Origin of the sequence: Streptomyces sp. BE20 (assembly GCF_036322525.1) — a bacterium.
Lineage (GTDB): Bacteria > Actinomycetota > Actinomycetes > Streptomycetales > Streptomycetaceae > Kitasatospora.
Genome location: NZ_JAQYWW010001068.1, coordinates 1 through 57,671, shown reverse-complemented (window position 1 = coordinate 57,671; position 57,671 = coordinate 1). Strand labels below are relative to the sequence as shown.

The window sequence follows — 57,671 nt, the reverse complement described above, 5'->3', positions numbered from 1 at the left end:
TCACGAGATCGAGCACATCTGGGAGAACCACTACGAGCGGCACAAGGAGGTGGGCAGCGAGGAACGGTTCCGGCAGCAGCGCGACAGACTGGGCGCACTGCTAATCCTCCCCAAGTCGGACAACGCCAGCTACCGGGACGACGTCTACGAACGCAAGGTGGAGTACTACCAGCGGCAGAACGTGCTGGCCGCCTCTCTGCATCCGGCGGTGTACACGAGACACCCGCGCCTGCAACGCTTCTTCGACCTTCACGGTTTGGCCAAGCAGGTCCGCCCGTACCCGGACACCTTTCCGCCCTCCGCGATCGGGGAGCGGCAGCAGTTGTACCGGCGCTTGTGTGAACTGATCTGGGAGCCGACAGGCCTAGGGTTGAGCGTGCCCCAGGGTGTGGCGGAGGCCAGGCCTGCCTCCAGGCGCGCGCACTACGGCATCTCACCGGCCCAGCTCATCGCCAGCGGTCTCCTGAAGGCGGACAGCACGCTCAGGGCGACGAACAAGGGCAACACCTACAAGGCCGTCCTCCTCGGCGACGGCCGAGTCCGGTTGGAGAACGGCGCTTCGTACGAAAGCCTCTCCACCGCCGGTCAGATCGTGCTCAATCGAGGCTCCTGCAACGGCTGGAAGCTGTGGCAGGTAGAGACCGAACACGGTTGGGAGAGCCTGTTCAACCTCCGTCGACGGGCGCTAGAACGAGGACTGCTGGAATAGCGTGCCCTTCGAGTATCGGCAAGCGATGGTTGAGCGCCTGGGATCGTCTGCATGCGGCTCCAGGCGCTCACCCACTTGGATTGGGGGCGGGTCAGCGACGGTACACCCGGGTGCCTGACCAACCGCCCTGCGCCTATTCGACGCCGTCGGCCAGCTCGCTCACCTGAGTAAGCAGGTCTTGACGTTCCGCCGTGAGGCCGGCGATCAGCACTTGCGGGTCAGGCACTGAACTTGATTGGGTAATGTCGGCCAGCCGTCCAAGGTGAGTTTGGTGCCGGTGAGACAGCCGTCGACCAGGTGCGGGCGGTACTGGATCTGCTTGAGCTTGTGCTTGACGACTCGGGTGAGCTGGTCGAGGTTGGCGGCAGCAAGGTTGCCGATGTCGCGCTTGATCAGCGACCGGATGCCTTCCTGGTTGAGGTCCGCAAGCACAGTGCAGCCGGCGGACAACCACCGGTGGAGTTCGAACGGATCATCGCCGAAGCACGAGTCAGCCATCATCAGAAGGACCTAACCGCACAACGAAAGCCACTACGAAACCAGGCGATGGACAGGTCCACGACTCCCTGATCCCGCAATGGTGTAGCCGCGCAGGGTAGCGTCGAGGTAGCGGCGTCAGGCAAATCCGGGGCACCCATGGGTGGCCCCCGCTACGCTCGGAGACTGATCACACGGCGGGCTGATACGAAGGATGAGACTGTTCGATGAGTGGAAGCAGTGCGACTGAAGTACCTGATCCAAAGCTGGTAGAGCTGGCTCAGCGGTCTCAGAACTTCGGCTTCCTTCTGCCTCATCTACCACTGCTCGTGGCCTACGGTGCGGGTGCAGAGTCGCTTGTCTTCGAAGACCCTAATGTCTCGCTCTTCAAAGTCCGCCAGTTTGGGGAGGTCCTGGCCACTGACTTGGTAAGGCGCGGCCGGGTACGGATCGAGGGAGATCGTCAGGTAGATCGTTTGCGGGCGCTAGAGCGCGAGGGCTATCTACACGGAACTGTCAGTACGGCCTTCCATGAAATTCGCGGCCTGGGCAATGACGCCGTGCACAATAATTTGGCCGACTCTCAGGCGGCTTTCCGTGCTGTGCAATCCTGCTTTCGGCTAGGAGTATGGTTCGATCGGCTGCTCACTGGCTCGCGTGAGCAGCGCCCGTTCGTGCCGCCCCAACCGCGGATCTCCATGCCAAATCCGGCGGCGTTGGATGCAGAAATCGAAGCCGCGAAAGTCGCGCTCGCTGCATCGCGACTCACGTTCGAGAATAAGGCCACGCACGCTGACGCGGAGCAAGATGCCCGTCATGCAGCGGAGCGCGAACTCGCCGATGCAAGAGCTCAGCAGGACCGCCTCACGGAGATCGTGACGGCGATGCAAAGCGAACTCGCCGGCCTCCGCAGTCGCTTCGACGACAATCGCTCCCAGCCTCTGCCCGGGACGATGGCGACTTCGGTGGCGGAACGGGAACGGCTGCTGAGCAATGCCGAGATCGCGTCCCGGGAGCCGCTAACTGAGGTGCAGGTGCGTGAGCAGCTAGACCGGATGCTGCGGGACGCAGGCTGGTCGGTGCAGGACCACGACGCGCAGTTGAATCTGTTCGTCAAGGAGCGCGGGGTGGCGGTTCGGGAGGTCACGATGGCCTCCGGGCGAGCTGATTACCTGCTGTATGTGGACCGAAAGCTGGTGGGGGTGATCGAGGCCAAGCGGGAGGGATCCGATCTGTCAGCAGCGGAGGGCCAGGCTGACCAGTACGCAGAGGGGCTGTCCGCAGGGCAACGATTGGCGGCCTGGCGGGCGGAGCTGCCCTACCGCTATGCGAGCGACGGGGGCGAGACTCGGTTCCGCAACACGCTGGACCCGGATTCGCGATCGCGCCGTGTCTTCTCCTTCCACCAGCCGCGGACTCTGTCACGGTGGATGCGACAGGCAGAGGAAGATCCCCAGGCGCCAAGCTATCGGGCTCGGTTGCGGCTGCGGATGCCGGAGCTGGATGTAGCAGGGCTGCGGCCAGCGCAGGTGGAGGCCGTGCGGGGTGTGGAGCGCTCACTGGCTGATGGTCGAGGTCAGGGATCTGGGCTGGGGCAGAGCCGGTCACTGATCCAGATGGCTACGGGCGCTGGGAAGACGTTCACCGCAGTGACGTTCTCCTATCGGATCCTGAAGCATGCCCGGGCAGAACGAGTGCTATTCCTGGTTGACCGAAACAATCTCGGCATCCAGGCCCGAGCGGAGTTCGAAAATTATGTAACACCGGAAAGTGGGCGGAAGTTCACAGAGTTGTACAATGTTCAGCGCCTGGGCGCAGAGGGAATATTCACTTCATCGAAGGTCGTCGTGTCCACGGTGCAGCGGCTATACATGTCGCTAACTGGGCGTGAGCTGCCTGAGCCGGCGGAGGGCGATCCGATCGCCGATCCGTACGACGCGCCAAGTGACCTTAGCGTGGGATACAACGCGGACATCCCTCCGGAGGCGTTCGATCTCGTGATCGTAGACGAGTGCCATCGGTCGATCTACGGCAAATGGCGTTCGGTGCTGGAGTACTTCGACGCGCCTATCGTAGGGTTGACGGCGACTCCGGTGGCGCAGACGTTCGGCTACTTCAATGGCAATCTGGTGAGTGAGTACACCTATGAGCAGGCCGTTGCGGACAGCGTGAATGTCGACTTCAACGTCTACGAGATCGAGACGGAGATCACGGGGAAGGGCGGCGTAATTGCGCAGGGCCGAATCCCCGTAAGGGATCGGCGCACTCGGCGCCAGCGGTACGAAGAAATTGACGAAGACTATGAGTACAGCGCGACAGACGTCGGCACTCGCGTGATAACGAAGGATCAGCTGCGGACGGTTATCAGTACTTTCCGGGACAAGCTGTTCACGGAAATCTTTCCCGAACGGGGAAAGCGCTCCGAAAGCGGACAGCTAGTCCAATCCGAGATCATGGTACCAAAGACCTTGGTGTTCGCAAAGAACGACAACCATGCCGAGGAAATCGTCGAAGTAATCCGAGATACCTTCGGGAAGGGTAACGAATTCTGCGCAAAGATCACGCACAAGTCGAAGCGGCCAGCGGAGCTCCTGTCAGCCTTCCGAAATCAGCCGCAGCTGCGGATCGCCGTCACGGTAGACATGATCGCGACAGGTACTGACGTCAAGCCGCTAGAGTGCCTGCTATTTCTGCGTGATGTGCGGAGCTGGGCATATTTCGAGCAAATGAAGGGACGGGGGGCTCGCACTCTACCGCTGACCGAATTCGAGCGGGTAACCCCGGGTGTCGGCCCAAAGACTCGGTTTGTGATCGTGGATGCAGTTGGCGTCACGAAGAAGCCCAAGATCGATGCCGGCCCGCTGGAGCGGCATACCGAGAGCCAGATCAGCTTGGCGCGACTTCTGCAAAAGAGCGCGACTCTCACATTGGATGACAGTGAAATCTCCACAATGGCAGCGCGCCTTTCACGCCTGGAAAAGCAGCTGACTGAAGTCGAGCAGGCCGATGTCGCCAAGGTCGCAGCCAAGCCCTTGCGGGATATCGTCCGGGGGCTGGTCGACGCGGTCTCAGTCGACGGCCAGGAGGCAGCGCGGCGAGCAGGTGAGGAAGCCGCAGGTCTCGCGGGTGCGGACGCGCAGGCACGTCGTGCCGCGGGGGACACAGAGGTGCGGCAGCGCGTGGAAACCGCTCTGGCGCCACTGGCTGGCAATGAGAAGCTCAGAAAGCTGCTGCTCGATATCCGGCGAGCCAAGGAAATCCTGTACGACGAGACGAGCAAAGACCGCCTTGTGCACGCTGGCGCGGTGCCTGAGGACGAGGACACCGCCCTGGCAACCCTCGCCAGCTGGCGGACGTACCTTAAGGAGCACAAAGACGAGATTGCGGTATTCAGTGCCGCGTATGACCGGCCTGGCGTGACACCTCGCGCCGCGTTTGAGCATCTGCAGGCGCTTGCCCGAGACCTGGCCCGACCACCGCGTGCCTGGACACCGGAGCGGCTTTGGAAGGCATACGAGCAGGTGGGACTCGCAGTGCGGGAGCCTGGCGTTCAAGCGGGTGTGACCGACCTTGTCGCCCTGATCAGGTACGAGCTGAACAGTGAGGCGAACGCGCCGGCCGAAGCGCCGCCGGCGCGACTGTACGCACGCCTGGTAGAGGAGCGGTTCACGGCGTGGTTGGAGCGACAGGAGCAGGCCGGGGCCCGCTTCAATGACAACCAGCTGTGGTGGCTTCGTCACATCGCGTCAGCCACCGCCGCCCATGTACGCTTCGACGTTGACGACCTTGACTACCCGCCGTTCAGCGTACGGAACGGGGTGGACGGCCTGCTGGCTGCCTTCGGTGAAGCGCGGGCTGACGAAATTCTGGGCGAACTGGACAGGGAGCTGAGCGCGTGACGGGCGCGGGGACTGTTGAACTTGCACTCGACGGCGGGGACCAACTGCCCACGGGATGGGCTTGGGCTCGGCTCCGCGATCTCGGGGTCTGGTATGGCGGGGGGACCCCCTCGAAGCGACGTCCTGAGTTCTGGGAGGACGGAACCGTTCCGTGGCTGTCGCCGAAGGACATGGGCGCGGACACAATCGCCAGCACGCAGGACCTGATTCACTCCTCCGCGTTGGACGCATCGCCGGTAAAGCGGGTGCCAGCGAATTCAGTGGCCCTCGTGGTTCGCTCCGGCATTCTCGAGCGGAAAGTGCCGATCGCCCTGGTCCCATTCGCGACAACGCTCAACCAGGATATGAAGGCGGTCAGCCCATTTGATGGGATCGACGCTCGTTGGCTGGCGTGGGCCCTGCGGGCCCGCGAGGACTACATCCTCGCGAACTGCCGCAAGCGCGGAACCACGGTGGCCTCACTCGAGGTTCCATGGCTGATGGACATGATGCTTCCAGTGCCGCCGACTGCCGAGCAGGCGCGTATCGTCGCGAAGCTCGACGAGTACGTTGCACGAATCGATGCCGGTGAGGCGAGCACTCGGGTAGCCCTGGCAACGTCCTTGCTGCTTGCGGAGCAGATTGCTGGCCAGGGAGCACTGGGCGGTTTCGTTTCCGCTTCAGACTTGACCGCACATCCACTCGCCAATGCGGGTGTCTCTGACGGTGATCTTCCCGACCTCCCGTCGGACTGGAGTTGGGTTCGACTCGGCGAGATCTCTGAAGTAGTCGGCGGGGTCACCAAAGACAGCAAGAAGCAAGGTGACCCCAGCTTTGTCGAGGTGCCCTATCTCCGAGTGGCGAACGTCCAACGAGGCGCGCTCAAGCTCGACACGGTAACCACGATCCGTGTGCCACCGGCGAAGGCGGAGGCACTGCGACTACAAGCTGGTGATGTGCTGCTCAACGAGGGTGGCGACCGGGACAAGCTTGGCCGCGGCTGGATCTGGGAGGGGCAAATTGCAGACTGCATCCACCAGAACCACGTCTTCCGCGCGCGAATCCGCAACGAGCGACTGCATCCGAAGCTCCTGGCCTGGCATGCCAATAGCTTCGGAAAGGCATGGTGTGATCGCAACGGGTCTCAGGTGGTGAACCTGGCCTCCATCAGTTTGAGAAAGATCAAGCTCCTCCCCGTCCCGCTCCCGCCCAAAGACATCCAAGAGAACCTGGTCAAGGAGATCGAAGTACGTCTCGCTACGGCCGCTGCGGGCGAGCAGCTTGCGCGTGACGGATTCGTCCGGGCCGTCGAGCTCCGGTCCTCACTTCTCGCAACCGCGCTCGCCGGCCAGTTGGTCCCCCAGGACCCCACAGATGAGCCTGCCGCCACCGTGCTGGCTCGCATCGGCGCTGCCCAGTCAGCTGCTGCTGCGGCCAAGTCCAAGCGGACCCTCCGCCCCCGCAAGAGCACTGCGCCCGATCAGGGAGAATTCCCGCTGTGAGCCCCACCCCCGCCCCGCTTCAATCTCAGACCGAGTACACCAGCACGCTCGTCAACCGGCTCTGGTCGTACTGCGAGCTGCTGCGTCATAGCGGCGTGTCCACCCTTGACTACGTCGAGCAGCTGACCTATCTGCTCTTCCTAAAGATGGCGGACGAGAAGACCAACCGGCCCGCTCGCTTCCAGCGACGCAGCACTGGGGTCGAGCGGATCGTTCCGGAGGGCAAGGACTGGCCGAGTCTGATGACTCGCTCCGCCGAGCCACTGATCGAGCAGTACGAGCACATCCTGTGGGAGCTCGGCCAGCGCCCGGGGACCATGCTCGGCGAGGTGTTCCTCAAGGCCCAGAACAAGATCCACGAACCGGCTGTCCTCGAACGTCTGATCAAGGACCTGATCGGCAAGTACACCTGGAACCGTGAGGACATCGACCTTAAGGGCGACGCTTACGAGGGCTTGCTTCAGCGCGGCGCCGAGGACCGGAAAACCGGCGCAGGACAGTACTTCACCCCTCGACCGCTGATCGACGCGATGGTCGACTGCCTCGAACCCCAGCTCGGGGAGAGCATCACCGATCCGGCCTGTGGGACTGGCGGCTTCCTCATCGCCGCGTACGCATACCTTGTCGAGCACTACGAGTCCGAGCTGTTCTCTGACGCTGGTCGCAGGCTCCAGACCGGTGCCATCACCGGCTACGAGCTGGTCCGCGAGACGGCCCGCCTGGCGCTCATGAACATGCTGCTGCACGGGATCGGCAGCTCCGAAGGCAAGCCTCTGATCACCGTTCAGGACTCCCTGGCCAAGTCTCCGATCGTCTTCCACGACATCGTTCTCGCCAATCCACCGTTCGGGGTCGGCTCGGTCACCGGCGAGGCGTACGGCGCGCGTAGCGATTTCTGGGCAACAACGACCAACAAGCAGCTGAACTTCGTCCAGCACATCTACACCCTGCTCAAGACGAACGGCCGAGCCGCCGTTGTCCTGCCCGACAACGTGCTCTTCGAGGGCGGGGCTGGCGCGGAGATCCGCCGCAAGCTGCTGGACACCTGCAACGTTCACACGCTGCTGCGCCTGCCCACCGGCATCTTCTACGCGGGCGGCGTCAAGGCCAACGTCCTGTTCTTCGACAGGCCAGGCCCACGACATGACGGGTCCCCCGCCACCAAGCAGCTGTGGGTGTACGACTTCCGCACCGACCAAAGGTTCACGCTCAAGCAGCGCCCCCTCAAGCGCGAGCACCTCGACGACTTCGTCAAGGCGTACAAGTCCGGCAACGGCGATCACCAAAACCGCATCGCCAGTGCCCACTTCAAGCCTTACAGTTACGAGGAGCTGATCAAGCGCGACAAGGTCAACCTTGACCTGACCGTGCTTCAGGACAGCAAGGCCGGTTCCTCTTCGATCGCCTCCCCGGACGTGATCGCTCAGGAGATCGTGGACGACCTCACCGACGCGCTGGCGGAGTTCACCATCGTGGCCGAGGCCCTCAAGGCCGCACGCCGCACCGCCAACCCCGGCGACAAGGGGGACGACGCCGCATAGCACCAAGCCGGACCCGCACTACCGGCGGCGCGATGAGGGCAGCCAGTCTGCCCTCATCGGGCCGCCAGCGTTTTCCTGTAACCGTCATACGCACGTCGCTGCCGTGAGCAGCCGGTCCTTGGGGAAGAGCATGGCCGCAAACGCGTACTTCGCCGCTAAGCTGTCCGACGACGAAGTGGTGGACTGGAGTCCGGTGGGCATCGCCGACCGGTTCCGTAAGTTCTTCGTTGCCCGGCTGACGTACTCAGGTGTCAGCAAGCTCCTGTTCATGGAGCACCTAACCTACCTGCTGTTCCTCAAGCTCGACTACGAGCGCTCTCAGCGACAGGGACGATTCGCCCAGCCTGGCGTCGTGCCCGCCGGGTACAGCTGGCCCAAGCTGGCGACCAAGACGGGCGAGGAGTTGCGTCAGCAGCTCACCCTGGTCCTCACCGAGTTGGCGAAGCTGGACCAGTCCGTCGAGCACCCCGAGCTGTCGACCACGGTCGCCATCTTCCGTGACTCCCATATTTGGAATGCCCAGCACCTTGCTCACCTGGCAGCATTGATCACTGACGAGATCGACCCCTACGACTGGTCCAGCAACCTGCTAGCACTCGGCGAGGCGTACGAAATCCTGCTCACGGGCTTCTGCGCTGCAGAGGTCGACTCCAAGCGGGAGACCGGCCAGGTGATCACTCCACGCCCACTGCTGCGAGCGATCGCGCAGACCCAACTGATCACTTCAGAGGACACCGTTCTCGACCCGGCGCCGGGCACAGGTGGCACCCTACTCGCCGCGTATCGCGAGATGGCAGGCACAGCCGGCCATCTTCCGGAGACCGCATACGCGGGCAAGGACCGCGACCACCAGATGGTGCGGTTGGCCACAATGAACATCCTCCTCAACACCCGTCGCCCGTTCTCCGCGCCCGCCCCGATCCAGCACGGCGACTCCCTCGCAGCTGGCGGTGCCGTGATCCACCGGCCCGCAGGAACCCCCAGCCCGACCGTAGTCCTCTGCAATCCGCCTTTCCGCAGCAACACACCGCGCCCGACTTCCCGTCACGACCTGCTGCCTACACCGCTGTTCCCGGCAAACTTCCTCCAGCACATCGCTGTCGGCTTGCCCGTCGGCGCACGTGCCGCTGTCTTCGTGCCAGACAGTGTGCTGACTGGCAGCACCGCTGAAAAGATCCTTCCCCCGCTCCTTCAGACCTGTGACCTGCACACCATGCTCCGCTTGCCCGCAGGTAGCTTCCGCAATGGCACCTCCCTGAGCGGCGTCAAGGCCAATGTGCTGTTCTTCACCAAGTGCTCGCCCTCGCCGACCGGCACCGCAGCAACGTCCCGACTGTGGATCTACGACGCCCGAAGCCTCACTACCCAAGCCCTCACTGAAACAGAACTCGACGACTTCGTTGACGCGTACGCCGCCGGCCTGCCCCGGCATGAGCGAAGCCCACGCACATACTTCGGCTCGCACTCCTATGCCGATCTCCAGGCGTGCCGCTTCCAGCTCTTCAATCTCGCTGCTGGCCCGCAGGCGCCGGTCGAACCGCTACGGCCTGCCAAAGAGATCGCTGGCGAGATCGCAGAGAGCCTGGCCGAGGCTAGACAAATCTTCGCGGACCTGGCTGCGGAACTCCCCTAGCTTGCAGCTGACCGACAACTGACCTTGCACCAGCGCATGTCTGAGGAGCCCCGCTGTGACCATTCCCGCACCGCCAAGCACTCCGCAATATAATCAGTTTCTCCAAAACATCACGTACGCCCAGGGCATGGTGGACGCAGCCCACCACATGAACGACACGCTCAAGGGCGATCTGTGCAGGGCCGCCTGGGTTCAGGCTGTTTCCGCCCTCGACCACTGGGTCCACCTTGAGGTCTATGCGAAAGCTGTGGCGATCGTGATGGATACCTCCGCTGATCGGCCTACCCAGCTTCAGAAGTTCCCCATGCCCTGGAAGTACATCGAACGCATCCAGCACAACCGGGAGCCGATGGCCACAGTGTTCCGGGAGGCACTCAGCGCTGAACTCGGCCGCCGCACCTACCAGAACTACGAAGACATCGGCAGCGCCTTCCAGCTCATCCTTCCCAACACCAGTGCCAGCGCCATGTGGAACATGGTCGCCCAACATCTGGGCATGGCCAAGGCCGACGTCTCCAAGCGGCACGGCGAGGTCCTATGGCGCCGAAACAAAATCTCTCACGAATCCGATGTGACCGATACTGTCACCGGCGACCGGCGCCGTATTACCCAGCAGGAGGCGGCCGACGCAGTGCACTGGATCAAACAACTCGTCCAGGCTCTCGCACTAGCAATCCGCTAAACCCCTGACCCCAGGTTCTAGCCAGGTTGTCGAGCGTCGATGTCGGACAGCGGTGGCAAGTCAATTTGACTAATCGAAGAACTCGGCAGGCTTTGCTCAGACGACTTGCCTTGCCACTGCAGGTGCATGACCAGCTACCCGCGCCACATCGCGTCCTTAGACGTCGAGCGATCGGGCTTTCTCCCTGATGGGTGGACACGCTTACTTGACGGGAAATGCCAAATTTCCGGCACCTTGGTGATGTACCGAACATGAGGGCCTTGGAAGTAGCCGCGGACGATGTGCGGCTGCTTCTGCCGGCGGCGAAAGAAGCGCCGGACCTCGTCGGCGAGCTGGTCGGCGTTGCGGGCTCGGGAGGCCGGCAGTAGGGTCCGCTTCAGGTCGGCGTTGACCAGCACGTCCGGGTTTCCGGCGCGTAGGCGGACAGCAGGTGCCGGGTGATCCGGCCCGGATGGCCGGCGAGCCAGGCTCAGACCTTCTTGCTGCGCTGGACGGAGTGCCGGTCGACGACCAAGTGGATGGGGCGGTCGAACTGCCGATTGAGCGGTCGAGGAAGCCGCAGAACACCTCGGCGGCAAACAATCCCCAGTAGACGGTGAATCACATCTTCCCGCGGGGCTGATCGCCGACATCGCGTTGACCGAGAAGCGGTTGCCAGTGCGGTACACAGTCGGCGTCCGGCCGAACGGGGCCCAGGTACGGCCGAAAACCTGGTCCGAGCGGGGGATACCAGTACGGTCCGCGAACAAGGTCTCGGTACCCTTCCTGAGCCGTCGTTCGGGTCGCGGGCCATACCTCCTCACGCCAGGCCCGAACGACTGCGGACGGCGAGGAGGACTTCGGGCAGGGTGGCGGCGCCGACCTCGTCGACGAGGACGACGTCGTAGGGGCCTTCGAAGACTGTCGGGTTGGTGCGGAATCTGGCGAGGGTGGTGGCGACGAGGCGGGCTTCGCGGATGATCTGGCCCTGTGCGTCGCGGGCGAGGCGTTCGTACTGTTCGTGGAGTTCGCGGTGCTGCTTGATCAGCGCGGCTTGGCGGGCGCTGTCGGCGGCTACGAGGGATCGGAGGGCCTGAGCTTCACCGTGGGTGGCCGGGTGGCCGCGGCGTTCGGCCCGCTTGACGTCGTCGGACGCGGCGAGGGTGAGGCGCAGTTGTTCGTCGAGGTGGACGATGCGGGCGGCCGCTTCCTCCTCTGCGTCGCGGGCCCGGCGGAGCGCGGTGTCGGCCTGGTGCAGTTCGGTGTCGATGGCGGCCAGGTCGTCGCGGGTGAGCAGGATCTTCCGGCTGAGCCGGGTGATGGTGGTGTGGGTCTGGAGGCGGTGGCGGTCGGCGATGGCGCGGGCTTTTCGGGCGTTGTCGAAGGTGCCTTGGTCGCGTGCGAGGGTGGTGTCGCGGTGCTTCTCGGCGGCGGCGATGGCTGAGCGCGCAGTGAGTTTGGCCAGGCCCTTCTTGGCTTCGAGGTCGTCGAGGGCCTGCTGGGCCTCGGCTACTTCCTGGTGTGCGAGGAGCGCACGGGCCTCAGCGCTGGTGGCGGCCTCTTCGACGTCGGCTGTTTCGGCTTCCAGCGCGTCGATCTCGGCCCAGGCGGCGCGGTGGCCGACGGCGTTGTCGCTGCTCTGTCGGGCTTGCTCGGCCCGGTCCTCGGCGTGCGTGAGGAGGGGCTGAAGGTCACGGTGCTGGTCGGAGTAGGCGGCGAGTTGGGCGGTGAGGTGTTTCGCCGCGAGGGTCGGATCGTCGAGGCGTTGACGCTGGCGGGTGTAGTGGTCGGCGTCGAAGTCGGCGAGGCGGAGGGTGAGTGCGGCGAGGTGCTGGGCTCGTTGTTGCTGGGCGCTGAGTTCGGCGGCGACGGCTTCGCGCTGCCCGCCGATGGCGGCGAGCTTTGCTCGCACCATGAGGGGAAGGCAGACCTCGGGGTCGTCGGCGATCTGTTTCAGGTGCGGTGGGCCGACGCGGACCAGTTGCCCGGGAGAGTGGCGCTGTTCCTTCACGACGCCGAGGAGGGCGTTGTCGACGGCGATGTTGGCCGCCGACACCAGGAGCACGCGCTTTCCGGCGGAGATGAGGTCACTGATGGCGCGTTTGAGGACCGAGGTCTTGCCTGTGCCGGGTGGGCCCCACACGAGCCACAGGCCGGTGCCAACGCACGCGCGGTAGGCGAGGTCCTGGGCCGGCAGGAGGGTGCCCGACGGCAGGCCGTGCGGTGAGAGTCGCCCGCCGGGCTCTCCGCGGGCGAGCAGGCCGGCGAGGCCGTCGTCGGTGATGCCGGCGATACCGTCGCGCAGGGACTTGACGAGGAACGTCGCGGGTTGCTGGTGGAGCCACAGGCACGGGTCGGCGGGGTCTGCGAAGTCGGGCACGCGGATGCGCAGGGCGGTGCCGTCGTGGGTGACGTCGAGGACGGGGTGGCCGTCTTCGACCGTGTTCTCATCCGGTTCCGCGAGGCGGAGGCTGTCGGTCTGGAGTTGGTCGGCGTTGATGGTGAGGCCGCGGATGTCGATGGCGTACTCGCCGGGGCCGGCTGCGACAGCGCGTCCCAGTATCCGCCAGTAGGGCTTGCGCCCGGTGCCGCCTTCTGCGGCGAGCCAGGAATCGAGCGCCGTCACCGTCTCCTCGCGCCAGCCCACAGTCCCCCCATCGCCAGTACGCGTCCCCCGGTCGCCTATGTCCTACCACTGGGGACGGTTCGTCGTAGGAGCATTGCCGAGATCCACGGCCGGCGTTCGGCACCCGGGGCCACGCGTCCCGGCCGGCTTCCCTCCCCCCGGACAAGGCCGCGATGTCCTCTCCGCGCATCCCGGGGCTCCCGGGCAGGGGCCGCCTTGCGACGCCGCAGGTCCACACTGGCTGTGCGTCCACCCTCAAGTCCGGAAGGAGGACACCATGCGTGGCTCTGGAACGATCTACAAGCGGTGCGGTTGCCGGGACTCCCGCACTGGTCGACAGCTCGGAAGGACCTGCCCTGACCTCCACCGCCGCGGCCACGGTTCCTGGTATCTCGCGATGCCACGGCCCGCGACCGTCGACGATCACCGCTCCCGCCTGCGTCGGGGCGGGTATCGCACCCGCAAGGACGCCACCGAGGCTCTCCAGCGCCTGCGCGACCGCGACCGCGTGCGCCAGGGCGAGCTCCTCACCACCGGCCAGTGGCTGCTGCGCTGGTACAGCACCGTGGAGCCGCACCTTCGGCCGTCGACCGCGCGCGGCTACCGCAAGCACCTGGAGCAGTACCTCGTTCCGCTGCTCGGCCACGAACTGCTCTGCGAGCTGACCAACGAGGGCGTCCAGCAGGCCTTCAGCAGCATCGTCCGTCGGCACCAGAGCGCGGGCCGGCCGATAAGCGCGGGCACGCTACGCCGGATCCAGGCGACCTTGCGTGCCGCCCTCAACGTTGCCGTACGCAACGAGATGCTGACCACCAACCCGGCGCGACACCTCGACCTGCCGAGGGCGCCGCGCCCTCACCCGGTGGTGTGGACCGATGGTCGAGTGGCGGAGTGGGAGCGAACAGGCGAGCGCCCTCCCGTCGCTGTGTGGACGCCGGCCCAGACCGCTGCCTTCCTCGCCTACGCGAGCGGGCACCGCTTGTACGCGTTGTATCACCTGTACGCGCTGCGTGGCCTACGTCGCGGGGAAGGCGTAGGCCTCCGCTGGTCGGACTTCGACGCCTCCGGCCGAACGCTCACGGTCGCCAGGCAGCTACAGCAACGAGAGAACGGCCGCCTTGAGGCCTGCCCCGTCAAGACTCGTGCCGGCGAACGAACGATCGCCCTCGACGGGAGCACCGTCCGTATCTTGAGCACTCACCGTAATCAGCAGAGGAGGGAGAAACTCGCAGCGGGAATTGAATGGAATGAATCCGGATACGTATTCACCGACGTCTACGGGAGTCCGCTGCGCCCGGACCACGTCGGTCACGTCTTCCAGGGCATGGTTCGCAGAAGTGGCCTACCGCCGGTCCGCCTCCACGACCTGCGCCACGGCGCGGCAAGCCTTGCCCTGACCGGCGGATCCGATCTCAAAGTCATCCAGGCCCAGTTGGGTCACTCGACGATCGTCACCACTGCCGACACCTACACGTCGGTCCTGCCCGAGACGGCCCATCTCAGCGCAGAAGCGACGGCCCGCGTGGTGATCGACGCAGCTCGGATGATCTCCAGAGGCATCCGTAGTCAGCCCAAGACGCGCAAGCGGCGCTCAGGGATCCGCCCCGCCGCCATTGCAGGCAGAAGAATCCGTAGCTCAGAGTGAGTTATTGACGTTTCGTCGGCGTGCTTTGCCGCCCCACGCGCGCCTCACTCGCCACCCATCACGGGACCCCACCCAAGCCAGTCCCCCACACCGTGACGGACGCCTTCCCAGGTCAAGGGGCCTACGATCAAGAAAGTGATGTCCAGAGAGGAATCCGCAGGCCTACGGATTAAAAGTCCGCAGCTCTTGAGTTAGCCTCGGCTCGACGTAGGGCGCCGACTGGCCAGCACTCCTTACATTCGTCACGGAACGTAGCCGCGACTCTTCGCCTGCCGTCGCTTTCAGGGTACTCCCGGGCCTTCGCCGGGTGCTCCGGCCGCGACCCACCAGGCAAGAGCGCCACCTGCGGCGTGCATCGCAGCCAGCACCGAGAAGCGCCCCTCAGCCCTGGGTGACCTGCGCAGACTCCCGGCGGCCGTAGGCCGTCCTCGGCGGTCACAGACATCAGGTCGCCTTCCACCCGGTATGCCCGCCGGTCTCGACGCGCTTCGAAGAACATCACGTGCGTACGGTCTGCCCCGTTCAGCACGCCAACCCCTGTTCCGCCCGTCCAGGCGGACAGGTGACTGTAGGCGTGCCCGGCCGAGCCCAAGCGGCTCCACCACCCCGCCAGAGGGAGACCATGTACGCCCGACCCCGCGTTCCCGCCGTAAGCCGGCTCTCGGTTCCGACCCCAGCCGCCACCGACCCCGCGCACCAGGCCGATCCGGCATCGGAGTTCGACCTCCTGCACAGCGGCTGGTACTCGACCGAGGAACTCGCCGCACTGTTGAAGGTCGCCCCCTCGACCCTGCGGCGCTGGCGCTCCGCCACTCCCCCGCAGGGACCGCCCTTCGTCCAGATCGCGCCCCGGCTCTACCTCTACAGCATCCCCGACACCCAGCTGTGGCTCGCCCAGAAGCGCACCGACCCATCTGAGGCAGCCTGAATGTCCGACCACACCCGGCTCGTCCCCATGGGTGTCGATCTCACCACCGACATCGAGCACCGCCCTGACCGCCGCCCACAGTTCCGCTACCGCGCCCGCGTGCGCTGGACGGACCCCAATGGCGGCGGTCGGCTTCCTCCTCCGTCCCCACGGAGACCGAAGCCGAGGCCTGGATCGCCCGCATGCAACGGGCAGCAGCACGCGGTATCACCCCCGCAACCCTCACCATGACCCTCGCCGAGTACGGCGACGAGAACTGGGACCTGGCGATGCGCGGCCTGGAGACCACCACCCTCGACCCCTACACCGCCGGCTGGAAGCTGCGCGTCACCCCGGTCCTCGGCCACATACCCGTCACCAGCATCACCAACGGCATCACCGACCGGGCCCTCCACTCGTGGATCGCCGACGGACTCAGCGTCTCCTCCGTCAAGAACAGCCTCGCCCCGCTCGTCCGCATCATGGAGCAGGCCGTCCGCGACGGCCTCATCGACTTCAACCCCTCACGGATGAGCGGCTGGCAGCGCCTCTACAAGCAAGCCGAGGACGAACTCGACGACCCCCGCTCCCTCGCCCTCGCCGACTGGGACGCCCTCGACGAACTCGCCAACGCCCTCGTCGAACGCTCCCACAACCACTACCGCGGCTGGGGCGACATCGTCCGCTTCGCCGCCTGCACCGCCGCCCGCATCGGCGAAGTCTCCGGCGTCCGCGTCAAGGACATCAACCGCTTCGACTGGACCTGGGACCTGTGCCGCCAGACCACCACCGGCCCCGGCGGCCTCATCGACAAAGGAACAAAAGGCAAACGACGCCGCACAGTCCCCATCATCGAAGAGATCCGCGACCTCGTGAACTGGCGCATGAACGTGGTCGGCAACGACCCCATGGCCCGCCTCTTCACCGGACCACGCGGCGGACGCATCACCACCGCCATCCTCCGCGACGCCACCCACTGGGACGAAGTCGTCGTCGGCCTCGGCTACGAATACCTGCGCCGACACGACCTCCGGCACACCGGCCTCACCTGGCTCGCCGACGCCGGCATCCCCATCCACGTCCTCCAGAAGATCGCCGGACACGGCCACATCACCACCACCCAGCGCTACCTGCACCCGGACAAGAGCTCCATCGAGAACGCCGGCCGCATCCTTAGCAAGCACCTGGACGCAAGCCGCCAGCCATCGATCGACCCACACACAACGCGGTCCGTAAACGCTCCACCAGCAGAGGCTCAGGTTCGCCATCTCCGCCTAGTCCAGTGAGGCACCATCAGGCCGGCGGCTCCCAGTTGTGCCCGTACCGGCCGACTGATCCAGCTAGAACTCCGATCTCCTCAGCGGTTCGGAGCGTAGCGCAGGAAGCCACTGAGATGGGAGAGCCTGCTCAGCCCCGAAGACCGCGGCGAGCTGCTGCACGGACAGGGCGGGGATATCGCGGCCACGCGCATTGCGCCATGCCCTGCCGAGCCGGTCGCACAAGTCGAGCGCTTGAGGAGGGCGAACAAGGTACACGTGCTCCTCAGCGAGCATACGAGCCGAGGGCATGACTCCCGGCTTGGGCGACACCAGGAAGCTCACGGAGTCACTGGGTGCTGGCTCCTTGCGCTGGGCTTCCGTGTAGCGCAGATGGCCTTGCGCCTGGCGCACGTTATCAGCACCAACCTGCCCGGTGGGCTGGGCCTCGCTCTTCGCCTCCCAGGTAGCCCAGCGGGCCTCCTCGAAGATCCACACCGCGTCGGGAGCGGCCGGGTCTTCGTCGTCGTTGTTGCCGTAGCTCTCCGAGGCACCAGCCAACGTCCCGAGTATGACGAGTCCGGCCTCATACGCCTTGTACGCCGTCCCGGCCAGATCGGTCCGGGCCTGGGTGATGGTCTGCTCGAAGGTCTCAGCTCGCTGCAGGCCGCGGTACGCCACGCTGATGCCGCGCATGGCTGCTTCGTCCAGCGGGTCGAGCGCAGCGTCAAGGGGAGCGCTGGCCCGGTCGCTGGGGGAGGCGAGATGCGACAGCCAGCTGGTGCCGGCGCTCTTGCGCCGGGCATCGCGGTAGTAGCGGGCACCCGCCTCAAGATGGTGTTGGTCACTGTCTTGCTGTGCCAGTCGGTGGGCGAGGCTGTAGCCGAGGTAGTTCCACAGCGCCGCGTAGCGCTGCGGGGTCTGCTCGCCTTCCAGCAGGTCCAGGACGCGTTGGACGGCGGTGAGGGCCCAGTCCCACTGGTTGTTCCAGATCGCTTCCCAGGCCGTGACCTCGAACTCGGCGGATCTGTGGAGCTCACGCGCACTGGGGGCGATGGCGCGTGTGTACTGCTCACGTCCGGCAACGATGTCGTCGTCGACCTCAGCCCAGTCGCTGTCGTGGGCGAGGAAGACGTCGAGGTTTTCCAGCATCTCGGCTGAGGGTGTGTTGAGGCTGTTGCGCCGGCCGAACTCAACTTCGGCGTGCACTTCGGGATGCATGGCGGCCTGAACGTCCTGCCCGGACAGATAGGAGGTCAGGGACTGGCCAAGGACAACGACCGCCGCGTAGTCGCGGGTGTTGCGGGTAGCGCGGCCGGAGCCTTGGACGACGCGGGCGCGGATGCGCTCCTGCAACACTTCGATAGCGCCGAGGGACTCGTGCAGGAAGCGTTCCTGCAGGTCACCGCGGGCAGGCAGCCCCGCAAGTACTACAAGGCGGCAGTCGTCGCCCGGGAGGTCGATGCCGTCATAGCGGTTGGTCAGTACCAACGCGGCAACGGGCCGGGAGGTGAAGGACGCGAGGTCGTTCTCGATGTCGCTGGCCTTGAGGACGGGACACCCCAAGGGGAGCGCGTGCTGCACGAAGCCGTCGGCCGTGCGGCGGTCAGGGGTCAGGACGAGTGCTCGGCCAGCCCTGGCGACCATGGCGGACACGAATGCGGGCACCTGCGCTGGGTCGGCGGACAGGTCGGAGGTCAGCTCGGGGAAGAGGAAGAACCGGCGGCCGGTGCCCTGCTTCTCCCAGCCCTCCGGCACCGGGATCCGTTTGATCTTCCTACGGCCGAAGGAGCGCTCGAGTTCTCCGCCATCGCCCAGGGTGGCGCTCATGTAGATGCGGCGCGCGGGGCTGCTGAAGGCCGAGTGCTGCATCGTGGGTGGAATCAGAGGGCGGATCAGGATCTGCCGTTGAGAGACGTAGACCAGGCACCGGTCCAGACGCCCCTGCAGGAGGGCCCAGACGTGGCGCGCTTCCGTGGTCAGCTTGCCGGCACTATCAGCCGCACCGACGGTCGCCTCAAGCTGGGCTGCCTGGGCCGTGACCCCGATCGGAGAGGCGAGATACACATATGATCCGTATGCGTCTGAACCTCCCGTGCGCAGCCTCGGGTAGACGAGTGGGTCCAGGGCGGGTTCAAGAGCAGAGAGCACGTCCAGGTAGGCGCTCTCCTCGTCGTCCCGGGAGACGACGAGACTCCACGGTCCGGCAACGTATCCCTCGGCGGCGTGCGCGTCGTCCAGCACCAGCACGTCGGCGTTGTCGAGCGCGGGGTGGGAGTTGAACACGTGGCTGTAGACGCTTACCGCGACGGCCTCGCCTGCCTCGTACTGGGCGCGGTGTGCCGGATTCCACGAGGCGACACGGTTGACCAGCAGGACGTTCGGGATCCCGTACTCGTCGAACTTGTCCGCCGTCTGGCGCGCCAACTGCTTCGTGGGGCACAGGTAGACGATACGCTCGCCGTGCTTGCGTCGCCGGTACTCTCCGATCAACCCACCGACCAGGGTTTTGCCTGCTCCCGTGGGCAGCTCAATGGCGACGTCCGGCTCGTCCGGCATCTCGTGATGCCACGCCCGCAGCACATCCTGCTGATGCCCCCACACGGCCTCCGGCCCCGTGTTGCCAAGGGCCAGTACCCGGTACAGCTGCACCGGATCATCAGGCACGCTGACATCAACTGACCTGCGCTTGAAAGCCATTGCGAACCATTTCTCCCAGCTATACGGACACTCAGAGTACGTGTTGATCAAGCTGTCGGCCCAGGATGCTGGCAATCCACCGACTGCTGTGGAATGACCTAGGAAAGCGGACGCGCCAGATGCCGCCGCCACGTCCCCGGTCCGCGATAGTCTCGCTCCTCATGACTAACGACCTCCACGGGCAACTTGCCGCATACGACCGGGCCGTACGCCTCGCTGGCGAGACGTACCCCGGGATGTCCGCAGACGAGCGATGGGCCCGGAGTACAGCCGCGCCTCAGCTCGCTACGCATGCTCCGAGCAACCGCACCAATCCGATGTGCAGAGGATGTGGCGGCGCTGCGTGGCCATGTGCCACCGCTCGCGGCGCCGTGATTATGGCCAACCCTCACTACAACTGAGCTCTTCCACCGCCGCGTTGGCCGCTGGACCGTCTGGGCTTCGGCTCAGGCCAGGCTCCGCATTGGTTGAGGTGTCCGTCCACTCGATCGTCGTGCCCATTTCCAGCTCGCGGCCGAGGATCTGGGCAGTACAGTCCGGCCAGGTGGCCAGCGAAGCCCTGATCGGTCCAGAACTTCTGGATCCGCAGGTGGTCGAGTCGGGCCCAACGTAGCGGGCGCCGGGCGCCGTCTCGGTTCTCGTCGCTCGCGGTGGCCACGTGGACCGCGACCAGCAGGCCGAGAGGGTCGGTGACGATGAGCCGCTTGCAACCCTTGACCTTCTTGCCCGCGCGAAGCCCCTGGTGGCCGCGGGGACGGTGTCGGCGGCACGGACCAACCTCGAGCCGATCAGCCTGCGCTCGGTTAGTCATGCCTGTCGGCGTCCAGGGCGGGAAGTCCTTCGGCAGCTGCCGCCAGGCACGCCCAGTCTGCACCACATTGGAAATCGCGTCCACGATCCGCCGCCGGGGGATACTTCTCCCGTCGCCCGCCTTTCGGCCCCACCCGCGCCGGCGGTAGCAGCGACTCCACCCGCGCTCACTGTTCGTCCGTCAGGTCCGACGGGTACCCGCCCCCAGAACCGCTCACGCAGAGCTCAACGAGCCTCCCAGCTCACGGGTACGGCAGATCTCAAGCGCGGTCTGAGCGAAGGGCAGTCGGGGACCCGACCGGCGCCTCTGGTCCCCGACTGGTCCCCAACGAGATCAATTAGGGGCGGCTACGTGGCCGCCTCACACCTGTCGGCACACCAGCAAAAAGGCCGCTGGCCTGGGTTTTAACCCGGCCAACGGCCTTCCGACATCACTGTCGGGACGACAGGATTTGAACCTGCGACCCCTTGACCCCCAGTCAAGTGCGCTACCAAGCTGCGCCACGTCCCGTGGTCTCGTGGCCCTGGGCGGAGCCTGAGGGACTCTGCTTCGGGTTTCTCGACCTTGTCGGCCGGTGTCCCGGCGACGTGGAAAACAATACAGCACGTCGGGGGGTGCTCGCTGCCAGGTATGGGGGTGGGGTCAGGGGGTGGGGTGGCGGGCGTCGTAGCGGAGGAAGGCGGGGCGGCGGGCGGCGAGGAGGAGGATGGCGGCCACGCAGGCGAGGCCGCCGGTGACGACGGAGACGGCGGGGCTGGTGAGGGACGCGACGGCGCCGGATTCGAAGTCGCCGAGGCGTGGGCCGCCGGCGACGATCACGACGAAGATCCCCTGGAGGCGGCCGCGCATCTCGTCGGGGGCGGCGACCTGCATCATCGTGTTGCGGAAGATCATGCTGACGGTGTCGGCGCAGCCGGCGACGGCGAGCAGGAGGAGGCCGAGCCAGAGGTTGCGGACGAGGCCGAAGGCCGCGATGGCGAGGCCCCAGGCGACGACGGAGACGAGGACGGCGGCGCCCTGGCGGCGGACTCGGCCGACCCAGCCGGAGAAGAGGGCGCCGGCGAGGGCGCCCACGGCGGGGGCCGCGACCAGCAGGCCGACGGTCCGGGCGTCGCCGCCGTAGAAGGTGACCGCGATGGCGGGGAAGAGGGCGCGTGGCATGCCGAAGATCATCGCGGCGAGGTCGGCGAGGAAGCTGGTGCGCAGGTTGGGCTGGTCGCGCAGGAAGCGGAGGCCGTCGAGGACGGAGGCCCGGCCCTTGCGCTCGCCGAGCGGGAGCATCGCCGGCAGGCGCCACATGGCGTAGATGGTGGCAGCGAACGCGACGGTGTCGACGAGGTAGGCGGACTGGACGCCGTAGGCGCCGATGAGGACGCCGCCGAGCATGGGGCCGACGGTGAGGCCGAGGTTCATGCTGACGGTGTTCAGCGCGTTGGCCGCGGGGAGCTGTTCGGCGGGGACGAGGCGCGGGATCATCGCGGACCGGGCGGGTGAGCCGAGCGCGAAGAAGCCGGCCTGGACGGCGACTGCGACGTAGAGGACGGCCACGAGGCCGAGGCCGGCGAGCGCCTGGGCGGCCAGGACGGCGGAGACGACGGCGAGGCCAGCCGAACCGATCAGGCCGAGGCGGCGGCGGTCGACGCTGTCGGCGATCGCACCGCCGTAGAGGCCGAAGGCGATGAGCGGGAAGAGGGAGAAGAGGCCGACCAGGCCCGTCGCGAAGGTCGAACCGGTCAGATCGTAGACCTGGACCGAGACGGCGACGGCCGTCATCTGCTGCCCGACCGAGGAGACGACCTGGCCGAACCAGACCCGCCGGTAGTCGGCGTTGTCGCGCAGGGGGCTCAGGTCGGCGAAGGCCCCGCGTGCGGCCCGCCGGTACCACGGAGGGGCCGTGGCCGGTACGGCAGAAGCCGTGACCGGCACGGCGTCGGCGGGCGCCGAGGGGGACGGTGCCGCCGGGGTGGGGGCCGGGACCGCGTCGGCGGGGGTCTGATTGGCGGGATGATTGGTCGACACGGAAACCCATGTTCCGCCCCGCTCCTCCGGGACCACCGACCGGGGTCAGTCGACTCCGACGTTGCCGAGGATCCGGTCCGGCAGAACGGCCAGTTGAGCGACGCCGGCGTCGCCGAGGCCCTTCGACATCTCCTGCTGACCGGTCACCGCGACCGCCGAGATCCGGACGTACAGCTCCCCCTCGGGGGCCGGTTCGACGGTGGCCGCGCGCCGGTCCTCGTCGATGCGACGGCGCACCACGAGCCCGCGCCGCTCCATCTGCTCAAGCTGCCGGGACAGGGCCGGCCCCTCGATGCCCAGGTACCGCGCGAGGGAGCGCTGGATCATCGGACCCTCCAGCTTGCGGGCCGCGAGCACCGTCCAGGTGACGAAGGTCGCGCCCGACTCGGCGAGACGCGCCTCGAAGAAGGCCCGGCAGGACTTGGCGGTCAGGTGCAGCTTCGGGGCCACGCCGGTGCGCAGCCACACGGCCCACGCCACACGCCCCGCGTCCCGTTCGGCCCGCCGACCGGCAGGCGGCCCGGACGGGATGCGGGGGATGCCGCGGACCGGCCGCGGACCTACTGCAGACCCACTGCAGTCGTTCCGCGGACGGACCAGCGGACGGACCGGCGGACGGACCAGCGGACGGACTAGCGGGTGAGGACCTGCTTCTCGCCCGCCTCCACCGCGAAGTCCAGGCGGTTGCCGGGCGGCGGGAAGGGGCAGATGAAGTGGTCCGCGAAGGCGCACGGCGGCAGGTAGGCGCGGTTCAGGTCCAACACCGTGTGCCCGTCCGCGTCGGGCTCGGGGAGGGTGATGAACCGGAACCGGTAGGTGTCCCGGCCGCTCGTCGCGTCGGCGATGACGCCGCTCAGGCCGTTGCCCGAACGGCTCACCGTCAGCGTCCGGTGCTCGCCGGCGACGGTGAACTCGATGCGGCCGCTCACGGCCAGGCGGCGCTCCTTGCCGTCGGCGTTCGGGACCACCAGCGCCTGGGCGGCCTCGCCCTCGAACGGGGTGAAGACCGCCGGGACGGCCCACTCCGGCGCGTAGGTGTAGGCGGAGATGCCCGCGAACGATGCCCGCCCGGGTGCGGCCGGGTCGAAGACCCGGAGCGCCAGCTCCCCCTCGCGCTCGATCGGCACCAGGAGCAGCTCACCCAGGGTGGCGGAGTCCGCCGACGGGTCGGTGTCCGGGCGGAGCAGCGCCTCACCGTCGACGGGGGCCTCCGCGCCCGCGACGGTGAGGCCGTCGGCGGCCGTCGCCCGGAACCGGATGCCCTCGGTGTCCGTCCACCAGAGGCCCGGCAGGCCGGGGATCTCGGCGGGATCCGGTTCGAGCCAGTGCGTGCCGGTGAGCGACAGCTGCCCGTGCAGTGCGCTCACGGACGCCGTCCGCTGATCGCTCCAGTGCTTCCAGTCCTCTGCGGCGGTCGCCGTCATCGGCACGCCCTCCCATTCCGGTCCAGGGCCCGCCGGGCGGGCCGTCCGTTCTCCGTTACCCCCGTAAACATCCGACACCCGGGTGGATCATTCCCGTTGCCGGACGGCTTGGTACGCCTGTAGTACGCCCGTCGCACGCCCGTCACATGAGCCCTTGAACACACAGTCCGACAGCACGTGGCCATGCGCACGTAACCCGCGAGACGTGGAGCGCGGGAGGTGGAGCGCTGAACGTGGGGCACACCACGTGGCACCCGAGGTGGGTCGGCCTTTCCTCATCAGCCCTTGATACGCCGGAACAGCCCCTCCTGAACCACCGACACCACCAACTGCCCGTTGCGGTCGTAGATCTCCCCGCGCGCGAGGCCCCGGGCGCCGTGGGCTATCGGGGACTCCTGCTGGTAGAGCAGCCAGTCGTCCGCCCGGAACGGCCGGTGGAACCACATCGCGTGGTCGAGCGAGGCCATGTCGAAGTGCCGGGTGCCCCAGAGCGGCTCGACGGGCGCGCGGACCGCGTCCAGCAGCGTCATGTCACTGGCGTAGGTGAGCGCGCAGACATGGATCAGCGGATCGTCGGGCAGCGCGCCGTTGGTGCGCAGCCAGACGCCGCTGCGGGCCTCGACACCGGCCAGCTCCTCCTTGGTCCACCGCAGCCGGTCGACGTACCGGATGTCGAAGGGCTGGCGGCGACTGATGAACGGGGGCAGCTCACCCAGGCGGGAGCCGACCTCGTCCAGCGCGCTCGGCAGCTCCTCGGGCGCCGGGACGACGGGCATCGGGAACTGGTGCTCGATGCTCTCCGGTTCCGGGACGTGGAAGTCGGCGGTCAGCGCGAAGATCGACCGGCCGCCCTGGATCGCGAGCACCCGACGCGTGGTGAACGAGCGGCCGTCCCGGAGCCGGTCGACCTGGTAGACGATGGGCACGCCGGGCACCCCGGGTCGCAGGAAGTACGAGTGCAGCGAGTGGACCGGCCGGTCGCCGTCCACGGTGCGCCCCGCCGCCACCAGCGCCTGCCCGGCGACCTGGCCGCCGAACGTCCGCTGGAGCGCCTCCTCGGGGCTGCGCCCGCGGAAGATGTTCAGCTCGATCTGCTCCAGATCCAGCAGTGCGACGAGCTCGTCGACGGGGGTACCCATGGGACACGTCCTCTCCGGGCTGCCGACCCGGCCGGAGGTCTTCCGTCCGGCTGTCGTCACCCGTTCTCTCGAATTCTCCAGCTCATTCGAATTCTTCAGCGAGCCGGGACATTCCCCCAGGCGGGGGCCCGCCTCGCCGATTCACTCGAACGAGGTCGAACAGTATCGGTCGGCTGACAGGTGGCGGCCCCGGGCGGACACCGGGTACGGACAAGGCCGGGCCCGGGCTCGCCCAGACCCGGAGGTCAGGACAGGGCCCGGCCCAGGCCCAGGACCGTCCGCTACAGCCCCGACTGCCGCACGGTGATGTTGAGCCGCCCGGTCAGGCCCAGCTCCGGGTCGGCCGTCCCCGGCAGCGTCCGCACCACGCCGTGGTACGCGAACCGGGCCGGGCCGCCGAAGACCAGCAGGTCGCCGCCGTGCAGCTCCAGGTCGGTCCACGGCCGGGTGCGGGTTTCGGTGTTCCCCAGCCGGAAGACGCAGGTGTCGCCCAGCGAGAGCGAGACGACCGGCGCGTCCGTCCGCTCGTCACGGTCCTGGTGGAGGCCCATCTTCGCGCCGTGCGGGTAGTGGTTGACGATCGCGATGTCCGGTTCGTAGCCGACCGCTCCGGGGATGTCGGCGGCGGCCTCGCCGTACGCGTCGGCGACCGCCCGCCGGGCCAACCGGGCGAGGCCGGACGGGAAGGGCTTGACGGGCGCGCCGTCCTCGGCGGTCCGCGAGTAGCCGTACGGGTACCAGTGCAGGCCGAGCCCGACCATCCGGACGGACATCATCCCGCCGGTGGGCATCCGGACGGAGTGCAGGCCCGCCGGCGGACGGGACCACTCGCGGCAGGCCGCCACCAGCCCCAGTTGGGTCTCCGCGTCGAGCCAGCCGGGGACGAGCACCGCGCCCGGTGCCGGCTCGGACCGTCCGCGCGCGGAGGCGGGGTCGAAGAGGCCGCCGAAGAACTCGCCCTGGGTCACTCCCCCATCCTCGCCCACACCTCCGACACCTCCGACACCTCCGACAGCGGGCACGCACGTGTCACCGGCCGCTCACCCCGACCGGGGCCGTACCCCCGCCGGGGGTCGTTCCCCCACGCGGGGCCGCTCCCCCACCGGGTCGACGATCATCCCGATCTCGCGGGCGCAGCCCGGCCAAGCCTCCCAGCCCTGCCCGCGCAGGATCTCCTCCCCGACCGTGGTCTGCGCGCGTCTGGTCGCTCGGTCGGGGCGGTCGGCGAACCGCAGTCCGCCCGCCTCCTCCCAGGTCGACGGTCTGATCTGGAGCCCGCCGAAGTACCCGTTTCCGGTGTCGGCCTGCCAGTCGCCCCCGCTCTCGCAGGCGGCGAGCTCGTCCCAGATCATGTCCGCCACCGTGACCGCGGCCCGGGCCCGGTCGGTCGGCAGCAGCGCCGTGCCCGCCGTCAGGCAGAGGGCGCAGGCGACCAGGGCGGCGGCGCGGACGACGGGAAGCGCGGCGGACGCGGTCGGTCCGCGTGCTCCGGCGGTCACCCGATCATTCCCTCGGACGTCACGGGTCCGAGCTGTCCTGATGGCACACCAGTCGACCCTAGGCCGCCTCCGGCGGTGCATGGCGGATCGGTACGACCGTCCGGGCGTCCGGGCGGTCCGACGTTCCGTGTACTCGCACCGACCTTCCGGGCCGCATCCGCGGCGCATCCGGCTCACGTCCGGGCCGCCTCCGGGCGTCCGCCTCACGGGCCCGACACGGCAACGGCACCGCCCCCGGCCCGCAACGCCGACGGCCGTTCCCCAGCCCGGTGGGCGGGGGAACGGCCGGTGGTCCGGCGCCGCAGGCCGGGGGGCGGGCCTACGGCACGGACAGCGGATCGTCGGATCAGACGGTCAGGGTCTGGCCCGGGAAGATCAGGTTCGGGTTGGCGCCGATGACCTTGGCGTTGTTGTCGTACAGCGCGTGCCAGTCGATGCCCTTGGCCGCGGCGATGGTGCTCAGGGTGTCGCCGGCCTGGACGGTGTAGTTGCCACCGTTGACCTGCTTGGCGTCGTTCGAGGTCCAGGACTTGCCGGACTTCGCGGCGTTGTCGGCCTTGTCGGCCTTCGGCGCGGCAGCGGCCTTGGGGGTCTCGGTAGCCTTCGGGGCCTCGACGGCCTTCGGGGCGACAGCAGCCTTCGGCGCGGCGGGCTTCGGGGCCTCGGTGACCTTCGGCGCGGCGGGCTTCGGGGCCTCGGTGGCCTTCGGCGCGGCGGGCTTCGCGGCGGGGGCGGTGGTCGCACCGGCGGAGGTGTCGACGGCGGCCGGGGCGCCGCCCTTGGTCAGGCCGGCCTTGACGGAGCAGACGGGCCAGGCGCCCGGGCCCTGCGAGGCGAGGACCTTCTCGGCGACGGCGATCTGCTGCGCCTTGGTGGCCAGGTTGGCCTGCGAGGCGTAGGCGGTGCCACCGAAGGCGGCCCAGGTGCTGGAGGTGAACTGCAGTCCGCCGTAGAAACCGTTGCCGGTGTTGATGGCCCAGTTGCCACCGCTCTCGCACTGGGCGACAGCGTCCCAGGTGGAGACGGAGGCGGCGGAGGCCGAGGTGGCCGTGACGAGGCCGGCCACCGGCAGGGCCGCGACAGCGGCGCCCGCCACGACAGCCATCCGGACGCGGTTGCGCTTGGTGGCGGTGGAGGTGGTGGCAGCGGCGGTCTCGTTACGGAAGGTCATGAGGTTCCTCTCGACAGCCCCGGGCGGGCATGCGGAACCAAGCCCTCGAAGGGGATGGGATTCGCTCGCCGCGTCCGTGGGGCGGCCGGGTACGTGTCGGACGTACCGCGCCGCCCCGGCCACCGCCCACGCACCGGCGACCTGTTCGAGCGGTCGATCGGCGGGCACGGCCTGCGCCGGGTGAACCGGCGGGCTGTGCGTCGGGGGTGAACCCGGGTGGTGCTCGTTGCACCGCCAATGAAGCTACGAGTCGGCCGCCAGGGATCCAAACACTCGGAGGTCTGCCCAGCTCAGCCGGGCATTACCGGCGGTAACTACCGGGCAATCGTGTCCAATTTGTCCGATTTAACCGTCATTTCCTAGATCAAACATCACCGTCCCGTGTCCCACCTCACAGTTTCATTCCGGCAGGCCCGCCATCGAGATCGACAGATTGCGAGCACGAGACCACGCTCCGCGGTCGAATCAGGGGCAATTACCGTCACCCGCACCCCCCACCCGTGACCCCTGACACAGGGGCCCGTTGGTAAGGGCGGCCGGGGCCGCCCCCTGCCCCGGCTCGAACAGACCCGACCGCCCGACCCCTACGGATTCACCCCGCCCGCCCTGCCGGCACCACCCCGGCGCCCCCGTCGGCACCACCGCCGACGGCCACTGCCAGCACCTACCGCCAACGCCCCTGACACCTCACAAGGAGAACAAGTGCCGCGCATGCTCGACGTCAGCGACGAGGTCCGGTCCGAGATCGGCGACGACGAGGCCGACCGCCTGCTCGGCGGCGCCCACGCTCCCGACAGCTACGAGTGCACCTCCTGCCGCACGCCCGGCGACACCCTCCAGGAGCCCACCAGCACCGTGCTGTTCGTGGGTGAGGAGACCGCGGTGCTCGCGTTCGCCCACGCCCGCTGCATCCCCTCCCAGGTGGTCCCGGTCTCCGAGGAGCAGCTGGTCGGCGCCGTCCGCAGCATCAGCCAGGCCCGGGGCGACGCCCCCGCCGGGACGCCCGGCCACCCCCAGCCGGCCCCGGCGCCCGCTCCCGAGTCCGGTCGGCCCGAGCCGTCCGGCCCGTCGAGCGCCCCCGGCCAGGCCGCCATCCTGGGCATCACCTGCGGGCTGGTGCTGCACGGCAGCACCGGCCACGCCTCGCTGGTCGTCGAGCCGACCGGACCGGTCGGCCGCCCGGGCAACACCAGCGGCGAGGACGAGTTCCTGGACCTCCTCCAGGACGCCGGCTTCCAGCAGGTCACCGACCTCGACAAGACGCCGGACCAGCTGCCCGGCTGGTCGGTGCTGGTCGCGATGGGCAAGCTGCACGCGATCCTCCAACCCGCCGCCGCCGGCGGGAGCACCGGCTGGTGGCAGGCCCACCAGCCGCTCCAGGTGACCGATGCCTGGCGGTTCGCCGCCAACCAACTCGGCGAGGTGACCATGTACGCCGTCCCGGCCGGAACGGTCGGACGGCAGCCGCGCGAGGACCTGCTGCGCCTGGCGCTGGAGCGCGCGGTCGCCCTGGGCCAGGTCGTCGCCGCCTCCCTCCCCCTCGCCGGGACCTGAGCCCGCACCTGGCTCGCCTGGCCCGGACCTGGCCGATACCTGAGCCGAACCCGGGCCGGACCCGGGCCGGGAGCGGATCCGGGAACGGGCCCGAGGCGTGCACCGCGCCGGACCACGGCCCGTTCCCCAGCCCGTGGGACGCCCGCTGCACCGCCCGGGCCCCGGCCCGCCTGCTCGGGCCCGTACGGGCCGACACCGGCCGACACAGGCCGACACCGGCCGGCACGCGCGCGTCGCGCCACGCCCGTACCTCGCCACGCCCGCCGGGCGCGTACGCCGCACCGCTGCGCCATCCCGATCAGGTGCGCACCCGGCACATGCTCGGTGCGCACTCGGCGCGCAACCGGCGCGGGCGCCCTGCCTCCGCGCCCGGCGCGGGCCACGCCTAACGTGCCCTCCCGCACGGCACAGGCCACCTTCCGGCCGGGCCGGGGGACCCCGCATCCACCGGCGAACTCGCTCGTTGGGCCCTGCGTGTACAGCTACGACGTCCCCGCATCCCACCGTCGATCCGCCACCGCCTCCCGCGCAATCCCGGGCATGCGCCCGTCGTACGACGCCGAGCACCCGCACTCGGCGACGCCGATCTACGACGAGCTGTACTCCGAGTACCGGCGCCTCTTCCGCGCCCTGCCGGGCGACCGCTCCGGCGAGGAGAACCTGAAGTTCGCAGGCTTCGCCGTCCGTGACGGCTACCCCGTCCTCGCGGACCGCTCCTACCCGCCGCAGCACCAGGCGTTCCAGACGTACGCGGGCCAGTCGATCGGCATCCCCCAGTTCATGCCGAGCCAGCAGACCGGCCCGGGACTCGCCGGCCACCACGGCCACCACGCCCCGCACGACCCGACCGGACATCACGGCCTCACGCCCCACTCCGGCGCGGGCGGCTCCGCGGACCACGGCAACCAGAACAACCCGAGCAGTCACACCGGCCACCACAGCCACACCGGCGTTACGGGAACCGGCCACACCACCGACCCCACCAGCGACGGAACCAGCCACGCACCGGGCGCGGGCCACACCCAGGGCCACCCCCAGAACCACAACCACAACCACACCCAGAGCCACGGGTTCGGCCAAGGCGCCGCACCGCTACCGGTGCCCGCCCAACCTGCCTCTGCCGCAGCCCAGTTCGGGAGCGGTCAGGGCTGGGTCGCGGCCGGCTACCTCGGGCCCGTCCCGCACCCGATGCCGGTGCCGGCTCCCGTGCCGGTCATGGGCACGGGATTCGGCCACGCGCCGGGCCAGGGCGCAGGCGGCCGCCACCGGAGCATGCTCTCCCTGCCTCCGGGCCGCAGCGGCGACCAGCACTGACCCCGGTCACGCCGATCGCCCGACGCCCCGGGACGCCTCACGCAGCACTCACAGCGCGAGCACCACGAGCACCACACCCGCAACGAGCACCAGCACCACCACCACGCGCCGCCGAACGAACGGAGGCCCCGCCACCCGGTTCTCGGAACCGGGTGGCGGGGCCTCCGCACACCTGCCTGACGACTACTACTACTTCCTCTTGCGCTTCTCCCGTACACGCACGGAGATCGAGATCGGCGTGCCGACGAAGCCGAACTCCTCACGCAACCGGCGCTCGACGAACCGGCGGTACCCGGCCTCCAGGAAGCCCGAGGCGAACAGCACGAAACGCGGCGGGCGGGTGCCCGCCTGGGTGCCGAACAGGATGCGGGGCTGCTTGCCACCGCGGATCGGGTGCGGGTGCGCCGCGACCAGCTCGCCGAGGAAGGCGTTCAGCCGGGCGGTCGGGATGCGGGTCTCCCAGCCCTCCAGCGCGGTCTCGATCGCCGGAACGAGCTTCTCCATGTGGCGGCCGGTCTTCGCCGAGACGTTGACCCGGGGCGCCCACTGCACCTGGACGAGGTCGCGCTCGATCTCGCGCTCCAGGTAGAAGCGGCGCTCCTCGTCGAGCTGGTCCCACTTGTTGTACGCGATGACGACGGCACGCCCGGCCTCGACGGCCATCGTGATGATGCGGGTGTCCTGCTCGGCGAGGGTCTCGCTGGCGTCGACCAGGACGACCGCGACCTCGGCCTTCTCCAGCGCGGCGGAGGTGCGCAGCGAGGCGTAGAAGTCGGCGCCGGCGGTCAGGTGGACGCGGCGACGGATACCGGCGGTGTCGACGAACTTCCAGGTCTTGCCGCCGAGTTCGATCAGCTCGTCGACCGGGTCGCGGGTCGTTCCGGCCACCTCGTTGACGACCACCCGCTCCTCGCCGGCGACCTTGTTGAGCAGGCTGGACTTGCCGACGTTCGGCCGGCCGATCAGCGCGACGCGGCGCGGGCCGCCGAGGGCGGCGTCGCCGAAGGTCTGCGGCGGGGCCTCGGGCAGCGCGGCCATCACGGCGTCGAGCAGGTCGCCGGAACCGCGGCCGTGCAGGGCCGAGACGGGGTGCGGCTCGCCGAGGCCGAGCGACCAGAGGTAGGCGGCCTCGGCCTCGGTGGACGGGCCGTCGACCTTGTTGGCGCACAGGACGGTCGGCTTACCGGCCCGGCGGATGAGCTTGATCAGGGCTTCGTCGGTGTCGGTGGCGCCGACGGTGGCGTCCACGACGAACAGCACCGCGTCGGCGGTCTCGATGCCCAGCTCGGCCTGGGCCGCCACCATGGCGTCGATGCCGAGGACGTCGATCTCCCAGCCGCCGGTGTCGACGACCTTGAAGCGGCGGCCGTTCCAGCTGGCCTCGTAGCTGACGCGGTCGCGGGTGACGCCGGGCTTGTCCTCGACGACGGCCTCACGGCGGCCGATGATGCGGTTGACCAGGGTCGACTTGCCGACGTTCGGGCGGCCGACGACGGCCAGCACCGGCAGCGGCAGGTGGCTGCCGTCGCCGAGGCCGTCGACGTCCTCGGGGTCGAACCCCTCTTCGGCGGCGAGCGCCATGAACTCGGCGTACTCGGCGGCGTCCAGCTCGCCGTGTCCGGCGGTGGAGTGCTCTGCGGTCATGTTCGTGTTGTCCGTTTCCCGGCCCGGCCCTTCCCAGGGGCGTGCCGTGCGTACCTGCCCCACCGGGGCAGCGCGATTGTTGTCCGGGTGCCGTGTCGGCACCCGTTCGTCCAGGTGCCGGTGCGGCACCCGTTCATCGGTGGTGGTCACCCGGCGACGACGTCACCGGGTGGATCGGACGGTCGGCCCGGAGGCCGACGGCCCCGGTCAGACCGCGGAGAACCCGGCCCGCTCCTCCACCAGGGCGGCGATCGTGTCGATCACCTGCTCCAGCGTGAGCTCGCTGGTGTCCACCAGGACCGCGTCCGCGGCCTGGGTGAGCGGGGCGGTCGTCCGCGAGGAGTCGGCCGCATCCCGGCGGGCCAGGTCGGCGGCCATCGCGGTGATGGTCGCCTCGTCCACGCCCTTGGCACGCAGCTCGGCCGCCCTGCGCTCGGCGCGGGCCGTCTCCGACGCGGTCAGGAAGATCTTGACGGTCGCGTCGGGGAAGACCACGCTCCCCATGTCCCGGCCCTCCGCGACGATGCCGCGCTCGGCGACCTCGGCGCAGCCGCGCTGCAGCTCGACCAGGCGGGTCCGCAGGGCCGGAACCGCGGCGACGGCGCTGACGTGCGCGGTCACCTCGGGGCCCCGGATCGGACCGGCGACGTCCTGACCGTCGACGGTGATGGTCGGGCCGTGCGCGTCCGTGCCGGACACGATCACCGGCTTGCCGCAGGCGACGGCCACTGCCTCGGGGTCGTCGACGTCGACGTCGTTGGCCAGCATCCACCAGGTCATCGCCCGGTACATCGCACCGGTGTCCAGGAAGCTCAGCCCCAGCCGGGCGGCGACTGCCCGGGAGACGGTCGACTTGCCGGAGCCGGAGGGTCCGTCGATGGCGACGACGACCGGGGCGTGCGCTCGGTCGGCAGTATCCACGGCACGAACCTCTCTCTGAATCTCTGCGCATGGCGACCCGAACCAGGGGGAAGCCGGGGGAGTGTCTCCCCCAAGGTTAATGGACCGCCGCCCGACCCCGACCCAGTCGGTGCCCGGGCCGGTCCACAGCCGGGCCGGAGCCGCCCCGGTACCGCCGGCCGACGCCCCTGGTCGACCTTCGGCCCGCTCCGAACCGTCCCCCACCCGTCCCCGACCCGTCCGACCCACGTCCGGCCGCCCTCCGGCGCCGCAGCCCACCCTCGGCTCGCGCTCAGCCGCCCCGGATCGCCGCCAACGCCTCGCCTGCCGCCGCCGTCAGCCGCTCGTCACGCAGGGGCGTCAGCATCACCCCGCCCAGGATCCTCTCGTGACCCTCCACGTACGCCTCCAGCACGGGCACCGCAGCGGCGGCCGGGCGGCCGATCGCGGTGAGGTGGCGCAGCACCGCCGACAGCTCGTCGTCGTACTCCCCCGCGGCCCGCGCGGGCACCATCGCGCCCGGGCCCGCTGCCGCCCTGGCGCCCCTCAGCCGCCGCGCAACCGCCCGCTCGCCGGTCAGTTCGCCGACCAGCGCGTCGACCGCCGGACCGGGCTCGCCGGTCAGCCGCCACCAGGCGTGCGCGGCCTCGACCCGGGTCCGCTCCCCCGGTGAGGTCAGCAGCGCGCGGACGGCACCGGCGTGCCGGACCGCCTGCGGGCCGAGGTCGGCCAGGTACGACAGGTGCGGGCGACCGGGACCGGCCTCGGCGGCGGCGCCCAGCACCTCCAGCGCCTTGAGGTGGTCGCCGGTGACCCGCCAGAGCGCCCAGGCTGCCGTCTGCGTACCGTGCCAGGGCAGTGCGCGCGGGTCGCGCGGCCGCGGCGCCCCGACGGCGGGCACCCCGACGCCGTCCGCCAGCTCGCGCAGGCGCGGGGCGGCCCGCTCCGCCGCCGGGCCGATCGCACCGAGCGCCGCGGCGGTCCGGCGGGCCTCCCCGGTCTCCAGTAGCTTGACCATTCGCGGAACGACCGGGGCCGCGACCGGTCCCCACGCGGCCAGCGCCTCCAGGGCGCCAGCCCGCGCGAGTCCGTCCTCCTCCTGGAGGGCGACTCCGACCGCGGGCAGCAGGGTGTCGGCCTCGCCGGGGTGGGAGCCGACCAGCCGGCCGATCGCGAGGTCGTAGTCGGAGCCGCGGAGCCGGTGCCGCAGGTAGGTCAGCACCCGCCGGTCACCGAGGTGGGCCAGCGCGAACGCCTCCGGCCTACCGTGGTGGGTGGGGAGACGAACGAGGAGCCTCTGCGCGAGCAGGTCCGCGTACGGGGCCGCGGCCGAGCCGGCCCCGGTGAGCAACCGGGCGGCGCTCTCGCGGGCCTGCCAGCCGGGATGGTCGAGGTGCTGTGCGGCCAGGGCGTACAGATCGGCGGTGTCGGCCCGACGGTCGGTGACGGTCCGGGCGGCGCGGTCCAGGGCCCAGCCGGCCCGCTGTCCGGCCGACTGCCGACTGCTCGGTTCCATCCGCAACAGTGCGTCGGCCAGGGCCCGGCTCTCGTTCGGGCGGTCGGCCAGAGCCTCGGCGGTCATGGCGTGGAGGAGGCCGACCGCCGGCCAGGGGAGGTCCTCAGCGTCGCTCAGCGCCACCGCCGCGAGAGTGCCCAGCTCCGTGCCGTCCGTTCCGGGCCTCAGCCGGAGCCGGCCCGCCAGCGCCGCCAGCCGCACCGCGGGACTCGGATGCCCGAGCCACCGAGCGAACCACTGGTACCAGTCCGCATCATCGGGCTCGTCGCCGGTCCCGGCTCGGTCCCCCGTCCCGCCCGACACAGCCCTTCCCGGCAAAGCCCCGCCCGCCACAGCCCCGGTCGGTACCGTCCCGGCCGCCGACGGCAGCAGGGCCACCAGCACTGCCAGCTGGCCCGCCAGCACGCCCGCGTCCGTCTCGCGCCCGGCCTGGGCCCTCAGGGCCGCAGGCACCGCCGGGTCGTCGGCACCGAGCCACCTCAGCACCTGCGGGGCCGCCGCCCGGACATCAGGGTCCGTATCCGCGACCGCCCGGACGGCCTCGGGCACCACCGGAGCCAGGACCGCCGGCCCGCCCAGCTCTGCGATCGGCCACCAGTACGCCGCCGGGTGCTCCGCGAGCTCCGTCAGCAGCCTCAACGCCTCCCCACGGGTCCGCCCGCGCGCCGACCTCAGCATGCGGACCAGCAGTGGTACGGCGCCCGGCACGGCCTCCCCGCCCCGTCCGGGTGCGCGCAGGTCGGTGCGGAGCCGCGCAACCACCCGCCGCAGCGCCCAGGCGGACGTCCGCTCCTCCGCTTCGACCACCGCGGTCGTCCTACCCACCCGCCGCCCTCCCTCCTTCCCCAGCCCGTCGACCCGCACCGGGGCCCGCCGCCGCCCGCCGGACCGACGGGCGGCGCCCCGGCACGGCCGACCGGACGATCGCGCCGCCGTCGGCACCGTTCCCCGGAGGCGGAGCCGCTCCGGCCCCGCCTCAGTCCCGCACGCTCCATCCGCTGGCCCGCAGCGCCGCCGTCAACGGCCGCACCGCACCCGGCGCCACCGACAGCTGGACGAACCCCACCTGCTGGCCGGTCGAGTGCTCGATGTCCACGTCCTCGATGTTGACGCCTGCCGCACCGACCTCGCCGAAGAGCCGGCCCAGCTCGCCCGGCTGGTCGCCGAGGACGACGGCGACCGTCTCGTACCGGGTGGGCGGCGCACCGTGCTTGCCGGGGATGCGGGCCTGGCCGGTGTTGCCGCGCCGCATGACGGCCTCGATCCCGGCCGCACCGCCCCGCCGCTCGCGCTCCTCGGCGGCCTGCAGCGCGCGCAGCGCGCCGACGGTCTCGCCGAGGTCGTTGGCCACCTCGTCCAGCACGTCGGCGACGGCGCCGGCGTTGGCGGACAGGATGTCCACCCACATCCCGGGGTTGGAGGCCGCGATCCGGGTGACGTCCCGGACACCCTGGCCGGAGAGCCTTATGGCGGTCTCGTCGGCGTTCTCCAGCCGCGCGGCGACCAGCGAGGAGAGCAGTTGCGGGGCGTGCGAGACCAGGGCGACCGCACGGTCGTGCGCCGAGGCGTCCATGACGATCGGCATGGCCCCGCAGAGCGCGACCAGTTCGAGGACGGCGTTCAGCGTCTCGGTGTCGGTGTCCGCGGTGGGGGTGAGCACCCACGGGCGGCCCTCGAACAGGTCGGCGCGGGCGGCCAGCGGGCCGGACCGTTCGCGCCCTGCCATCGGGTGGCTGCCGATGTAGTGGACGGTGTCGCAGCCGAGCGCGGTGACGTCGGCACGCGGGCCGGCCTTGACGCTGGCGACGTCGGTGTAGAAGCGGGCCAGTTCGCGGCGCTGGCAGTCGGCGAGCACCTTGCCGACCAGCGCGGGCGGGACGGCGATGATCGCCAGGTCGACCGGACCGTCGGCCGGTTCGGTGATGCCGGCGCCCAGCGATTCGGCGGTGCGGGCGGCGTCCGGATCCGCGTCCTCCAGATGGACGGTCAGACCTCTTCCGGTGAGGGCGAGCGCGGCGGAGGTGCCGATGAGTCCGGTACCGACGACGACGGCTGTGCGCATGGCGGGTTGGCTCTCCTCGCAGAACGAACGGGCAAGCGGGACAACGGAACCGGGCGGAGCGGTACGGGCCCGGGACGGTCCGGACGGACCGCACCGGACGAAACGGCTCCGGACGGCGCCGGATCGGTCGGACACGTCCGCCCCATCCTCTCGTATCCCCGTCGTCCACACGGACACCGCGACCGCGACCGCGCCCCCGAGGGCAACCGCGAGGGCAACCGGACGGCCCTCCCACCCGTCCCCACACACGACCCGCGCGAAAGCGCCCGGCTCCCCGGCACTCGAGCCACGGAACGCACGCCACGGAGCGCACGCCACGGCGCCCATACGCCGCGCACGGCGAAATCCGGGGACGGGAGCGCCGACGCACGGCAGGATGGGCCGCCCAAGGGGAGGCCCTGGCGCGATCGGCGCCGACGGTACGAGACGAAGGGGTTGGCCGGGTGAACAATCAGCACAGCAGCGACCAGCATCGACCGCAGGACGGGGACCACGGCGAACGGCCGGAATCCTCCACTCCCACCAGCCCCCCGTCCGCCCCGACCGACTCCGGTCCGGTCGACCCCACCGCGCCCACCGCGCCCCCCGCACCGCCCGTCCGCACCGCCCCCGCAGTGCCGTCCGTACCGTCCGTGCTGGACTCGGTCGTCGTCCACGCCGTCGGCGCGGTCTGCCGCCGCCGGGCCCGGGTGGCCGTACCGCCGGGCGGGCGGCTCCGGCTGACGGGGCTGCCCACGGCCCTGGAAGGGCACTCGCTGCGCGCCCGGGTGCTCTCCGGCCCGGCCGGCACCGCCGTCACGGAGGCCCGCCTCGAACCGGTCGCCGAACTTCGCGAGCCCGCCGAACTCCCCGAGCTCCGAAGGAAGGTGAACGAGGCCCGGGAACGCGAGCACGCCGTCCGGGAGCGTCAGCGGCTGGTCCTCGCCGCCGTCGCCGAGACCGCCGCGCTGCGCGCCGTCCCACCGCAGCGACGCCGCGACGAACCGCTCCGCCGGACGCCCGCCGATGCCTGGCTGGAGCTGGCCGAGTTCGTCGACGAACGCCTCACCGGGCTCCAGCAGCGCGCGGAGGAGCTGACGCGCGAGATCGAACTCGCCCATCACGAGACCGAGTTGCTCACCGATCAACTGAACCGCTCGTCCACGGCCGGCCCGGCCCGACCGGTGGAGGTCTCGGCGACCGTTCTGCTCACCCTCACGGCGACGCCCCCGGGCAGCGACCACGACACACCCGGCACCGCCACCACCGCCACCGACCTGGACATCGAGCTGGAGTACACCGTCCGGACCGCCCGCTGGGTGCCCTCCTACCGGCTGTCGTACGCGCAGGGGGCCGACACCGGCCGACTGGTCCTGCGCGCCTCCGTCGCCCAGCTGACCGGCGAGGACTGGAGCGGCGTCCGGCTCGCCCTCTCCACCGCCGACCTGGACCGGCGTACCGACCTTCCCAAGCTGCGTTCGCTGCGGATCGGCCGCAGCCAGCCCGCCCCGCCGCCCTCCGGCTGGCGCGAGCCCCCGGGCGGCCTGGCCGACCTGTTCGCCGGCTACGACGCCGTCGGCCCGCGCCCGGGGCTTGCGCGTCCGGTGATCGCCGGAGCCGCCCCGCGGCCCCGCCTCGCCGCTCCGGTCGCCCCGGCCGTCGCGCTGCCTCCGCCGGCGCCCGCCGCCCCGGGAGCCGCCCCGGCCGGCGGCCTCCTCCCCGCCTACGACGAACCGCACGCCGCCCCGCCGGCTCTCGGCTTCGCCGGGTACGGCGCGCCCCCGCCCCCGCCGGCTCCGGTCGCCTCCCGTGCCCGTGGGGCGCGGGGCGGGAGCGCGAGCCGCAGACGGGCGGCCGCGCCGGAGGGCCTCGAAATCGGCGACGACGTCCTGTCGCGGTTCGACTCGGCCGCCGCCGGGGGGTACGAAGAGGGCGGCCCGGGGGCGCCCGCCGGTCCGCCGGTCCCCGACGCCCTGCTGCTGGACTACCCGGCGCTCGTCCTGCTGGGTCCGGACTCCGCTTCCGGGGTCCGGGGCACTCTGCAGCGGTCCGCGCCGCGGCCCTCCGCCCGGCCGGGCGTCGGCCACCTCGTCGCGGGCATCGACCATCTGGCGCTGCCCCGGCACGCCGTGCCCCCGCGGGTGTCGGCCGGCTCCTTCGACCACCGCTTCGACGCCGCCGCGCCCGCCGACATCCCCTCGGACGCCACCTGGCACACCGTCACGATCGACGAGATCCCGGTGTCCGTCCGTCCCGAGTACGTGACCGTCCCCGCCGTCGAGGAGAAGGTCTACGCCACCCTGCTGGTCTCCAACCCGACCGACCGGGCGGTGCTCGCCGGCCCGGTCGAGGTGACCGTCGACGACGAGTTCCTGCTCACCGCGGCCCTGCCCACCCTCGCCCCCGGCGGGGTGAGCCGACTCGGCATCGGCGTCGCGGAGTCCGTCGAGGTGACGCGCCGCACCGAGCTTCGCGAGTCCACCGCGGGCATGCTGAACAACAGCACCGTGCTCGACCACCGGGTGCACGTCGAACTGGCCAACCGGCTCGGCCGCCCGGTCACGGTCGAGGTCCGCGAACGGGTGCCGGTCAGCTCCGACTCCGAGATCCGGATCGAGGAGCGGGCCGACTGGCGCGCGCCGACCGAGCCCTCGCCGGAGTGCCCGCCCAGCAGCCGGCTGTGGCGGGTCGAGCTGCCGCCGGGCGGCCGGGCCGATCTCGACGGCGGCTACCAGATCAGAATCCCGGCCGGAAAGGCCATCGTCGGCGGAAACCGGAGGAACTGAACGAGATGACCGACACCCCCCTCCCGAGGACACCCGCCCCCGATCGCACGGCCCTCGATCCCGCCACGGCCGACGCCCCCGCCGTCAATGCCCCCGCCGTCAGTGCGCCTGCCGAAACCGCCCCCGCCGTCACCGCCCCCGGGGGCACCGGAGCCGTCACCGTCCACCCTCTCCCCGTCACCGCCGTCACCTGCCTGGAGGACCGCAGCCAGGTCGAGCGCACCGTCACCCTGGAGCTGGCGCCCGGCATCCAGCGGCTGCGCCTCGGCCCGCTCACCGCCCTGGCCGTCGACCGCACCCTGCGCGCCGAGGCCGACACCCCGGGCGTCCGTGTCCTGGACGCCCGCATCGTGCGCGCCTGGACCCCGCGCGCACCGCTGCCGCCCGGCCCGGACGACTCCGAACTGCGCCACCGCCTGCACCGGCTGGACGAGCACACCCGCGCGGAGGGCAGGCTGCTCGAACGGCTGGAGACCCGGTTGGGCCTGCTGGCTCAGCTCTCCGCCGACCTGCTGCGCGAGGTCGGCGAGGGCGCGGGCGCCGGCGAGGTCGAGCGCACCCGCTGGGCGCGCGAACTGGCCCGGGTGGACGCCGAACGGGAGCGGTACGGCGAAGAGCTGCGAGCCACCCGCTCGCGGCTGCGCGAACTGGAGGAGCAGCGGTCCCAGGCGCTCACCGCCCTCGACCAGGCCGAGGAGCAGCCGGCCGAGCTGGTCGCCCACCTCGACCTCACCGTCGAGGCCGCGGCGGCCGGGCCCGCCCGGCTGACCGTGAGCCACCTGGTGCCGTGCGCGCTCTGGCGGCCCTCCTACCGGGCGACCCTGACCGACGGCGAGCTGCGGTTGGAGTCGGAGGCGGTGGTCTGGCAGCGCACCGGGGAGGACTGGACCGGCGCCCGGCTGACCTTCTCCACCGCACGCTCGGCGCTGGCGGCCGAACCGCCCGCGCTCGTCGAGGACCTGCTGATGCTGCGCGAGCGCACCACCGAGGAGCGGCGCACCGTCGACGTCGAACTGCGTGAGGAGGAGGTCTCCACGCTCGGCCCGTCCGGGGCGGTGCCGGGCGTGGACGACGGCGGGGAGGTGCGGGTACTGCCCGCCCCGGCACCCGCCACCGTGCCGTCCGACGGGCGGGCGCACCGGGTGCCGCTGGGCACCTTCACCGGCCCGGCGCGCAGCGAGTACGCGTGCGCACCGGAGCTGTCGCCGCTGGTCACCCAGGTGGTCAGGTTCCGCAACGCGGCCGGGCACGCCCTGCTCGCGGGGCCGGTCGAGCTGGTCCGGGGCAGCGGCTTCACGGGGCGCGGTGAGCTGCCGTTCACGGCCGCGGGGGCCGACACCGAGCTGTCGTTCGGCAGCTCCGACGGCTACCGGGTGGTCCGGGAGACGGAGGAGCGGCAGTCCACCGCCGGCCTCGGCCAGCGCTCGGTCACCACCCGCACGGTCCGGCTCTACCTCTCCCGGTTCTCCGGGCCGGAGGAGCGGGACGAGCAGGTGGTCGCGGTGCGCGAACGGGTGCCGGTCTCCGAGGTGTCGGCGGTGGAGGTGCGGCTGCGCAAGGAGGAGTGCTCGCCGGCCCCGGACGCCTTCGACTCCGAGGGCATCGTCCGCTGGGACGTCCCGCTCGGCCCGGGCGCCCGCCGGACCGTCACGCTGGTGTACGAGATCTCGGCCTCCGCCAAGGTGGCCGGCCTGTGACACCCGCGTCCCCCGCGCCGCCGCCCCGGCTACCTGCGACCCGACCACCCGCGACCCGGCCAACCCGCGGCCCGGCTACCTGCGACCCGACCACCCGCGGCCCGGCCGACCCGCGCGAACCGTCGCCATGACGTCCGCTCAGGTACAACAGGAACATGATCCTGCACCTCGCACCCCTGGACGACTGGCTGGCCGACCCGGGCCGGCCGTACGCCACGGCCTCGCTGCTCACCGACGGGTTCATCCACTGCTCGGCGGACGAGGAGACCGTGCTGGCCGTGGCCAACGCCTTCTACGCCGACGCCCCCGAACCGCTGATGGTGCTGCTGATCGAGGAGTCGCTGGTGGAACCGATGGTCAAGTGGGAGGCCCCGCACGGCGCACCGCCGCCCGGGGCCTCCCCCGGCGTGCTGTTCCCGCACATCTACGGCCGGTTGAACCGGACGGCGGTGGTCGGTCTGGAGAAGGTCGAACGCGGGCCGGACGGCCGCTGGGCGGGCCTCACCCCTTGGAGCTGACGCCCTGGCCTGCGGCTCACCGGCCGGCGACGTCCCGGCCGGCGGTTCCCTGACCGGCCCCCGGCCGCGGCCCGGCCACCCGCCGCGCAGCCGACCGCGCCCCAACCGGCCGCGTCACAACCACCCCCGCTCCCGGGCCGCCATGCCGGCCTGGAAGCGGGTGGTGGCGCCCAGCTCGCGCATCAGGCTCTGGAGGCGCCGCTGGGTGGTGCGGGCGCTCCAGCCGAGCGACCGGGCGATCGACTCGTCGGTGAGGCCGGCCGCCAGCAGCCCGAGCAGCTTGCGGTGGTCGGCCTCCGGCTCCGGCGTCTCCTCCGTGGCGCCGATCGCCGCCTGCAACTGGACGGCCCGCTCCCATTCCGCCTCGAACAGGGTGTCCAGCGCCTGGAGCAGCGCCGAGGGGTGGATCACGTAGGCGGCGTCGAGGACGCTGTCACCCACACTGATCGGGATGATCGCCATCCGGTCGTCCGACATGATCATCTTCATCGGGAGCACCGGCCGGACCCGCGCCTCCTCGCCGTCCGCGACCCCGGCCAGGATGTTCTTCTCCAGCCGCCCGGGCCAGGCCACCGCCTCCCGGTCGTAGACGGTCCGGAACCGCAGCCCCTCCTTCATCCGCTGCCGCTGGAGGGGGATGTTGGCCACCGGGTCCTGGATGTACGGCGGGCAGTCGAAGCCCCGCACCTGGTACTGGCTGGTCTCGGTGATGTGCTCCAGCCGCTGCGCGATGGCCTCGCCACCGGTCAGCACCTCGACCGAGTGGGCCGGGTCGGTGTACCGCGAGGCCTCCCGGAAGGCGTCCATCAGCCGGTGCATCTCGGCCCTGGCGTGGCGCAGTTCGGATTCGCGGTGGCCTATCAGGGTGCCGATCGCGACGTCGGGCGCGACCGGCAGGAAGCGGTGGCGGTCCACCGGGGCCCGGGTGGCCATGCCCTGCTGTGCCAGCCGGTCCAGCGCGCGGACGCTCTGCTGGAGGCTCAGGTCACAGAGGGCGGCCAGGTCCTCGGCCGTCGACTGTGGATTGGCCACCAACGCCGCGTAGACCCGTCCGTCCGGCGTGGCCAGCCCCAGAGCGCTGAGTGGTGCATCGGACACGGCGTCGCTCCCCGTTCGCCTCTCGCCCCTGCGCCGGTGGCGCAGTCCCGCCACTCGGCGGATCGCGGACAGGTGGCAATCTTCGGCCACGGATCATGACGCTGACAAGACGATCACCGGACGATGCGGCCCGCTTCACAGCAGGACCCGCCGAACGGCGTGAGGGCCTCCCCGCCGAACGGCGTGAGGGCCTCCCCGCCGAACGGCGGGGAGGCCCTCACGGAAACACGTCACGAGGGGGACCCGTCCACAGGTCCACCGTCTCCGGTGCGGACTCTGTGGACCGGCTCGGCGAGGGGCGCCCGCAGGAGCGGCACGCACCTCACCGAAATCGACCGGTCTACAGACCGACCTCGTGCATCAGCTGACCGACCTCGGGGTTGGTGAGGCGGCGCAGCCAGCCGGACTTCTGGTCGCCCAGCGCGATCGGACCGAAGTGGGTGCGCACCAGCTTCTCGACCGGGAAGCCGGCCTCCGACAGCATCCGCCGGACGATGTGCTTGCGACCCTCGTGCAGGGTCACCTCGACCAGGTAGTTCTTGCCGACGTTCGAGATCACCTTGAAGCTGTCCGCACGGGCGAACCCGTCCTCCAGCTCGATGCCCTGCGCCAGCTTCTTGCCGAGGTCGCGCGGGATCGGCCCCTGGATCGCGGCCAGGTAGGTCTTGGTCACGCCGTACCGGGGGTGGGTGAGGCGGTGGGCGAGCTCACCGTGGTTGGTGAGCAGGATGATGCCCTCGGTCTCGGTGTCCAGGCGGCCGACGTGGAACAGCCGGGTCTCCCGGTTGGTCACGTAGTCGCCCAGGCACTGCCGCCCGTCCGGGTCCTCCATCGTGGAGACCACGCCGGCCGGCTTGTTCAGCGCGAAGAACAGGTACGACTGGGTGGCGACGGTCAGACCGTCCACCTTGATCTCGTCCTTCTCCGGGTCGACCCGCTTGCCCTGCTCGGTGACCCGCTTGCCGTTGACATCGACCCGGCCCTGGTCGATCAGCTCCTCGCAGGCGCGCCGGCTGCCGATGCCGGCACGCGCCAGCACCTTCTGCAGTCGCTCGCCCTCGGGCTCGCCGAAGGTCTTGGGCAGCTTCACGGCCGGCTTGTCGTGCCGGGCGAGCACCGCGTCCTCGATCCGGGCCTGCAGCTCACGCGAGCGCTGTGGCTGGCGGCGCGGGTCGCCCGGGGCGCCCTGCCCCTCGCGGCGCGGGCGCGGGGCCGGGTTGGGCCGACGGCCGGAGAAGCCGCCGCGGGCCGGGGTGGCGTTGGGGCCGCCACCGAACTCGGGGCGGTCGTACTTCCGCTCCTCCGGCCGCAGCGGCCGGTCGGGGAAGCGACCGTCGTCACGACGGTCGTCCCGACGGTCATCACGCCCGGACCCGCCGCCGTACGAACCACCGCGCGAGGCCGAACCGCCGCGCGAGGGGCCGGAGCCGCGCGAGGGGCCGCCACCGCGCGAGGAGCCGGAGCCCCCGCCGTACGAGCCGCCGCCACGCGACGAACCCGCACCGGACCCGCCGCCGTACGAACCGCCGCCACGCGAGGAGCCGGAGCCCCCGCCGTACGAGCCGCCACCGCGCGACGAACCCGCACCGGACCCGCCGCCGTACGAACCGCCGCCACGCGAGGAGCCGGAGCCCCCGCCGTACGAGCCGCCGCCACGCGACGAACCCGCACCGGACCCGCCGCCGGAGCCGCCGTACGAACCGGACCCGCCACCGGACCCACCGCCGTACGAACCGCCGCGCGAGCCCGACCCGCTACGGCCGGCGCTGCCCCCGTAGGAGCCGCCCCGGCCCCCGCCCTGTCCGCCGCGACCGCTGCCGCCGCCGCTGCTGTTCCTGCCGTTGCCACTGCTACGCATCAAAGTGTCCGTACGTCGTTTACCGTCTGGGATGTGCGGTCGTTTCGGCCGACCTCACCGCCCCCTACCGATCAGGCGCAGCCCGACCGGCCTCGCCACTGCCGTCCACGGCCTGCACGGCAGCGGCGGCGACCGCCTCCGCGATCATCGTGCCCTCCAGGGACTCCGCTTCCACGTCGTCGACCTCGGGCAGGAAGGGAGCAAGCTCCGGCAGCTCGTCCAGGCCGCGGAGCCCCATCCGTTCCAGGAAGTAGTTCGTCGTCCGATACAGGATCGCACCTGTTTCGGGCTCGGATCCGGCCTCTTCCACCAGTCCTCGCTGTACCAGGGTACGCATCACGCCGTCACAGTTCACACCGCGGACGGCTGAGACCCGCGATCTGGACACCGGCTGCCGGTAGGCGACCACCGCCAATGTCTCCAGCGCGGCCTGTGTCAGACGGGCCTGCCGGCCGTCCAGGACGAAGCGGTCGACGGCCGGTGCGCACACGGCCCGGCTGTAGAACCGCCAGCCACCGGCCACCAGTCGAAGGTCGAAGCCCCGGCCCTGTGCGGTGTACTCGGCGGACAACCCGGACAGCGCCGCCGCCACCTCCGCCCGCGACCGCTCCAGCACGGACGCCAGGTGCACCTCTCCGACGGGCTCGTCGACGATCATCAGGATCGCTTCCAGCTCCGCCCGCAGTCCGGGCCCGTCCGCCGTCGGAACCGTCGGCACGGACCGCCGCGGTTCAGCGCCGACGACCCCGTCCCGCCCGTCCGGGCTCCCCGGCATCTCCGGGCCGGGCCGCTCCGCCGCACCGGAAGTCGACGGAGCCGACTTCTGGTGCACGACGACCGGCTCGACAGCTGCACCGCCGACGCAGCCGGTACCCGAGGCCACGCCCGGACCGGCACCCGCACCCGCCAGGCCGCCGATGGTCACCGGGTCGGCACCCGCCGGGGCTCCGTCCACCGTCCGCCCCTCCGTCCCGGCAGCGGGCTCCACCGGGACGGTGGACGCAGGCTCCAACCACTCCTCGGCCCGCGGCTGCCCCGGCACCCCGAGCGGCCGCCGAGGCACCCGCCGTCCGTCATCGGCCCCGACCGTCATCGCGGGCCCTCCTCTCTCCGCACGTCCCCGGCCCGCACGTCCGCAGCCCGGACGTCCGCGGCCCGCCCTTCACCGGCAGGCCGGTCGAACTCGTCCGTCACGTCGACCGCCCCGCGGTCCGCCTCGGCCACCCAGCGCACGACCAGCTCCCCGAGCGCCTCCGGCTGCTCGAAGGCCAGCACCCGCTCCCGGTAGAGCTCCAGCAGCGCCAGGAACCGGGCGACGACGACCAGGTCGTCCGGCGCGTCCGCGACCAGTTGCCGGAACGTCGCCTCCCCCAGCACGGTCAGCAGCCCGACGACCAGGCCCGCCTGCTCGCGCACGCTCACCGGCGGTGCGTGGATGTGGTCGACGTAGACCACCGGTTTCGGCTTGGGGACCATCGCCCGGGCCGCCAGCTGTGCGAACCGCTCGGCGCCGATGCCGATCACGACCTCGGGCAGCAGCCGGACGTGCCGCGGTTCCAGGCCGACGGACCGGGGCCGGCGGAACAGCTCGGCGGCCCAGCGGTCGCCGAACAGCGCAGCCGCCCGCTTGTAGGCCCGGTACTGGAGCAGCCGGGCGAAGAGCAGGTCCCGGGCCTCCAGCAGGGCGAGGTCCTCCTCGTCCTCGACCTCGGCCGCCGGGAGCAGCCGGGCCGCCTTGAGGTCGAGCAGTGTGGCGGCGACCACCAGGAACTCCGTCGTGACGTCCAGGTCCCAGTCCGGGCCCATGGCCCTGATGTGGGCCATGAAGTCGTCGGTGACGGTCGCCAGCGCCACTTCGGTGACGTCCATCTTGTGCTTGGCGATCAGGCTCAACAGCAGGTCGAACGGGCCTTCGAAGTTGTTCAGCCGTACCCGGAAGCCACCCTGCGCCTCACCGCCGCCCGCCCCGGCGCCTGCCCCGGTGGCCATCGCGGCAGGCGCGGCAGGCGCTGCAGGCGCGGCGACAGCCTCGACCGACCGGGCGGTCCCGGCGACGGCGGAGGGTTCGGGCGTACTCGACATGGCGGTCCATCTTCACCCGGTGCCGCCGCCCGCTCCGTGCGGGGGCTCACCGACACGCCGCACCCGCCGCGCACGCCGCCGGGAGTACTTCACCGGCCGCCGGACCCCTCGCAAGCCCACCCCGGACCCACCCCGGACCCACCCCGGGCCCCGGAACGCTCGACGGGGGCTCCACGCCCCTACCGGCGGCCGACGAGGTCGGCGCGCCGACCTCCAGGCCCTCGGCCGCCCCCAGGCGCCCTCCGCGCGCCGGGGCGCCCCCAAGGGGCCCGGGAGCCGCTCAGCGCCGCTCAGGGGCGGCTCAGGAGCCGCCAGGACGCGGTCCAGGGTCGGCCCGGCCGCGACCGGGGCGCCGTCCGGAGGCCCGGACCACCCACGGGACATCGGTGAGCGCCGACGACGGCGGCCCCGAAGGCGGAGCTCGACGACCCCGGCAGGCCCCACCGGGCCGGCGGAGTGCCGCTGGGCCCGATGCGCCGGAGTTCCGCTGCGCCGGAGTGCCGGAGCGGCTTCCGACGGGCCGACGGGCGGCCCCGGGCGTCAGCGCCCGCGCAACCGCCGCACCAGGATGCTGGCCTCGCCCCGCTGCTCCAGATCCGCCAGCACGACCGCGATGGCCTCCCGGACGATCCGGCCGCGGTCCACCGCCAGGCCGTGCTCGCCCCGGAGGACGAGACGGGTGTGCTCCAGGTCCATCAGCTCTTCGGCGGACACGTACACGGTGATCTTCTCGTCGTGCCGCTCGCGCCCGGTGGGACGGCGCGGGGCCCGGCCCCGCGGCCTCGGCCGTCCGCCGGCAGCCGCCGGCTCCTCGACCGCGCCTGCGTGCTGGCGCGGCCCCGGTGCGGCGGCCCGGCCGCCCTGCCCGCCGACACCCTGCGTACCGCCGGCACCGGCACCCGGCCCGCCGACGCCCTGTCCGACACCGCCCTGGCCGCCCGGCTGCGCGGGCGCGGGCACCGTGCCCGCCGCACCGACCGGCCGGCGCACGGCCCGCCGGTGCTCGCCCGGTTCCCCGGCCGCGCCGCCGTCACCGCCGGCGCCACCGCCCGCGGCCTCGCCACCGCCCTCCGCGTACTCCGCACCGCCCACGCCCTCGGCCCCCTCGGCACCGTCCGCGTCGACGGTGCCGTTGACCGCCCTGGCGGTCTCCGGTCGGGGCGCCTCGGCGGCCGAACGCGACGCGAGGGACGGCGACAGCGCCATCCCGCCCGTGGTCCGGAACAGCTCGTCGGCACCCGGGAGACTCACTCGGCGGGGCGGCACCGGTCGAGCACCTCCCTGGCGAGCTGGCGGTAGGCGGCGGCACCGACCGAGTTGGTCGCGTACGTCGTGATCGGCTCGCCGGCGACGGTGGTCTCCGGAAAACGGACGGTCCGCCCGATGACGGTGTGGAAGACGTGCTCGCCGAACGCCTCGACGACGCGCGCCAGCACCTCACGGCTGTGCACGGTGCGCGAGTCGTACATGGTGGCGAGGATGCCGTCCAGGCGGAGCTCGGGGTTGAGCCGCTCGCAGACCTTCTCGATGGTCTCGGTGAGCAGCGCGACGCCGCGCAGCGCGAAGAACTCGCACTCCAGCGGGACGATCACGCTGTGAGCGGCCGTCAGCGCATTGACCGTCAGCAGACCCAGCGAGGGCTGGCAGTCGATGATGACGAAGTCGTAGTCGGGCAGCAGCGGCTTCAGGGCGCGCGCCAGCGCGGACTCCCGGGCCACCTCGCTGACCAGCTGCACCTCGGCGGCGGAGAGGTCGATGTTCGACGGCAGCAGGTCCATGCCGGGCACCGCGGTCTTCAGCAGCACGTCATCGGCCGTCAGGCCCCGCTCCATGAGCAGGTTGTAGACGGTGACGTCGAGCTCCATCGGGTTGACGCCGAGGCCGACCGAGAGGGCGCCCTGCGGGTCGAAGTCGACGAGCAGCACACGGCGGCCGTACTCGGCGAGCGCCGCGCCCAGGTTGATGGTCGACGTGGTCTTGCCGACGCCGCCCTTCTGGTTACACATCGCGATGATCTGCGCGGGACCGTGCTCGGCCACCGGCGCGGGGATCGGGAAGTACGGCAGCGGGCGCCCGGTCGGGCCGACCCGCTCACGGCGCTGACGCGCGGCGTCGGGGGCGAGCGTGGCGGCGTACTCCGGGTCCGGTTCGTACTCGGCGTCGGGGTCGTCGTAGGCGCCGTAGGCGAACTCTCCGTAGGCCAGGCCGTGGGCCGGCAGGTCGACGTCGTAGTCGGTCACCGTGGTCACCTGTGCTGTGTTCTGGCGTGCTTCGAAGGTACGGAGTGCGACCGAGCCGACCTCGGCCGAGCCCACGGTGGCCTGCCGGGCCCCGGACTCCTCACGCGGCTGGCCGGCGATGTGCTCCGCCAGTCCTGGCTGACCACCCCCGGGAGCAAATGTCGACTCATTCACAAGTCGTCTTACCTCCTTGGGTATCCAGGACTCTATGTCGATTCGTCAGCGTGGCAGCATGCCGACGGTTTGCGACTCTAGGCCGTTCAAGGCGTTCGCAGCAACACAATCCACGGTAGTGGGCAGGATGTGTCGACTATCAGGCGACCCTCTGTCAAGGGATGCGCGAGCCCTTGACCCTAACGTTTCTGCGGTCGGGTGACGCGACCGACGGAAATTGACGACAGAGCGACCCGCCCGCGCCGCGCCCGCCGTCACCACCGGGTTCACCCCTCGTTCACGGGCCGGCCGGGGCCCCGTCGGCACACCTGTTCGCAGGCATGGCGAAGCCCCCGGCCCGAGGGGAGCGGGTCGGGGGCCGACGGGCCGCCGTGCGGGCGGCTGCCCGTTCAGAGAGGCCGGGTGTCCAGCCTCAGGCGAGCACGCTCTCCAGGGAGACGGACTCCAGGCCGAAGGCCTCGGCGACGGCGCCGAAGGTGATCTGGCCCTCGTGCACGTTCAGGCCCTTGGCCAGCGCGGCGTCGCGGCGCAGCGCGTCCTTCCAGCCCCGGTTGGCCAGCTCGACGACGTACGGCAGCGTCGCGTTGGTCAGCGCGTAGGTGGAGGTGTTCGGGACGGCGCCCGGCATGTTGGCCACGCAGTAGAAGACCGAGTTGTGGACCGGGAAGGTCGGCTCGGCGTGGGTGGTCGCGTGCGAGTCCTCGAAGCAGCCGCCCTGGTCGATGGCGATGTCGACGAGCACGGAGCCCGGCTTCATGCGGGAGACCAGCTCGTTGGTGACGAGCTTCGGGGCCTTGGCGCCCGGGATCAGCACGGCGCCGATGACCAGGTCGGCGTCGAGCACCGCCTTCTCCAGCTCGAAGGAGTTGGACATGATGGCCTTGATCTTCGTGCCGAAGACCTTGTCCGCCTCGCGCAGCTTGTTGATGTCGCGGTCGAGCAGGGTCACGTCGTAGCCCATGCCGATGGCGATGGTGGCCGCGTGCCAGCCGGAGACGCCACCGCCGATGACGACGGCCTTGGCCGGGTGGGTGCCGGGCACGCCGCCGGGGAGGGTGCCACGGCCGCCGGCCGGGCGCATCAGGTGGTACGAACCGACCTGCGGGGCCAGACGGCCCGCGACCTCGGACATCGGGGCGAGCAGCGGGAGGGCGCCGTTGGCGAGCTGCACGGTCTCGTACGCGATGGCGGTGGTGCCGGAGGCGATCAGCGCGTCGGTACCGGCGCGGTCGGCAGCCAGGTGGAGGTACGTGAAGACCGTCTGGCCCTTGCGCAGGCGGTGGTACTCCTGCGCGATGGGCTCCTTGACCTTCAGCAGCAGGTCGGCGGTGGCCCACACCTCGTCGGCGGTGGGGAGGATGGTGGCGCCGGCGGCCACGTACTCCTCGTTCGGGATCGAGGAGCCGAGACCGGCGTTGTCCTCGATGTAGACCTCGTGTCCGTTGCGGACCAGCTCATGCACGCCGGCGGGCGTGATGGCCACGCGGTACTCGTGGTTCTTGACCTCGCGGGGGATGCCGACCTTCACGGCTAAACACGTCCTCTTGCCCTGGGGGTCCCTACCGGAGAAGACCGGCGGGCGACGCGCACGTGGGGAAGCCTCCGGAAGACACCGGGGCACAGCTGTCTGCGCGACTAGGTCCGAGTGTAATGAAGCCCAGGCGACGTGTCAGCCTTCCAAAGTGAATAAATTTGCCGGACACATTGGCAGGTTCGTAGGCTTCCATGACGATCTTCCTGCCGAAGCAACGCCAACCGGGCATGTTCGACAATACTCCGAAAGCGCCCTTCACCACCCGGCGACGAGTCGCTCCCGCAGCTCCGCGAGGGCGGCTCCGACGGCCTCGCGGCCCTGGTCGTCGCCCAGCCTCCGCAGCACCGAGAGCGACGCCCGGTACTCCCGCTCGGCCTCCTCGAAACGGCGCTGGGCGGTGTGCGCCTCGGCCACCCGGGCCAGCAACCGGGCCTCGGCGGCCTGATCGCCCATGGACTGCCGGACGCCCAGCGCCCGGCCGTACCAGTCGGCGGCGCGCACCGCGTCCCCGAGCGCCCGGTGGCAGCCGGCCGCGCCCTCCAGGGCCCTGGCGCAGAGCGCCTCGTCGTCGGCGGCACGGGCGTGCTCCAGAGCGGCCCGGTAGTGCCCGGCGGCCTGCTCCCAGCCACCGGCGGCGGCCTGCAGGTCGCCCAGGTTGAGCAGCGCGGCGGAGGCCCGGCGGGGTCGGCCGTGCCGCTCGGCCACGGTCAGGACCAGCTCGTGCAGCTGGTGGAGATCGGCGGGCGCGGCCGCGCCGGTCAGCGGGAGCGCCCGCAACAGGGCGGTGACCAGCCGACCGGCCGAGCCGTCCAGGTCGCCCTGGCCGATCGCGTCGGCGACGGCGCCGAGCAGCAGGTCCCGCTCGCCGAGCAGCCACTGCCGGGCGTGGGCGGCGGACGTCAGCCGCAGCGGACCGGGCAGCGGGTCGGGTCCGCTGCCCCCGGCCGGGTCGAGGAGCGCCCGGGCCGACTCGGTGAGGCGGACCAGCCGCTCCAGCAGCCGGGCACGCGCCAGCTCGGTCTCGGCCGGGCGGTCCTCCTGCTCCCGCAACCGGACCAGCCGAGGGTAGAGCCGGCCGGGCACCCGGTAGCGGGCGGTGCCGTCGGCGGCCGGGGGCTCCTCGGTCAGCAGCTCCCGTTCGGCGAGCGCGGCCAGCGTCACGGCGGCCTCCGGCGCCGGGCAGCCGACCAGGGCGGAGGCCGTACGCGGGTCCGCGCACTGGGCGGGCGCCAGGGTGAGCGCGCGCAGCATCCGGGCCTGGGCGGCGGGCAGGGTGGCGTAGGTCAGGGTGAACGCGCCGATCAGCGGGTCGTTGTCCGGGACCGGGACGGGTTCGGCGGGCTCGGGACCGGGCTTCACCCAGGCCGCCGGATCACGCGCCGGATCCGGTACCGGATCCGCCGGGGCCGCAGGTCCGGCAACCGGCCCCGAGGCAGCGGGCCCGGCAGCAGGCCCGGCAGTGAGCCCGGCAGCGGGGCCGGACCGGCCCTCACCGCGCTTCCGTTCGGCCCGGCGCCCCCGGTCCGCACCCTCCGCCTCTCCGGGCCCTCCCGCCCCGCCCGCTCGCCCCGGCCTCTCCACCCCGTCCGACCCCGGCTGCGACGACTGCGCCGCCTGCGCCGCCTGCGCCGCCTGCGCCGCCTGCCCGGGCTGTCCCGGCTTCGCGCCCTTCGGCTGCTTCTGCGGCTTCGTCCCGCCGCCCTTCTCCGGCCCGCCGGCCGCCCCCGTCGGCCCCGCCACGCCCGCCGTCCCGGCCGCACCGTGGCTCCCCCGCTGCCCGTCGCCCCCGCCCGGACCCGCGTTCGTCCCCGCCGGCGCCCCGCCCCGCACGTCCCCGCGCGCCCCGCCCCGCGCCGTCTCCCGCGCGTCCGCCTCCGCGACCGCCCGCACCAGCTCCTGCGCCGCGTCCGTCACGGCCAGCTCGGGACTGCCGCGCAGCCATCCCGCCATCAGCCGCAGCGCCGCCGGCCGGGAGGCGCAGGCCTCCGCCAGATCGGCCCCGCCGACCGGGTCGCAGCCGATCCTGGTCCCGCCCACCAGGTCACCCAGCAGCTCGCCCGCCGCCGACCGGTCGAGTCCGCCGAGAATGACCGGGTCGATGTCCTCGATGCCGGTGAGCGGCCCGGCGGTGGTGGCCAGGACGAGGCAGCCGGGCTCGTCGGCGAGCAGCGGCCAGAGCTGCCCGGCGTCCCGGACGTCGTCGAGCAGCAGCAGGACGCGCCGACCGGCCAGCGCCTCGCGCAGGGCGACGCAGGCGGGCTCGTCGCGGCCGTCCTCGACGGCACCGGGCAGCGGGACGCCGGCGGTGTCCGCGCCGAGCTGCTCCAGCAGCCGGCGTGCGGCACGGGCGGGCGGCACCCGGCCGCCGTCGGGTGCGGAGAGGCGGGCGAACAGCACCCCGTCGGGGTATCCGGGGGCGACGGTGACGGCGAACCGGACGGCCAGCGCGGTCCGCCCGGAGCCGGGGCGGCCGGCCACGACCAGGACGGGGCTGCGGCCCTCGGCCGGTCGGCCGGCGGCGGCCCGGAGCGCGGCCAGCTCGGCGCGCCGGCCGACGAACAGGGCGGGGCCGGCGGGCAACCGGTCCAGCCCGGGAACGCGTTCGGCGGGCACGCCGGGCCCGGCCTCCATCGTCGCCGTCTTCCTCGCCACCCGTGCCACTCCCGACGTCACCCAGCGCTCAGCGGAGGCGGCCCGGGACGGGCGCCCTGTCTGCGAAGCGTAGTTCGACCGCCCGGCCCGACCGGGGTGACATCCGGTCGTACGAACCGGTAAATCACCCCTGCGGATCAACCCGCGGCGCCGGGCTACCCCCGGAGCACCCGCCGGTTCGGGAAAAGGGCGCCCGCCGGTCCGGGAAAGGGCACCCGTACCGGGGAGCCGGCCACTCCGGAATCGGCCCCGGAACGGCGCCGGTCCCGGAGTGGCGTCAGCCCTTCCCGGGGTTCAGTCCCGGAACGGCCTGGCCGGCCAGGGCGAGTCGGCCGGGCGCAGCGCGTCCAGGCCGCCCGGGGCGTGCAGCGCCGCGGACAGCGCCAGGGTGCCGGTGATCAGGGTGGGGTTGTGCAGTTCGCCCGCGTGGATCAGCCGGACCAGTTCGGCGACCGGCACCCGGGCGGACTCCAGCTCCAGTTCCTCCCCGTGCGCCTGGTAGCGCTCGCCGTCGGCCTCGGAGAGGTCCGTGGCGAGGAAGAGGCGCAGTGCCTCGTCCGTCCCGCCGGGCGAGGTGTAGAAGTCCACCAGCACCCGCCAGGTGTCGGCCTTGCAGTGCGCCTCCTCGTAGAGCTCGCGCTGGGCGGCGTGCAGCGGGTTCTCGCCGGGGACGTCCAGCAGGCCGGCCGGGAGCTCCCAGAGCCGCTGACGGACCGGGTGGCGGTACTGGCGCAGGACGAGGACCCGCTGCCGATCGTCCAGGGCGAGGACGGAGACCGAGCCGGGGTGGGTCTGGTAGTCACGGCGGGCCCAGCTGCCGTCGGGCATCCGGACCTCCTCGGTGCGCACGCCGGTGACCCGGCCCTGGAACGGGGTGGTGCTCCCCCGGACCTCCCACTCCTCGGCCACGTCGGCGATGCTGCGGTCGTCCATCACGGTCTCCCCTTTTCGTCAGTACGACACAATCTAACGCCGGACGGCGGCCCCGCGGGAATGCGGGGCCGCCGTCCGGTGAACAGCCGAATGCCGGGCTGGCGCGTGCCTGCCGTCCGAGTGGCTACTCGGCGGCGGGGGCCGTCTTGATCTCGATCGCGGCCTTCACCAGACCCGCGAAGAGCGGGTGCGGGCGGGTCGGGCGGGACTTGAGCTCCGGGTGGGCCTGGGTGGCCACCAGGTAGGGGTGCACCTCGCGCGGGTACTCGACGTACTCGACCAGGTCGCCCTTCGGGGAGAGGCCGGAGAACTGCAGGCCGGTCTTCTCCAGGTCCGCCCGGTAGGCGTTGTTGACCTCGTAGCGGTGGCGGTGGCGCTCCTCGACGTACTGCTCGCCGCCGTAGACCTCACGGACGATGGAGCCCTCGGCGAGCTTGGCCGGGTAGAGGCCCAGGCGCATGGTGCCGCCCAGGTCGCCCTTGCCGTCGACGATGGCCAGCTGCTCGGCCATGGTGGAGACGACCGGGTACTTGGCGGCGGAGTCGAACTCGGTGGAGTTGGCGTCGGGCAGGCCGGCCAGGTTGCGGGCGGCCTCGATGACCACGCACTGCAGGCCCAGGCAGAGGCCGAGCAGCGGGATCCGGTTCTCGCGGGCGTAGGTGATCGCGGCGACCTTGCCGTCCACCCCGCGGTCGCCGAAGCCACCGGGGATGCAGATCGCGTCCACGTCGCCGAGCTGCTCCTGGGCGCCCTCCGGCGTGGTGCAGTCGTCGGAGGTGACCCACTTGATCTCGACGCGGGCGTTGTTGGCGAAGCCGCCGGCGCGCAGCGCCTCGGTCACCGACAGGTAGGCGTCCGGCAGGTCGATGTACTTGCCGACCAGGGCGACCCTGACGATGTGCTGCGGCTCGTGGACGCGGCGCAGCAGGTCGTCCCAGGTGGTCCAGTCCACGTCGCGGAACGCCAGGTCGAGGCGGCGCACCACGTACGCGTCCAGGCCCTCGCCGTGCAGGACCTTGGGGATGTCGTAGATCGACTTGGCGTCGATCGCGGCAACCACGGCCTCCTCGTCGACGTCGCACATCAGCGAGATCTTGCGCTTGATCGCCTGCGGGACCTCGCGGTCGGCCCGGAGCACGATGGCGTCCGGCTGGATGCCGATGTTGCGCAGGGCCGCGACCGAGTGCTGGGTCGGCTTGGTCTTCAGCTCGCCCGAGGGGCCGATGTAGGGGAGCAGGGAGACGTGGACGAAGAAGACGTTGTCCCGGCCGACCTCGTGGCGGACCTGGCGGACGGCCTCCAGGAACGGCAGCGACTCGATGTCGCCGACGGTGCCGCCGACCTCGGTGATCACCACGTCGACGTCCTCGGTCGCCATGCGGCGGATCCGGGACTTAATCTCGTTGGTGATGTGCGGGATCACCTGGACGGTGTCGCCCAGGTACTCGCCGCGGCGCTCCTTGGCGATGACCGTGGAGTAGACCTGGCCGGTGGTGACGTTGGCCGAGCCGTGCAGGTTCGTGTCGAGGAACCGCTCGTAGTGGCCGATGTCGAGGTCGGTCTCGGCGCCGTCGTCGGTGACGAAGACCTCACCGTGCTGGAACGGGTTCATGGTGCCCGGGTCCACGTTGAGGTACGGGTCGAGCTTCTGCATCGTGACACGCAGGCCACGGGCCTTGAGCAGGGCACCGAGGCTGGAGGCGGTGAGGCCCTTGCCGAGTGACGAGGCGACACCCCCGGTGACGAAGAGGTGCTTGGTCGTCACGGCGCGGCTGTTCGATGCCTTGCCGGAATGGGGCTGTGCCAAGAGGGGGCTCCCGTGGGTCGCGAGTCGGACGTGACGTGGTGGGAGGCTCGCGGGTCGCCTGGCGACGACGAGGGCGGTGCGGTGCACGGCGCCCGGGGGGTCGTCGGTTCGGCTGGTCCGGGGCGTTTGATCCCACCGGTCCACGGGATACCAGGGTAACAGTGACCCGGGCCGAGTGCTTTCCGGCCCGCCGGAGATGCCCCCACGGCGCTCCGGGGGCGCACGCCTGGCGCACCACCGGCGCACCACCCGGCGCAGCCGTCACACCCGTCGCACCACCGGCCCGGGCGGGTCACTCGGGACCGCTCGGCCAGGCCATCGGCGGCCCCCCTGTTCGAACCATCCGGAGCTGATCCTTCCGGGCCATCCTGGCGGGCGCACCCACGATGCGCGGTATTTCCGCCGAATTGCGGCGCCACACCGGGCGGCGCCCGCGTGCTTCGCCCCTTTCGTCCGTCGTAAGCTGCTCGGACGCATCGCCGACAACACGAGCACGCGGAGGGCGTGGGAGGGTCAGGACGCCTCTCGGTCCCCGATGCGCGACCGGACCTCCCCGTATTCTGCTCCCACCCACCCACCCAGAGGCTCGACCGAGCCTTCGCGGACACTCCAGCAAGGCCCCCCACCACCCCACGGAGGGCCGGACGTCCCGGGGTGGCCTCCGGCCCCGCAGAACCGCTGGCTCCCCCTCGGATCGCCGATGCGTCGTGACCACATTGCGAACTGGAGATCCACGTGGCCGGCCGTATCGAGGACTACGCACTCATCGGGGACATGCAGACCGCCGCCCTGGTCAGCAGGGACGGAGCGGTGGACTGGCTCTGCCTCCCCCGGTTCGACTCGCCGGCGGTCTTCGCCGGCCTGCTCGGCACCGACGAACACGGCTTCTGGCGAATCGGCCCCGCGGAGGCGGTGGCCACCGGGCTGCCCTCCCCTGCCGCCGATCCGGCCCCGGCCGCCGCCGCACGACTCAAGCTCACCGACACCAGTGACCTGCGCGTGCCGCCGCCGACCGCCGCCGCCCCGGCGGTGCCCGCCGACCGCCGCCGCTACCGGGGCGACTCGCTGATCCTGGAACAGGAGTGGGACTCCCAGGGCGGCACCGTCCGGGTGATCGACTTCATGCCCCCGCGCCCGCTGGCCGGCAAGGACGCCGTCCCCCAGGTGATCCGGATCGTCGAGGGCGTGACCGGCACCGTCCGGATGCGCTCGGCGGTCCGGATGCGGTTCAGCTACGGCCGGGTCGTCCCCTGGGTGCACCGGGTCGAGCAGCCCGACGGCAACCACCGCACGGTCGCCGTGGCCGGCCCCGACTCGGTCTGGCTGGACGGCGCGGCCGACACCTACGGCCGCAACCTCACCACCTACGCCGACTTCACCGTCTCGGCCGGCGAGCGGATCGCCTTCGCCCTCACCTGGCAGGCCTCCCACCTGGAGCCCCCGACCGCGCCCGCCGCCGAGGAGCTGCTCGACGCGACCGCCGACTTCTGGCACGACTGGGCCGGCCAGTGCACCTACCAGGGCCCCTACCGGGAGGCCGTGGTCCGCTCGCTGATCACCCTCAAGGGCCTCACCTACGCCCCGACCGGCGGCATCGTCGCGGCCCCCACCACCTCACTGCCCGAGGACATCGGCGGCGAGCGGAACTGGGACTACCGCTACACCTGGCTGCGGGACGCCGCGATCACCCTCTCCTCCCTGCTGCGCACCGGCTACCGGGACGAG

At 71.1% G+C, this 57,671-nt stretch carries 39 protein-coding genes, 1 tRNA gene and 2 pseudogenes (1 of these 42 running past the window's edge); 15 read left to right on the top strand and 27 right to left on the bottom strand.

Annotation, left to right across the window (positions count from 1 at the left end):
- Nucleotides 1–709 carry the 3' end of a GmrSD restriction endonuclease domain-containing protein gene (locus PUR61_RS31040; RefSeq protein ID WP_329882829.1) on the top strand. The gene continues 1,448 nt to the left of window position 1, outside the view, so the window shows 709 of its 2,157 coding nt (coding positions 1,449–2,157); its start codon lies beyond the left edge, outside the window; its stop codon occupies nucleotides 707–709.
- Between the two features lie 204 nt (nucleotides 710–913).
- On the opposite strand, the pseudogene PUR61_RS31035 reads toward PUR61_RS31040, so the two are convergent.
- Nucleotides 914–1,132: pseudogene (locus tag PUR61_RS31035) on the bottom strand (hypothetical protein); the annotation flags it as partial.
- Nucleotides 1,133–1,413: 281 nt separating this feature from the next.
- On the opposite strand from PUR61_RS31035, the gene PUR61_RS31030 reads away from it, so the two are divergent.
- The 5 genes from PUR61_RS31030 (at nucleotide 1,414) to PUR61_RS31010 (ending at nucleotide 10,422) form a co-directional block, all read left to right on the top strand.
- Nucleotides 1,414–5,085, top strand: coding sequence for a DEAD/DEAH box helicase family protein (locus PUR61_RS31030; RefSeq protein WP_329882827.1), 3,672 nt, complete (start codon nucleotides 1,414–1,416; stop codon nucleotides 5,083–5,085).
- Entirely contained in the window at nucleotides 5,082–6,566 is a 1,485-nt protein-coding gene (locus tag PUR61_RS31025) for a restriction endonuclease subunit S (RefSeq protein WP_329882826.1), read from the top strand. Before PUR61_RS31030 ends, PUR61_RS31025 begins: the two co-directional genes overlap by 4 nt.
- Nucleotides 6,563–8,107: a class I SAM-dependent DNA methyltransferase gene (locus PUR61_RS31020; RefSeq protein WP_329882825.1), complete on the top strand. Its 1,545-nt coding sequence runs from the start codon at nucleotides 6,563–6,565 to the stop codon at nucleotides 8,105–8,107. The genes PUR61_RS31025 and PUR61_RS31020 overlap by 4 nt, the downstream gene beginning before the upstream one ends.
- A 130-nt stretch (nucleotides 8,108–8,237) precedes the next feature.
- Nucleotides 8,238–9,740 carry a class I SAM-dependent DNA methyltransferase gene (locus PUR61_RS31015; RefSeq protein WP_329882824.1) on the top strand — a complete coding sequence of 501 codons (1,503 nt, stop codon included), beginning with the start codon at nucleotides 8,238–8,240 and terminating at the stop codon, nucleotides 9,738–9,740.
- Between the two features lie 55 nt (nucleotides 9,741–9,795).
- The gene (locus PUR61_RS31010; RefSeq protein WP_329882823.1) at nucleotides 9,796–10,422 is read left to right on the top strand and encodes a hypothetical protein; all 627 of its coding nucleotides are present in this window, start codon (nucleotides 9,796–9,798) and stop codon (nucleotides 10,420–10,422) included.
- A 799-nt stretch (nucleotides 10,423–11,221) separates the two neighbouring features.
- On the opposite strand, the gene PUR61_RS31005 is transcribed toward PUR61_RS31010, so the two are convergent.
- A complete protein-coding gene (locus PUR61_RS31005) occupies nucleotides 11,222–13,027 on the bottom strand; it encodes an AAA domain-containing protein (RefSeq protein WP_329882822.1) in 1,806 nt (601 codons plus the stop codon).
- A gap of 277 nt (nucleotides 13,028–13,304) precedes the next feature.
- Between PUR61_RS31005 and PUR61_RS31000 the strand changes: the two genes are divergently transcribed.
- The 3 genes from PUR61_RS31000 to PUR61_RS30990 all read left to right on the top strand — a co-directional run bounded on the left by PUR61_RS31000 (nucleotide 13,305) and on the right by PUR61_RS30990 (nucleotide 16,865).
- Nucleotides 13,305–14,672, top strand: a complete 1,368-nt coding sequence (locus PUR61_RS31000) for a tyrosine-type recombinase/integrase (protein WP_329882821.1) — start codon at nucleotides 13,305–13,307, stop codon at nucleotides 14,670–14,672.
- Between the two features lie 622 nt (nucleotides 14,673–15,294).
- Nucleotides 15,295–15,600 carry a helix-turn-helix transcriptional regulator gene (locus PUR61_RS30995; protein WP_329882820.1) on the top strand — a complete coding sequence of 102 codons (306 nt, stop codon included), beginning with the start codon at nucleotides 15,295–15,297 and terminating at the stop codon, nucleotides 15,598–15,600.
- Between the two features lie 182 nt (nucleotides 15,601–15,782).
- Entirely contained in the window at nucleotides 15,783–16,865 is a 1,083-nt protein-coding gene (locus PUR61_RS30990; RefSeq protein ID WP_329882819.1) for a tyrosine-type recombinase/integrase, read from the top strand.
- A 54-nt stretch (nucleotides 16,866–16,919) separates the two neighbouring features.
- On the opposite strand, the gene PUR61_RS30985 is transcribed toward PUR61_RS30990, so the two are convergent.
- From PUR61_RS30985 to PUR61_RS30945, 11 genes and pseudogenes are all read right to left on the bottom strand, one after another.
- On the bottom strand, nucleotides 16,920–19,535 hold the full coding sequence (locus PUR61_RS30985) for a DEAD/DEAH box helicase (RefSeq protein ID WP_329882818.1): 2,616 nt from the start codon (nucleotides 19,533–19,535) through the stop codon (nucleotides 16,920–16,922).
- A gap of 391 nt (nucleotides 19,536–19,926) precedes the next feature.
- Nucleotides 19,927–20,346, bottom strand: coding sequence for a transposase (locus PUR61_RS45565; RefSeq protein ID WP_443035268.1), 420 nt, complete (start codon nucleotides 20,344–20,346; stop codon nucleotides 19,927–19,929).
- 21 nt (nucleotides 20,347–20,367) lie between these two features.
- Nucleotides 20,368–20,466: pseudogene (locus PUR61_RS45560) on the bottom strand (transposase); the annotation flags it as partial.
- A 316-nt stretch (nucleotides 20,467–20,782) separates the two neighbouring features.
- A tRNA-Pro gene (locus PUR61_RS30980) sits at nucleotides 20,783–20,856 on the bottom strand.
- 132 nt (nucleotides 20,857–20,988) lie between these two features.
- Complete coding sequence (locus PUR61_RS30975) at nucleotides 20,989–22,365, bottom strand: MFS transporter (protein ID WP_443035266.1); 1,377 nt, start codon at nucleotides 22,363–22,365, stop codon at nucleotides 20,989–20,991.
- A gap of 45 nt (nucleotides 22,366–22,410) precedes the next feature.
- On the bottom strand, nucleotides 22,411–22,845 hold the full coding sequence (locus PUR61_RS30970) for a MarR family winged helix-turn-helix transcriptional regulator (protein WP_329882817.1): 435 nt from the start codon (nucleotides 22,843–22,845) through the stop codon (nucleotides 22,411–22,413).
- Nucleotides 22,846–22,997: 152 nt separating this feature from the next.
- Nucleotides 22,998–23,789 (bottom strand): DUF1684 domain-containing protein, encoded by a 792-nt coding sequence (locus PUR61_RS30965; RefSeq protein ID WP_329882816.1) that lies wholly within the window; start codon nucleotides 23,787–23,789, stop codon nucleotides 22,998–23,000.
- Nucleotides 23,790–24,067: 278 nt separating this feature from the next.
- The gene (locus PUR61_RS30960) at nucleotides 24,068–24,928 is read right to left on the bottom strand and encodes an acyl-CoA thioesterase (RefSeq protein ID WP_329882815.1); all 861 of its coding nucleotides are present in this window, start codon (nucleotides 24,926–24,928) and stop codon (nucleotides 24,068–24,070) included.
- A gap of 281 nt (nucleotides 24,929–25,209) precedes the next feature.
- On the bottom strand, nucleotides 25,210–25,896 hold the full coding sequence (locus PUR61_RS30955; protein WP_329882814.1) for an alpha-ketoglutarate-dependent dioxygenase AlkB family protein: 687 nt from the start codon (nucleotides 25,894–25,896) through the stop codon (nucleotides 25,210–25,212).
- Between the two features lie 72 nt (nucleotides 25,897–25,968).
- Nucleotides 25,969–26,427 (bottom strand): transglycosylase family protein, encoded by a 459-nt coding sequence (locus tag PUR61_RS30950; RefSeq protein WP_329882813.1) that lies wholly within the window; start codon nucleotides 26,425–26,427, stop codon nucleotides 25,969–25,971.
- A 346-nt stretch (nucleotides 26,428–26,773) separates the two neighbouring features.
- Nucleotides 26,774–27,598 carry a transglycosylase family protein gene (locus PUR61_RS30945; protein WP_329882812.1) on the bottom strand — a complete coding sequence of 275 codons (825 nt, stop codon included), beginning with the start codon at nucleotides 27,596–27,598 and terminating at the stop codon, nucleotides 26,774–26,776.
- Between the two features lie 702 nt (nucleotides 27,599–28,300).
- Here PUR61_RS30945 and PUR61_RS30940 point away from each other — a divergent pair.
- Nucleotides 28,301–29,152 (top strand): hypothetical protein, encoded by an 852-nt coding sequence (locus PUR61_RS30940; protein ID WP_329882811.1) that lies wholly within the window; start codon nucleotides 28,301–28,303, stop codon nucleotides 29,150–29,152.
- A gap of 540 nt (nucleotides 29,153–29,692) precedes the next feature.
- Nucleotides 29,693–30,466, top strand: a complete 774-nt coding sequence (locus PUR61_RS30935) for a hypothetical protein (protein ID WP_329882837.1) — start codon at nucleotides 29,693–29,695, stop codon at nucleotides 30,464–30,466.
- A gap of 189 nt (nucleotides 30,467–30,655) precedes the next feature.
- Here the strand turns inward: PUR61_RS30935 and der are convergent, their stop codons facing one another.
- The 4 genes from der to PUR61_RS30915 form a co-directional block, all read right to left on the bottom strand.
- Nucleotides 30,656–32,110: a ribosome biogenesis GTPase Der gene (gene der, locus PUR61_RS30930; RefSeq protein ID WP_329882810.1), complete on the bottom strand. Its 1,455-nt coding sequence runs from the start codon at nucleotides 32,108–32,110 to the stop codon at nucleotides 30,656–30,658.
- A gap of 207 nt (nucleotides 32,111–32,317) precedes the next feature.
- On the bottom strand, nucleotides 32,318–33,031 hold the full coding sequence (gene cmk, locus PUR61_RS30925; RefSeq protein ID WP_329882809.1) for a (d)CMP kinase: 714 nt from the start codon (nucleotides 33,029–33,031) through the stop codon (nucleotides 32,318–32,320).
- Between the two features lie 271 nt (nucleotides 33,032–33,302).
- Entirely contained in the window at nucleotides 33,303–35,351 is a 2,049-nt protein-coding gene (locus PUR61_RS30920) for a hypothetical protein (protein ID WP_329882808.1), read from the bottom strand.
- A gap of 151 nt (nucleotides 35,352–35,502) precedes the next feature.
- A complete protein-coding gene (locus tag PUR61_RS30915) occupies nucleotides 35,503–36,588 on the bottom strand; it encodes a prephenate dehydrogenase (protein ID WP_329882807.1) in 1,086 nt (361 codons plus the stop codon).
- 443 nt (nucleotides 36,589–37,031) lie between these two features.
- Between PUR61_RS30915 and PUR61_RS30910 the strand changes: the two genes are divergently transcribed.
- The 3 genes from PUR61_RS30910 (at nucleotide 37,032) to PUR61_RS30900 (ending at nucleotide 41,568) form a co-directional block, all read left to right on the top strand.
- Nucleotides 37,032–39,353 carry a DUF4139 domain-containing protein gene (locus PUR61_RS30910; protein WP_329882806.1) on the top strand — a complete coding sequence of 774 codons (2,322 nt, stop codon included), beginning with the start codon at nucleotides 37,032–37,034 and terminating at the stop codon, nucleotides 39,351–39,353.
- Between the two features lie 5 nt (nucleotides 39,354–39,358).
- Nucleotides 39,359–41,050 carry a DUF4139 domain-containing protein gene (locus tag PUR61_RS30905; RefSeq protein ID WP_329882805.1) on the top strand — a complete coding sequence of 564 codons (1,692 nt, stop codon included), beginning with the start codon at nucleotides 39,359–39,361 and terminating at the stop codon, nucleotides 41,048–41,050.
- 155 nt (nucleotides 41,051–41,205) lie between these two features.
- Complete coding sequence (locus PUR61_RS30900; RefSeq protein ID WP_329882804.1) at nucleotides 41,206–41,568, top strand: DUF952 domain-containing protein; 363 nt, start codon at nucleotides 41,206–41,208, stop codon at nucleotides 41,566–41,568.
- Nucleotides 41,569–41,682: 114 nt separating this feature from the next.
- Here the strand turns inward: PUR61_RS30900 and PUR61_RS30895 are convergent, their stop codons facing one another.
- From PUR61_RS30895 to PUR61_RS30850, 10 genes are all read right to left on the bottom strand, one after another.
- Complete coding sequence (locus PUR61_RS30895; protein WP_329882803.1) at nucleotides 41,683–42,666, bottom strand: helix-turn-helix domain-containing protein; 984 nt, start codon at nucleotides 42,664–42,666, stop codon at nucleotides 41,683–41,685.
- Nucleotides 42,667–43,006: 340 nt separating this feature from the next.
- A complete protein-coding gene (locus tag PUR61_RS30890; RefSeq protein ID WP_329882802.1) occupies nucleotides 43,007–44,524 on the bottom strand; it encodes a pseudouridine synthase in 1,518 nt (505 codons plus the stop codon).
- Between the two features lie 64 nt (nucleotides 44,525–44,588).
- Nucleotides 44,589–45,182, bottom strand: coding sequence for an SMC-Scp complex subunit ScpB (gene scpB, locus PUR61_RS30885; protein WP_380358137.1), 594 nt, complete (start codon nucleotides 45,180–45,182; stop codon nucleotides 44,589–44,591).
- Between the two features lie 431 nt (nucleotides 45,183–45,613).
- The gene (locus PUR61_RS30880) at nucleotides 45,614–46,606 is read right to left on the bottom strand and encodes a segregation and condensation protein A (protein ID WP_329882801.1); all 993 of its coding nucleotides are present in this window, start codon (nucleotides 46,604–46,606) and stop codon (nucleotides 45,614–45,616) included.
- A 540-nt stretch (nucleotides 46,607–47,146) separates the two neighbouring features.
- On the bottom strand, nucleotides 47,147–47,857 hold the full coding sequence (locus PUR61_RS30875; RefSeq protein WP_329882800.1) for a hypothetical protein: 711 nt from the start codon (nucleotides 47,855–47,857) through the stop codon (nucleotides 47,147–47,149).
- Entirely contained in the window at nucleotides 47,854–48,921 is a 1,068-nt protein-coding gene (locus PUR61_RS30870) for a ParA family protein (RefSeq protein ID WP_329882832.1), read from the bottom strand. The genes PUR61_RS30875 and PUR61_RS30870 overlap by 4 nt, the downstream gene beginning before the upstream one ends.
- Before the next feature lie 511 nt (nucleotides 48,922–49,432).
- Nucleotides 49,433–50,548, bottom strand: a complete 1,116-nt coding sequence (gene ald / locus PUR61_RS30865) for an alanine dehydrogenase (RefSeq protein WP_329882799.1) — start codon at nucleotides 50,546–50,548, stop codon at nucleotides 49,433–49,435.
- A 261-nt stretch (nucleotides 50,549–50,809) separates the two neighbouring features.
- Nucleotides 50,810–53,206, bottom strand: a complete 2,397-nt coding sequence (locus tag PUR61_RS30860) for a tetratricopeptide repeat protein (protein ID WP_329882798.1) — start codon at nucleotides 53,204–53,206, stop codon at nucleotides 50,810–50,812.
- Between the two features lie 294 nt (nucleotides 53,207–53,500).
- Complete coding sequence (locus tag PUR61_RS30855; RefSeq protein ID WP_329882797.1) at nucleotides 53,501–54,139, bottom strand: NUDIX hydrolase; 639 nt, start codon at nucleotides 54,137–54,139, stop codon at nucleotides 53,501–53,503.
- 124 nt (nucleotides 54,140–54,263) lie between these two features.
- Nucleotides 54,264–55,904, bottom strand: coding sequence for a CTP synthase (locus PUR61_RS30850; RefSeq protein ID WP_329882796.1), 1,641 nt, complete (start codon nucleotides 55,902–55,904; stop codon nucleotides 54,264–54,266).
- Nucleotides 55,905–56,681: 777 nt separating this feature from the next.
- On the opposite strand from PUR61_RS30850, the gene PUR61_RS30845 reads away from it, so the two are divergent.
- The coding region (locus tag PUR61_RS30845; protein WP_443035265.1) for a glycoside hydrolase family 15 protein at nucleotides 56,682–57,671 on the top strand (990 nt) is incomplete at its 3' end.

Coding starts and splice junctions, on each gene's coding strand:
- der (WP_329882810.1), bottom strand. CDS start 32,110: ATGACCGCAGAGCACTCCACCGCCGGACACGGCGAGCTGGACGCCGCC.
- PUR61_RS31015 (WP_329882824.1), top strand. CDS start 8,238: ATGGCCGCAAACGCGTACTTCGCCGCTAAGCTGTCCGACGACGAAGTG.
- PUR61_RS30990 (WP_329882819.1), top strand. CDS start 15,783: ATGCAACGGGCAGCAGCACGCGGTATCACCCCCGCAACCCTCACCATG.
- PUR61_RS30985 (WP_329882818.1), bottom strand. CDS start 19,535: ATGGCTTTCAAGCGCAGGTCAGTTGATGTCAGCGTGCCTGATGATCCG.
- PUR61_RS30900 (WP_329882804.1), top strand. CDS start 41,206: ATGATCCTGCACCTCGCACCCCTGGACGACTGGCTGGCCGACCCGGGC.
- PUR61_RS30915 (WP_329882807.1), bottom strand. CDS start 36,588: ATGCGCACAGCCGTCGTCGTCGGTACCGGACTCATCGGCACCTCCGCC.
- PUR61_RS30935 (WP_329882837.1), top strand. CDS start 29,693: ATGCGCCCGTCGTACGACGCCGAGCACCCGCACTCGGCGACGCCGATC.
- PUR61_RS30995 (WP_329882820.1), top strand. CDS start 15,295: ATGTACGCCCGACCCCGCGTTCCCGCCGTAAGCCGGCTCTCGGTTCCG.
- PUR61_RS31030 (WP_329882827.1), top strand. CDS start 1,414: ATGAGTGGAAGCAGTGCGACTGAAGTACCTGATCCAAAGCTGGTAGAG.
- PUR61_RS30905 (WP_329882805.1), top strand. CDS start 39,359: ATGACCGACACCCCCCTCCCGAGGACACCCGCCCCCGATCGCACGGCC.
- PUR61_RS30880 (WP_329882801.1), bottom strand. CDS start 46,606: ATGTCGAGTACGCCCGAACCCTCCGCCGTCGCCGGGACCGCCCGGTCG.
- PUR61_RS30960 (WP_329882815.1), bottom strand. CDS start 24,928: ATGGGTACCCCCGTCGACGAGCTCGTCGCACTGCTGGATCTGGAGCAG.
- PUR61_RS30855 (WP_329882797.1), bottom strand. CDS start 54,139: ATGGACGACCGCAGCATCGCCGACGTGGCCGAGGAGTGGGAGGTCCGG.
- PUR61_RS30890 (WP_329882802.1), bottom strand. CDS start 44,524: ATGCGTAGCAGTGGCAACGGCAGGAACAGCAGCGGCGGCGGCAGCGGT.
- PUR61_RS45565 (WP_443035268.1), bottom strand. CDS start 20,346: ATGACTAACCGAGCGCAGGCTGATCGGCTCGAGGTTGGTCCGTGCCGC.
- PUR61_RS30945 (WP_329882812.1), bottom strand. CDS start 27,598: ATGACCTTCCGTAACGAGACCGCCGCTGCCACCACCTCCACCGCCACC.
- PUR61_RS30965 (WP_329882816.1), bottom strand. CDS start 23,789: ATGACGGCGACCGCCGCAGAGGACTGGAAGCACTGGAGCGATCAGCGG.
- scpB (WP_380358137.1), bottom strand. CDS start 45,182: ATGATCGTCGACGAGCCCGTCGGAGAGGTGCACCTGGCGTCCGTGCTG.
- PUR61_RS31000 (WP_329882821.1), top strand. CDS start 13,305: ATGCGTGGCTCTGGAACGATCTACAAGCGGTGCGGTTGCCGGGACTCC.